Annotated in this window: 43 protein-coding genes and 1 pseudogene (1 of these 44 running past the window's edge); 24 read left to right on the plus strand and 20 right to left on the minus strand. The window is 71.0% G+C overall.

The features are described from left to right. The 6 genes from AC07FT_RS32490 to eccD form a co-directional block, all read right to left on the minus strand. Nucleotides 1–2296, minus strand: a 2296-nt coding sequence (locus AC07FT_RS32490; protein WP_479179633.1) for an AAWKG family protein, incomplete at its 3' end; no start/stop codon positions are given. 62 nt (nucleotides 2297–2358) lie between these two features. Then, complete coding sequence (locus AC07FT_RS32495; RefSeq protein WP_479179634.1) at nucleotides 2359–2868, minus strand: type VII secretion system-associated protein; 510 nt, start codon at nucleotides 2866–2868, stop codon at nucleotides 2359–2361. 51 nt (nucleotides 2869–2919) lie between these two features. After that, nucleotides 2920–3240, minus strand: a complete 321-nt coding sequence (locus tag AC07FT_RS32500) for a WXG100 family type VII secretion target (RefSeq protein WP_478774291.1) — start codon at nucleotides 3238–3240, stop codon at nucleotides 2920–2922. Nucleotides 3241–3295: 55 nt separating this feature from the next. Then, nucleotides 3296–3637 (minus strand): hypothetical protein, encoded by a 342-nt coding sequence (locus tag AC07FT_RS32505; protein ID WP_478774292.1) that lies wholly within the window; start codon nucleotides 3635–3637, stop codon nucleotides 3296–3298. A 39-nt stretch (nucleotides 3638–3676) separates the two neighbouring features. Beyond that, the gene (eccB, locus tag AC07FT_RS32510; RefSeq protein ID WP_479179635.1) at nucleotides 3677–5212 is read right to left on the minus strand and encodes a type VII secretion protein EccB; all 1536 of its coding nucleotides are present in this window, start codon (nucleotides 5210–5212) and stop codon (nucleotides 3677–3679) included. Nucleotides 5213–5230: 18 nt separating this feature from the next. Then, nucleotides 5231–6631 (minus strand): type VII secretion integral membrane protein EccD, encoded by a 1401-nt coding sequence (gene eccD / locus AC07FT_RS32515; protein ID WP_479179637.1) that lies wholly within the window; start codon nucleotides 6629–6631, stop codon nucleotides 5231–5233. A gap of 349 nt (nucleotides 6632–6980) precedes the next feature. On the opposite strand from eccD, the gene eccCa reads away from it, so the two are divergent. Beyond that, nucleotides 6981–11024, plus strand: a complete 4044-nt coding sequence (eccCa, locus tag AC07FT_RS32520; protein WP_479179639.1) for a type VII secretion protein EccCa — start codon at nucleotides 6981–6983, stop codon at nucleotides 11022–11024. A gap of 104 nt (nucleotides 11025–11128) precedes the next feature. Here the strand turns inward: eccCa and AC07FT_RS32525 are convergent, their stop codons facing one another. Continuing rightward, a complete protein-coding gene (locus AC07FT_RS32525) occupies nucleotides 11129–12229 on the minus strand; it encodes a S8 family serine peptidase (RefSeq protein ID WP_479179640.1) in 1101 nt (366 codons plus the stop codon). A gap of 175 nt (nucleotides 12230–12404) precedes the next feature. Between AC07FT_RS32525 and AC07FT_RS32530 the strand changes: the two genes are divergently transcribed. Beyond that, nucleotides 12405–15713: a right-handed parallel beta-helix repeat-containing protein gene (locus AC07FT_RS32530; RefSeq protein WP_479179642.1), complete on the plus strand. Its 3309-nt coding sequence runs from the start codon at nucleotides 12405–12407 to the stop codon at nucleotides 15711–15713. A gap of 70 nt (nucleotides 15714–15783) precedes the next feature. Here the strand turns inward: AC07FT_RS32530 and AC07FT_RS32535 are convergent, their stop codons facing one another. From AC07FT_RS32535 to AC07FT_RS32560, 6 genes are all read right to left on the minus strand, one after another. Further along, nucleotides 15784–16356, minus strand: coding sequence for a cysteine hydrolase family protein (locus tag AC07FT_RS32535; RefSeq protein ID WP_479179644.1), 573 nt, complete (start codon nucleotides 16354–16356; stop codon nucleotides 15784–15786). Then, complete coding sequence (locus tag AC07FT_RS32540) at nucleotides 16353–17738, minus strand: MFS transporter (protein WP_479179645.1); 1386 nt, start codon at nucleotides 17736–17738, stop codon at nucleotides 16353–16355. Before AC07FT_RS32540 ends, AC07FT_RS32535 begins: the two co-directional genes overlap by 4 nt. An 88-nt stretch (nucleotides 17739–17826) precedes the next feature. Then, the gene (locus AC07FT_RS32545) at nucleotides 17827–19560 is read right to left on the minus strand and encodes a hydantoinase B/oxoprolinase family protein (RefSeq protein WP_479179647.1); all 1734 of its coding nucleotides are present in this window, start codon (nucleotides 19558–19560) and stop codon (nucleotides 17827–17829) included. Next, nucleotides 19557–21674 (minus strand): hydantoinase/oxoprolinase family protein, encoded by a 2118-nt coding sequence (locus tag AC07FT_RS32550; RefSeq protein WP_479179648.1) that lies wholly within the window; start codon nucleotides 21672–21674, stop codon nucleotides 19557–19559. The genes AC07FT_RS32545 and AC07FT_RS32550 overlap by 4 nt, the downstream gene beginning before the upstream one ends. 49 nt (nucleotides 21675–21723) lie before the next feature. Beyond that, entirely contained in the window at nucleotides 21724–22878 is a 1155-nt protein-coding gene (locus AC07FT_RS32555) for a pyridoxal phosphate-dependent aminotransferase (protein ID WP_479179650.1), read from the minus strand. 134 nt (nucleotides 22879–23012) lie between these two features. After that, the gene (locus AC07FT_RS32560) at nucleotides 23013–23726 is read right to left on the minus strand and encodes a GntR family transcriptional regulator (protein WP_479179651.1); all 714 of its coding nucleotides are present in this window, start codon (nucleotides 23724–23726) and stop codon (nucleotides 23013–23015) included. 252 nt (nucleotides 23727–23978) lie between these two features. Here AC07FT_RS32560 and AC07FT_RS32565 point away from each other — a divergent pair, with 252 nt between their 5' ends. After that, nucleotides 23979–26657 (plus strand): SpoIIE family protein phosphatase, encoded by a 2679-nt coding sequence (locus AC07FT_RS32565; RefSeq protein ID WP_479179653.1) that lies wholly within the window; start codon nucleotides 23979–23981, stop codon nucleotides 26655–26657. 112 nt (nucleotides 26658–26769) lie between these two features. Further along, on the plus strand, nucleotides 26770–27903 hold the full coding sequence (locus AC07FT_RS32570) for an ABC transporter substrate-binding protein (protein WP_479179654.1): 1134 nt from the start codon (nucleotides 26770–26772) through the stop codon (nucleotides 27901–27903). Between the two features lie 75 nt (nucleotides 27904–27978). Here AC07FT_RS32570 and AC07FT_RS32575 read toward each other — a convergent pair whose 3' ends face one another. Beyond that, nucleotides 27979–29916 carry a BREX system ATP-binding domain-containing protein gene (locus tag AC07FT_RS32575; RefSeq protein WP_479179656.1) on the minus strand — a complete coding sequence of 646 codons (1938 nt, stop codon included), beginning with the start codon at nucleotides 29914–29916 and terminating at the stop codon, nucleotides 27979–27981. 258 nt (nucleotides 29917–30174) lie between these two features. Then, nucleotides 30175–31869: a DUF885 domain-containing protein gene (locus AC07FT_RS32580; RefSeq protein ID WP_479179657.1), complete on the minus strand. Its 1695-nt coding sequence runs from the start codon at nucleotides 31867–31869 to the stop codon at nucleotides 30175–30177. 783 nt (nucleotides 31870–32652) lie between these two features. On the opposite strand from AC07FT_RS32580, the gene AC07FT_RS32585 reads away from it, so the two are divergent. After that, nucleotides 32653–33924 carry a helix-turn-helix domain-containing protein gene (locus tag AC07FT_RS32585; protein WP_479179658.1) on the plus strand — a complete coding sequence of 424 codons (1272 nt, stop codon included), beginning with the start codon at nucleotides 32653–32655 and terminating at the stop codon, nucleotides 33922–33924. A gap of 14 nt (nucleotides 33925–33938) precedes the next feature. On the opposite strand, the gene AC07FT_RS32590 is transcribed toward AC07FT_RS32585, so the two are convergent. Continuing rightward, complete coding sequence (locus AC07FT_RS32590) at nucleotides 33939–35072, minus strand: nucleotidyltransferase family protein (protein WP_479179659.1); 1134 nt, start codon at nucleotides 35070–35072, stop codon at nucleotides 33939–33941. A gap of 273 nt (nucleotides 35073–35345) precedes the next feature. On the opposite strand from AC07FT_RS32590, the gene AC07FT_RS32595 reads away from it, so the two are divergent. Beyond that, nucleotides 35346–36203 (plus strand): cupin domain-containing protein, encoded by an 858-nt coding sequence (locus tag AC07FT_RS32595; protein WP_479179660.1) that lies wholly within the window; start codon nucleotides 35346–35348, stop codon nucleotides 36201–36203. A 29-nt stretch (nucleotides 36204–36232) separates the two neighbouring features. Further along, nucleotides 36233–38482, plus strand: coding sequence for a hypothetical protein (locus AC07FT_RS32600; protein ID WP_479179661.1), 2250 nt, complete (start codon nucleotides 36233–36235; stop codon nucleotides 38480–38482). 164 nt (nucleotides 38483–38646) lie between these two features. Here the strand turns inward: AC07FT_RS32600 and AC07FT_RS32605 are convergent, their stop codons facing one another. After that, nucleotides 38647–39324 carry a guanylate kinase gene (locus AC07FT_RS32605; RefSeq protein ID WP_471206275.1) on the minus strand — a complete coding sequence of 226 codons (678 nt, stop codon included), beginning with the start codon at nucleotides 39322–39324 and terminating at the stop codon, nucleotides 38647–38649. A gap of 287 nt (nucleotides 39325–39611) precedes the next feature. Between AC07FT_RS32605 and AC07FT_RS32610 the strand changes: the two genes are divergently transcribed. The 11 genes from AC07FT_RS32610 (at nucleotide 39612) to AC07FT_RS32660 (ending at nucleotide 50433) form a co-directional block, all read left to right on the plus strand. Continuing rightward, entirely contained in the window at nucleotides 39612–39761 is a 150-nt protein-coding gene (locus tag AC07FT_RS32610) for a hypothetical protein (protein ID WP_479179662.1), read from the plus strand. A 92-nt stretch (nucleotides 39762–39853) separates the two neighbouring features. Then, the gene (locus AC07FT_RS32615; protein ID WP_479179663.1) at nucleotides 39854–41044 is read left to right on the plus strand and encodes a M16 family metallopeptidase; all 1191 of its coding nucleotides are present in this window, start codon (nucleotides 39854–39856) and stop codon (nucleotides 41042–41044) included. After that, nucleotides 41041–41880: a hypothetical protein gene (locus AC07FT_RS32620; RefSeq protein ID WP_479179664.1), complete on the plus strand. Its 840-nt coding sequence runs from the start codon at nucleotides 41041–41043 to the stop codon at nucleotides 41878–41880. The genes AC07FT_RS32615 and AC07FT_RS32620 overlap by 4 nt, the downstream gene beginning before the upstream one ends. Further along, nucleotides 41877–42839: an ABC transporter ATP-binding protein gene (locus tag AC07FT_RS32625; protein ID WP_479179666.1), complete on the plus strand. Its 963-nt coding sequence runs from the start codon at nucleotides 41877–41879 to the stop codon at nucleotides 42837–42839. Before AC07FT_RS32620 ends, AC07FT_RS32625 begins: the two co-directional genes overlap by 4 nt. After that, nucleotides 42836–43603 (plus strand): ABC transporter permease, encoded by a 768-nt coding sequence (locus AC07FT_RS32630; RefSeq protein ID WP_479179667.1) that lies wholly within the window; start codon nucleotides 42836–42838, stop codon nucleotides 43601–43603. The genes AC07FT_RS32625 and AC07FT_RS32630 overlap by 4 nt, the downstream gene beginning before the upstream one ends. Nucleotides 43604–43614: 11 nt before the next feature. Further along, nucleotides 43615–44400 (plus strand): ABC transporter permease, encoded by a 786-nt coding sequence (locus AC07FT_RS32635; RefSeq protein ID WP_479179669.1) that lies wholly within the window; start codon nucleotides 43615–43617, stop codon nucleotides 44398–44400. An 82-nt stretch (nucleotides 44401–44482) separates the two neighbouring features. Further along, nucleotides 44483–45925: an adenosylhomocysteinase gene (gene ahcY / locus AC07FT_RS32640; RefSeq protein WP_479179696.1), complete on the plus strand. Its 1443-nt coding sequence runs from the start codon at nucleotides 44483–44485 to the stop codon at nucleotides 45923–45925. 15 nt (nucleotides 45926–45940) lie between these two features. Then, the gene (locus AC07FT_RS32645) at nucleotides 45941–46903 is read left to right on the plus strand and encodes a cupin domain-containing protein (RefSeq protein WP_479179670.1); all 963 of its coding nucleotides are present in this window, start codon (nucleotides 45941–45943) and stop codon (nucleotides 46901–46903) included. A gap of 11 nt (nucleotides 46904–46914) precedes the next feature. Next, nucleotides 46915–48204 (plus strand): aminotransferase class III-fold pyridoxal phosphate-dependent enzyme, encoded by a 1290-nt coding sequence (locus tag AC07FT_RS32650; protein ID WP_479179672.1) that lies wholly within the window; start codon nucleotides 46915–46917, stop codon nucleotides 48202–48204. Nucleotides 48205–48304: 100 nt separating this feature from the next. Continuing rightward, nucleotides 48305–48895, plus strand: coding sequence for a hypothetical protein (locus AC07FT_RS32655; RefSeq protein ID WP_479179673.1), 591 nt, complete (start codon nucleotides 48305–48307; stop codon nucleotides 48893–48895). Between the two features lie 98 nt (nucleotides 48896–48993). Further along, complete coding sequence (locus AC07FT_RS32660) at nucleotides 48994–50433, plus strand: cellulase family glycosylhydrolase (protein WP_479179674.1); 1440 nt, start codon at nucleotides 48994–48996, stop codon at nucleotides 50431–50433. A gap of 28 nt (nucleotides 50434–50461) precedes the next feature. Here the strand turns inward: AC07FT_RS32660 and AC07FT_RS32665 are convergent, their stop codons facing one another. Continuing rightward, nucleotides 50462–51163 carry a FadR/GntR family transcriptional regulator gene (locus AC07FT_RS32665; RefSeq protein WP_471206244.1) on the minus strand — a complete coding sequence of 234 codons (702 nt, stop codon included), beginning with the start codon at nucleotides 51161–51163 and terminating at the stop codon, nucleotides 50462–50464. Between the two features lie 279 nt (nucleotides 51164–51442). Between AC07FT_RS32665 and AC07FT_RS32670 the strand changes: the two genes are divergently transcribed. The 4 genes from AC07FT_RS32670 to AC07FT_RS32685 all read left to right on the plus strand — a co-directional run bounded on the left by AC07FT_RS32670 (nucleotide 51443) and on the right by AC07FT_RS32685 (nucleotide 55886). Then, the gene (locus tag AC07FT_RS32670; RefSeq protein WP_479179675.1) at nucleotides 51443–52684 is read left to right on the plus strand and encodes an aminotransferase class V-fold PLP-dependent enzyme; all 1242 of its coding nucleotides are present in this window, start codon (nucleotides 51443–51445) and stop codon (nucleotides 52682–52684) included. Between the two features lie 87 nt (nucleotides 52685–52771). Then, a complete protein-coding gene (locus AC07FT_RS32675) occupies nucleotides 52772–54073 on the plus strand; it encodes an ABC transporter substrate-binding protein (protein ID WP_479179676.1) in 1302 nt (433 codons plus the stop codon). Then, nucleotides 54070–55053 (plus strand): carbohydrate ABC transporter permease, encoded by a 984-nt coding sequence (locus tag AC07FT_RS32680; protein ID WP_479179678.1) that lies wholly within the window; start codon nucleotides 54070–54072, stop codon nucleotides 55051–55053. The genes AC07FT_RS32675 and AC07FT_RS32680 overlap by 4 nt, the downstream gene beginning before the upstream one ends. Continuing rightward, nucleotides 55050–55886, plus strand: a complete 837-nt coding sequence (locus AC07FT_RS32685; protein ID WP_471206232.1) for a carbohydrate ABC transporter permease — start codon at nucleotides 55050–55052, stop codon at nucleotides 55884–55886. The genes AC07FT_RS32680 and AC07FT_RS32685 overlap by 4 nt, the downstream gene beginning before the upstream one ends. Nucleotides 55887–56080: 194 nt before the next feature. Here AC07FT_RS32685 and AC07FT_RS32690 read toward each other — a convergent pair whose 3' ends face one another. Beyond that, a complete protein-coding gene (locus tag AC07FT_RS32690; protein WP_479179679.1) occupies nucleotides 56081–56614 on the minus strand; it encodes a hypothetical protein in 534 nt (177 codons plus the stop codon). A 29-nt stretch (nucleotides 56615–56643) separates the two neighbouring features. Beyond that, nucleotides 56644–56838, minus strand: a complete 195-nt coding sequence (locus AC07FT_RS32695) for a hypothetical protein (RefSeq protein ID WP_479179681.1) — start codon at nucleotides 56836–56838, stop codon at nucleotides 56644–56646. Between the two features lie 139 nt (nucleotides 56839–56977). On the opposite strand from AC07FT_RS32695, the pseudogene AC07FT_RS32700 reads away from it, so the two are divergent. Both AC07FT_RS32700 and AC07FT_RS32705 read left to right on the plus strand, forming a co-directional pair. Then, nucleotides 56978–57076: pseudogene (locus tag AC07FT_RS32700) on the plus strand (transposase); the annotation flags it as partial. 218 nt (nucleotides 57077–57294) lie between these two features. Then, nucleotides 57295–57671, plus strand: partial view of an SDR family oxidoreductase gene (locus tag AC07FT_RS32705; protein WP_479179682.1) — the 5' portion only. It continues 307 nt past the right edge of the window; only the first 377 of its 684 coding nucleotides appear in the window; it begins with the start codon at nucleotides 57295–57297; the stop codon falls past the right edge of the window.

The following is a 57671-nucleotide window of genomic DNA, read 5'->3' on the forward strand; positions in this document are numbered from 1 at the left end:
CCGCCTCCTGCTCTTTCTGCTCCTGCTTGGCCTCCTGCTCCTGCTGGAGCTTCTCGGCCTTCTTCTCCTGCTCGGCCTGCTTCTGCTCCGCCTCCTGCTCTTTCTGCTCCTGCTTGGCCTCCTGCTCCTGCTGGAGCTTCTCGGCCTTCTTCTCCTGCTCGGCCTGCTTCTGCTCCGCCTCCTGTTCCTTCTGCTCCTGCTTGGCCTCCTGCTCCGCCTGCTTCTGCTCGGCCTCCTTCTCCTTCTCCGCTTGCTTGGCCTCCTGCTCGGCCTGCTTGGCTTCGTACTCGCTCTCGGTCTTGATCCGCTGCTGTTCGGCCTCCTTCTCCTTCTCCTCCTGCTTCTTCTCGGCTTCCTGTTCCTTCTGTTCCTGCTTGGCTTCCTGCTCGGCCTGCTTCTGCTCGGCCTCCTGCTCCTTCTGCTCCTGCTTGGCCTCCTGCTCTGCCTGCTTGCGTTCCTGTTCCTTCTTCTGCTGCTCGCGCTCGGCTCGCGCCGTATTAGTCGCAATAACCTGCTGTTGTTCCTGCTCCTGCTGCCGCTGCTCGGCCTTCTTCTCCTGTTCGGCCTGCTTCTCCTCGGCCTCCTGTTCCTTCTGCTCCTGCTTGGCCTCCTGCTCCGCCTGCTTCTGCTCCGCCTCCTGTTCCTTCTCCGCCTGCTTGGCCTCCTGCTCCTGTTCCTTCTGCTCGGCCTTCTTCTCCTGTTCGGCCTGCTTCTCCTCGGCTTCCTTCTCCTTCTGCTCCTGCTTGGCCTCCTGCTCCGCCTGCTTCTGCTCCGCCTCCTTCTCCTTCTCCGCCTGCTTGGCCTCGGCTTCCTTCTCCTTCTGCTCCTGCTTGGCCTCCTGCTCCGCCTGCTTCTGCTCCGCCCTCTTCTCGGCCTCCTCCTGCTTCCTGTCCTGCTCCTTCTGCCTCTCGTCCGCCTTGCGGTCGGCCTCTTCCTGCCGCTGCTCGGCCTTCTTCTCCGCCTCTTCGGCCTTCTTCTTTGCCTCTTCCTCCTTCTTCTTCTGTTCCGCCCTGTCGTGCGCGGCCTGGTCCTTGGCGAACTGCTCGCTCAGGCTGGTGGTCGTGGTGTCGATCTTCTTGGGGAACTTCTGGTCGTTGAAGGAGTTCTGTACGTCGATCAGAGCCTGCTTGCCCGCGGTACCCAGGACGTCGATGACGCTCTGCTGCCAGCGCTTGATGGCCTCCTCGCCGATCTTCTTCCAGGTCTCCTTGTCCTCCAGCGGCCCGTACTTGCGGGATCCGCCGTAGAAGCCGTCGAACTTGACCTTGTGGTCACCCCTGGGTCCCACGCCGTGATAGGTGGACCGGAGCTTGTAGCGGACCTTCTTGATGTTGTTGTCCCACACGTCGTCGGTGACTTCGAGCAGGATGTCGTGCAGCCAACGCAGCGGATTCCCGGTGAGCAGCTGCCAGGTATCCCATTTGGCATGCAGCTTGCGTACGGCCGACTCGATGTCCGTCCGGAACTTCCGCAGATCGTTGCCGTACTTCGAGTGAATGTTCCCGGAGACCGGGAATTGCTCGCTGTACGCCTCATAGTTGCGGGCCAGGCCGTGGATCATGTCCCTGAAGACCCCCGCGGCCTGTCCCTTCCATGAGGCTTCCTCCTTGCCGAGGTCGAACTCCCAGTCGTGGAGGTCCTTGAGCCGATGGCTGAAGAACTGGGCTGCCCGGTCATAGGCCTCGGCCGCATCCGTGAACGACTCCAGATTCACGGCGTTCTTGTTCTCGACCCGGAGGTCGTTCCAGTCGAAGTCGATGGTGCTGCCATGATTCAGCAGCCAGTCCAGCGCCCTTCCGGTGCCGTAGCTGTACTGCGTCAGGGCCTTGTTGCTCCAGACCGTGTCCTTGCTCTGCTTCTCGAAGTCCTTGCCGAGCTTGCTCTTGAAATCGCCGCCGTAGAACTCACCGCCCGCCGGGGGCGAGTCCGTGCCCGCGGTGCCCAGCAGCGTGATGCGGGCCTTCTTCATCACGACCTTGGTGTCCACCGCGGCGTCGCCGATCGAGCCGTGCTTCCCGGAGTAGAAGGGCACCACGAAGTCGGTGTTCTCGATGCGCCACCCGGAGTTCTCGGTACGCCAATGCATGTCGTTGACCGCGTCGAGTGTGGCGTTGGACGGCTCCCCGTCATGGTCCGAGAACTCCACCCGCATCAGGGGAATCTTGTCGTTCCCCAGGAGGTCACCGAAGAGATCCTGCCTCAGTGGCGCCTCGTACCCGGTCAGCACCTTGACGGCGAGGTGCCAGTAGTCGTCGGTGGAATGAGCGGGGAAGACCCGCTTGGACTCATCGGACACGACGTGACTTCTCCGGAGGCTGGATGGTGGGTGGTCAGGGCGGCGAGAGGGTGGTTACGCGGTCATTCCTTGTCGTCGTTGTCGCCCCCGCCGCCGCCCTTGCCGCCGCCCTGCAGGTCCTCGTCCACGTCCTCGAACACGTCCAGGAATTCCTGGCCGTCTATGGAGAGCAGGTTGTCGCCCTGCGCCTTGAAGAGGGTGTCGATGGTGTCCCGCAGGTTGTCCTCGATGTCCTTGAAGAGCTTGGTCTGCTCCTCGTAGAGGGTCGTCAGATCAGTGGCGGTCTTGCCGACGGCCTTGTTGAGCTGCTCGCCCTTGCCACCGAGGTTGGCCGCCTGCAGCATGAACCCGATGCCCAGCGGCTTGCCGGTGTCATAGGAGTCGAAGCCCTCCTCGGTGATGTCCGCGTCACCGATCAGCGTGGCCATCGCCGGCCCGGCACCAGGGTCGTCCTGACCGATCTTGCGGATCTCGTCCTTGAAGGGCAGGACACGGTCGTCCAGGAACGACTGAAGCCCCGCCTTGTCCATGGACAGCTTCTTGGTGTGAGAGTTCGGGTCTTCCTTCGCCACGACGTGTCCTTCCTTCGCTTCCTTCGGGAGCCTCGGCCGCGCTGAGGCGCGTCAGCGGCCGATCTTCACCGAACTCCACATCTCGGTCAGCGACTTCTCGCTGTACTGGTAGTTCTCGGAGACCGAGGTCAGCAGGGTGGAGTGCTTGGTCAGCAGCTCCTCCATGGCCTTGACCGCGTTGTCCCACTTCTGCTGCTTCTCGGCGTAGATGTCCTTGTCGTCACCGATCCACGAGTTCTTGAGCTCGTTGAGCTCCATCTCCAGGTTGGAGAGTGTGGTCGCGATGGCCTTGGTCTGACTGATCATGTCGTCAGCGGCGTTGCTCATCTGCGAGTAGTCGACGTAGATGTAGCCGTCACTGAAATCGCTCATTGCCTGTCCTCGTCTCGCTTGGGATGCGCAGGGGTGTGGGTCCGGGCTGCGCCGGTCAGCCGGCCAGGGCGTCGAAGACGGAGTCCGACGCCGCGTAGGCCTGGTTGATGGCCTCGTTCGAGGAACCCTGCTGCTTGCCGTGCTCGGCGAGGGTCTGGTTCAGCGTTTCGATCATGTCCTGAACGTTGGTCAGGATGACGTCGGCCTTCTCCTCCCAGGAGGTGACCAGGTCCTTGAAGGCTCCACCGTCACTGCCCTTGTAGTGGGCCATGAGGTTGTTCTTGGTGTTCTCGACGTCCTGACGGCACTTCATGACGCCGCTGAACGCCATCTCCAGCGCCTGGACGCCGTTCCGTGTTGCGGATTCCTCCGACTGCTGCATTCCGTTACCGGCCACGGGTGTCCCTCTCGTCGTTTCGATCCGGGACCGGTGATGCTAGGCGTCGGGGGTTGTCTTCCCGCCCTTCTGGCTTGTCGTCAGATTGTCTTTGGTGTGTCCGGCCTTTTTCCGCACGTCACAGCGCGGTGCCGTGACATCCGCACGGCCCCTCTCGGCGGCCTGGGGGTACAGGTCAGGGCCGGAGGGGAGCATCGCCAGCATCAGCAGGGGCATCTCCCGCGGTGTGACGTCCTTGTAGCCGAGCGAGGTGACCGCGTCCCCGCTGGACAGGCGGTACTTCACTCCCGTCTCGGTGACCAGGTAGACCGTGTTGCCGACCTTGCCGCCACCCGCGCCCACGGCCCGTACCAGCGCCCCGCCGCCCGGCGGCACGGTGATCCGGTCCACCGGCAGACAGGCCGCCGCGGCCACTCCGGACGCGTGCTGGGCGGCCGGACCGAGGTCGGGTGTGGCGGGCAGGGTGACCCCGACGCGGGTCCCCTTGCCCTCCGGCGTCACCCGGGCGCACAGGGCGTGGCCGCCGGGCACCGCCACCGCCTTCGGCGGGTTCTCCGGGGACTCCCCCGGGCCCTTGGACTGCCCCGCCCCGGGAGCGAGGTGTTCCCGCAACGCCTCCGAGGTGAGGGGCACGGGCGCCGCGGAAGCGCCGCCGTACGCCTTCTGGCGGGTGGCCGGATCGCCCAGCAGCAGGGCCACCTCGGTCGGGGTGAGCGGTTTGAGTCCGTCCTCGCCGAGCACGTAGTAACGCGTACTGGCACCGGGTACGGCCAGCTTGAAGACCTGGCCGACCGTGGTGCTCCGGCCGCCCATCCGGGGGCCCGCGTCCCCGAGCCCGGAGGTGCGCGGAGCGGCCAGATCGGGCCCCGCGGGCAGTGCGTTCAGGAAGGCGGCCGAGACCGGGACGGGCCGGGTGGACGCGTAGCCGAGCGCCTCCTCGGCCCCGGACTTGCGGTCCAGGCGCAGTCGGCTGCCCTGCCACACCAGGTAGTCGGTGCCCTCGGGCCCCGCGACCAGCAGACCTTCACCGGAGCCGAGCCCGTCGCCCTGGGCCTCGTTGCCGACGGCGAGCGTGGTGACGGCCCGGGGGCCGGACTTCGTCACGGCGGGGACGGCGGTGGAGCACACCTGCCAGGGCTCGTCGGACAGCGCGTCGGGCCCCGGGAGTTCGTCGGGCGCGCCCTCGATGCCGATCGGAGTGCCGTAGGGGGTGCCCTTGAGGGAGGCCGCGCTCACCGTGGTGGTGCCCATGTCGGAGCCGCCGAGGAGCAGGGCCGAGGAGTAGTTGCGCACCGGGCGCAGCCGGCCGTCGAGGTAGAGGTAGCGGCCGCCGGTCTCCTTGTTGACGATGAGGTCGCCGGAGGACCGCCAGGAGTTCTGCTGGCCGGGCTTGATCAGGCCGAACACAAAGGCCCCGGCACACAGCAGCACGGCGATGATGATGCCGATCGTGATGCCCCGGTTGGTGCGGCCCTGGGGGCTCTCGGGTGCGTCGGGATCGGAGCGCAGCATGCTGGAGGTGAGCCGGCCCATCAGGAACATATGGGCCTGGACCTGGTCGCGTTTGTTCTGCATCGGAACGGGTCCTCCGGACTATCCGTTGAAGGCGCGCAGCGCGCCGTACACACCCAGCACCCACAGCGACAGGGGCAGCAGGCTGATGGCCATGGCGGAGTGCAGCAGCTCGGCCGCCCGGCCCCAGTAGGGCACGAGCCGCCGGCCGGGGACGGTCCAGGAGGCGATGGCGGTCGCCGCCGCGACCGCGAGCAGCCCGGCAGTCAGCAGCAGTCGCCCGGCTGGGGTGGCCGAGGTGGCCGCGTCGTGGGCGAGCAGCACGGCACCCCAGACACCGGCGGATACGAGGGAGAGCCGCTGGAGGGTGTTGCCGAGCCCGCGGCTGTGCAGCAGCAGGAGCAGCGACAGGGCCACGACGGTGAGGGTGTTGGGCAGGCTGGGCCGGTAGGCGAGTCCGTACAGGCAGGCGGCGCAGATGGCACCGGTGGCCGCGTACAGACCGGTCATCCAGCCGTCGGCGACCACGGTGCGGGCGGCCACGGCGGACGGCGCGTGCGGTTCGATGCCCTCCTGGAGCTGCTGGGCGTTGGTGGGCAGGGGTGGCATGCGCAGCCCGGACAGCCGGAAGGACATCGACGGGACGAAGGCCCCGAAGACGACCGCCGCCAGGGCGATGATCCCGGCCGCGTGTGCCGGTCCGAGGTCCCAGGTCATCATCAGCACCGCGGCCAGGACGGTCGCCACCGCGACGGCGACCAGGGCGAGGAAGAGCGCGGCGAAGGCGGCCACCGCCGCGACCGCGAGCATCGCCCCGCCGGCGCCCGCCGCTCCCGCCGCCAGCAACCGGGCGCCCAGGGTGGTGTAGTGGTGCGGGCCGCTCAGCTCCCCGCCGGGCAACAGCCAGCCGGCCAGCGCGAAGTAAGGCACGGCGGTGAAGCCCAGCGCGGCACCCGCCTCGGCGTCGCCGACGGCTCGGCTCGCGGATCCGGCGCCGCCGAGCAGCAGCACACCCGCCGCGGCCGCGGCCAGTGCGCGCACCGAGCCGGAGTAGCCGGGCTGGGCCAGTACGACGAGCCCGGCGGCCAGGGTGAGCACCAGCAGTGCCAGCAGAACCCGGCGGGCGGTCCGCGCCGTCCAGCCGAAGGGGCGGTCCGCCATGGTGGTCGCGATGCCGTCCACCAGGTCGTCCAGCAGCACTTCGGGCAGGGTGTCGGCGCGGGGGCGCAGATACAGCGTTTCGCCGTCGAGCAGTCCGAGGGACTCCAGACTGGCGTCCTCCTCCAACGGTCCGCCACCGAGCCGCTGAAGGACCCAGCCTCCGTGTTCCAGGCCCTCTTCGGCGAGCGTGTCACCGGCGTAACTCACCAGAGTGGGCAGCAGATCTGCCACGGGTACGTCCGCGGGCACCGCGAGGTCGATGGACTTGGCGGGCGCGCGCACCGTGATGCGGCACAACCCTGCCGTTGCACTGTCGGTCATGGGGAAACTCACGCTTCGTCGGGAGATCGGGGGTTCTCCGGGGAGGGGCTTGCGTTGGACGTGTGCGCGGATCGGTTGCACACTACTTGCTGCACCGCCTGCTGCTTCGCGGCCGTTTCAACGCACCGTGGAGCGGCCGTCTCAACGCACCGTAGAGTCGGATCGTAGACTCTTCACACCCCGGCCGGGGTTCCTGCCCCCGGTCCGGCCCACACGGCCCTGCCGTCTCCCGCGCCTGCCCGCTCACTCGTATCCCGCTGCCCTGCCACGCAGGTCAGCGCCCGAACGCCGCCCCGGCGTGCCGTGCCGGGTGCGCTCCCCCGGCAGCACCCTGAAGGAGACCGCTCACTTGAGTACCGTCCTGTTCCGCAGGCCCGCGCGTCGGCGCGGACCGGACATGCCCGAAGGAGAGCTGAGCCTCCAGGAGCCGCCCACGCTCCCGGAGGTGACGCCGGACAGTTCGGCGGTGTGGAACTACCTGCCCATGGCGCTGATGTCGGTGTCCATGATGTTCATGTACATGAGGCCGGGGGGATCCCGGAGCGGTGCGTTCATGTACGTGGCGCTGGGCATGATGGTGGTGTCCGCGGGCGCCATGATCCTGGGGCAGTTCGCGCGCCGGGGCAGCGAGCGCAAGCAGCGGCTCAAGGGCGAGCGACGTGACTACCTGCGCTATCTGCGACAGACCCGGCGCAAGGTGCGCTCCGCGGTGGTCGATCAGCAGCGGGCGCTGGCCTGGCGCCACCCCGCCCCGGGCGCGCTGTGGTCGCTGGTGGGCACCACCAGGCTGTGGGAGCGCCGGCCGGGCGACGACGACTTCGCCGAGGTACGGGTGGCGGTCGGCGACCAGAAGCTGGGGCTGCGGCTGGCTCCGCTGTCCACCAAGCCGGTGGAGGACCTGGAGCCGCTGAGCGCCCATGCCCTGCGCAGCTTCATCCGGGCGTACTCCACCGTGCCCGAGCAGCCGATCGCTGTCTATCTGCGCACCTGGGCCCGGGTGTTGTTCCGGGGGGACGAGGAGCGCAGCCGGGCGCTGGCACGGGCGGTGCTGGCGCAACTGGCCGTGGTGCACGCGCCCGAGGACCTGTGGATCGCGGTGTGCGCGGCCGACGAGCGGCGCGCGGACTGGGAATGGGCGAAGTGGCTTCCACACAATCTCCACCAGCAGGAGTCCGATGGCGCGGGTTCGGTCCGGATGGTGGTGTCCTCGGTCAACGAGCTCGACGATCTGCTCGGGGCGGAGTTCGGCGAGCGGCCGCCGTTCGAGCCCGACGCGACGCCGGGGCGTGAGGAACCGTACACCGTGGTGGTCCTGGACGGAGTGACGGTGCCCGGGGGCCACCGGATGGACGGGCCGGGTTTCCGCAACGCGGTCGTCCTGGACCTGGCCGGTTCGCTCACCTGGCGGCCCGGCCGGGCCACCTTGCGGCTGGATCTGGCCGAGGAGGTGATGCGGCTGGTGCGCACCGACCGGGAGCGCAAGGAGCAGACCACCCCGCTCGGCCGGCCGGACCGGTTGAGTACGAGCACCGCCGTCTCACTGGCCAAGCGGCTCGCCCCGTACCGCATCGGTGTGGCGCAGGAGAGCGCCGAACCGCTGGCCGCGGACACGGAGCTGACGACCCTGCTGGGCATCGCGGATCTGTACCGGCATGAACCGCCCTCGCTGTGGTCCCGCCGCACCGGGTCGGACCGGCTGCGGGTGCCGATCGCGGTGGGCACCGACGGGGCGCCGGTGGAGCTGGACATCAAGGAGTCCGCGCAGGGCGGCACCGGCCCGCACGGCATGCTCATCGGCGCGACCGGCTCGGGCAAGAGCGAGCTGCTGCGCACCCTGGTGCTGGGGCTCGCGCTCACCAACTCCTCCGAGACACTGAACTTCGTCCTGGTGGACTTCAAGGGCGGCGCCACCTTCCTGGGCCTCGATGAACTCCCGCACACCTCCGCCGTGATCACCAACCTCGCCGACGAGGTGGCCCTGGTCTCCCGGATGCAGGACGCCCTCCACGGCGAACTGATGCGGCGCCAGGAACTGCTGCGCGCCGCGGGCAACTACACCTCGGCCCTGGAGTACGAGAAGGCGCGCGCCGACGGGACCCCGCTGGTCCCGCTGCCGAGCCTGTTCGTGGTGGTCGACGAGTTCAGCGAACTGCTGGCGGCACACCGCGAGTTCATGGAGCTGTTCGTCATGATCGGACGGCTCGGCCGCAGCCTCGGCGTACATCTGCTGCTGGCCTCGCAGCGCCTCGACGAGGGCCGGATGCACCAGCTGGAGAGCCATCTGTCCTACCGGATCGGTCTGCGCACCTTCTCGGCCATGGAGAGCCGCGGGGTACTGGGCGTACCGGACGCCTACGAACTGCCGCCGCGCCCCGGAAGCGGTTTCATCAAGACCGGTGTGGAGGCGCTGACCCGGTTCCGCGCCGCCTATGTCTCCGGTCCGTACCGGCGCCGCAGCGGCACCGCGCACCAGGCCCGGGTGGCCAGCCAGGTGGTGCCGTGGACGGCCGGCTGGGTCGTACCGCGCCAGATGCCCGACCTGCCCGAGAACGAGGCGGAGGAGCCGGACGAGGAGGAGGGCGACTCGCTGCTGTCGGTGGCCGTGGAGCGGATGCGGGACGCCGGGCCCCCCGCACACCAGGTGTGGCTGCCGCCGTTGAACGAGCCGTCGACCCTCGACGAGTTGCTGCCGCCGCTCGTGGAGCATCCCGAGCACGGGCTGACCGTCGGTGACGCTGCGCGGCGTGGCCGGCTGACCGCGCCGGTCGGTGTCGTGGACCGCCCCTTCGACCAGCGCCGTGACGAACTGCTGGTGGACCTCGCCGGTGCCGGTGGCCATGTCGCCATCGCCGGTGGTCCGCAGAGCGGCAAGAGCACGCTGCTGCGCGCCCTGATCATGTCCCTCGCGCTCACCCACAGCCCGCGCGAGGCGCAGTTCTACTGCCTCGACTTCGGCGGTGGCACCCTGGCGGGACTGGTCGGCCTCCCCCATGTCGGCGGTGTGGCCGCGCGGATGGACAAGGAGCGCGTCGGCCGGGTGATCGCCGAGATCACCTCGCTGCTGGCCCACCGGGAGCGGTTCTTCCTCGACCACGGCATCGACTCCATGGCCACCTTCCGGCGCCGCCGGGCCGCCGGGGAGTTCCCCGAGGAGAAGCACGGCGACGCCTTCCTGGTCATCGACGGCTGGTCCACCGTCCGGCAGGACTACGACCAGCACATCGCCACCTTCAACGCCATCGCCGCCCGCGGTCTGAACTACGGCATCCATCTCATCGTCACCACCGCCCGCTGGGTGGAGCTGTCCTCCGCGGTGCGCGACCAGTCCGGCACCCAGCTGGAACTGCGCATGGGTGATCCGATGGACTCCAACATCGACGTGCGCAAGGCGGCCGGGGTGCCGCGGATCGCCGGCCGCGGTCTCACCCGGGACTCCAAGCTGCACTATCTGACGGCGCTGCCGCGGATCGACGGACGGCCGGACGCGGAGGACCTGTCCGAGGGCGTGGCCGATCTGGTTGCGCGGGCCCGCGCCGCCTGGCCGGGCGAGCCCGCACCGCCGGTCCGTATGCTGCCCACCCTCCTGCCCGCGGCCGAACTGCCGCCCGCCGAGGGCGATCTGCGAGTGCCGCTGGGGATCGAGGAGGACGGGATGGACACCGTCTGGCACGATTTCGCGGCCAATCCGCACATGATCGTCGTCGGTGACACCGAGAGCGGCAAGACCAATCTGCTGCGGCTGATGGCGCGCGCCATCACCGAGCGCTACACACCCGCCGAGGCCCGCATCATGGTGGTGGACTACCGCCGTGAGCTGGTGGAGGCGGTGCCCGACGCGTACCGGCTGGGACACGCGGTGTCCATCGACGCGCTCAAGGAGCTGGTCGACGGAGCGGCCCGTGCCGTACGGACCCGGGTGCCGGGTCCCGATATCGCCCCGGCACGGATGCGGCTGTGCGACTGGTGGACGGGGCCACGGCTGTTCGTCCTGGTCGACGACTACGACATGGTCGGTGGCGGCGGACCGCTCAACCAGCCGTTCGCCCCGCTGATGGACCATCTCGCGCTCGGCTACGAGGTCGGGATGCACCTGGTGGTCGCGCGGTCGGCCGCGGGTGCGGGGCGTGGGCTGAACGAGCCGCTGATGCGGCGGCTCCAGGAGGTCAACACACCCGGGATCCTGCTGTCCTGCCCGCCGTCGGAGGGCTATGTGTTCGGCAACGTCAAGGGCCGCAACCTGCTGCCGGGGCGTGGTGTGCGCATCGCCCGCCGGAAGAGCGTGCAGATCCAGACGGCGCTGCTCGAGACCGAGCCGGACCCGGCCCCCGCGTCGCCGACCCGCCCGGACACCACGGGCGGGGGCCCGGACGCCCCGGGGCCACGGGCCTCATGACGAGCGGCGGGAGTGTCGCGGACGCGGGGAGACGCGCTGGACGCGCCCCCCGCGTCCGGGGCGTTGTGCGGGGCCCGTGGCCCAGGCGGGTGCCGGGCCGGGCTTCAGGTCCCGTCGGACGGGGTCCGGTCCGCCGGACGCCAGCCACGGGCCTTGCCACGGGGGACGATCACCATCGCCGCGCCCACGAGCAGCACCAGGCCCAGGCCACCGGAACTGATCAGCAGCGCCCGCTCGCGGGGGGTGGCGGAAGCCGCCGCCGGGATGTGCGCCGGACCCGGCTCGGGCTCGGCGGCGGCCGCCTCGGTGGGCAGGACCGCCGTGAGCCCGGCGTAGGTGTCCAGCCTGGGGGCCTCATCGGGGTAGGCGGCCTGGAGCAGCCTGCGGGAGACCTCCGTCGCGGAGAGGTCGGGGTGGTAGGAGCGGATCAGCGCCGCCGCCCCCGCGACGTGCGCGGCGGCCAGCGACGCACCCGAACCGATGAAGTGGCCACGGCCCTTGGCCCCGATGCCGACCACCGCGTCACCGGGTGCGGCGAGATCGGCGTCGAGTGCGCCGGGCGCCTCCTTCGGACGGCCTCCGGCGGGTCCGAAGTCCACGACGGACAGCACCCGGGGGACACGGGCCGGCCAGTACGCGCGGGCGCGGGTGTCCGCCTTCCCGTCGGCTCCCTCGGGCGCGATGTCCGGTGTGGCGGGGGCGACGACCAGCACGTCCTTGGCCGTGGCATGGGCAACGGCCTCGGTGAGCTCCTTGCTCCCGGCGGTCAGGGTCTGGCCGACGTACACGACGGAAGCACCCTGGTCCACGGCGGCGGTGATGCCCTCCGCGATGCGCTGGGCGCTGGGGTTGCCACGGTCGTCGGTGCCGCGGATCGCCAGGACGCGCGCATGCGGCGCCACTCCGGTCACCGCGCCCTTCCCGGTGGGAGCGGCCGCGATCAGGCCCGCCGCGAAACTGCCGTGGCCCACACAGTCCTGGCCCGCGTCGTCCACGGCCGTGACCCGGCCGGACAGCGCGGGGGCGCTCTCACCGACGCCGGTGTCCACCACGGCCACCGTCACCCCCGTGCCCTGGGACAGCTGCCAGGAACGGGAGAGTTGGAGCGCCTGGCGGGTCCATGGCTGGGTGTCGGCGGTCTTGGCGGAGGCGGTCGCACACGTGTCGTCGGCGCCCATCCGCAGGCGCAGGGGTGGGAGGCTCACCGGGTCACCGGCATCGGCGTGGACTGGCTGGGGCAGCACCAAAGCGGGAATCGCGGCTGCCGCCGCAATCGCCAGAGCACGGCGGTAACGGTCGCATCGCATACGGCACATGTTATGGGATGGGATCCTGGGACCGGGCTCGGTCCGGCTCATCACGAATTCAGGAGGGCACAGCGTGTCACGGCAGGTACTTACGGTCGGCCCGGAACAGCCGGACGGTTTCCGGACCATCGGTGAGGCGCTGGCCACGGCACGTACGGGGGCGGTCCTCCGCGTCCGTCCCGGCCGCTACCCCGAGAACCTCACCGTCCGCACCCGGGTGACCATCGTCGCCGAGGGCGAACCGGGCAGCGTGGAGATCTGTCCGCGCCGCGGCTCCGCGCTGACGTTGATGGCCGACGCGGTGATGCTCACCGACCTGACGCTGCGCGGCGGCGGCGAGGACGTGCCCGTGGTCGACGTGCCGCGTGGCCAGGTCGCCATGGAGCGCTGCACCGTGATCGGTTCGGGGTGGACGGCGGTGCTCGCCCGGCACACCGGTTCGCTGGCCATGCGCGGCTGCCGGGTCACCAACCGCGAGGGCGCCGGCATCGTGGACACCTCCGAGAGCGGGAGCGCCATCGAGGACTGTGTCCTGGAGAACCTCGGCACCTCGGCCGTGGTCCTCAGCGAGAACGCGCGCTCCACCATCCGCGACTGCCGGATGCGGGACGCCCGGGGCAATGGTGTTCTCGCCAACGGCGAGTCACAGGGGTCCGTCGAGTCCTGCGACATCTCCGGGACCGACAAGCCCGCGATCGCCCTGGAGGGCAACAGCACCACCCGGGTGGTGCGCACCACCGTCCGGGACAGCGCCGTCGGCGTCTATCTGACCAGCGGCTCGCGGCCCACCGTGGAGCAGGTGGCGGTCTCCGGCACCTCCGGCCCCGGGATCGCCCTGTCCGCGGGGGCGGATCCGCTGCTGCGCCGGTGCACCACCTCCCGTACCAAGGGTCCCGGTCTGGTGGTCTCCGAACGCTCCCGCGGCACCTTCGAGGACTGCGAGTTCACCACGTCGACGGGGTCCGCGATCCGGGTGGCCGACTTCAGTTCGCCGTCCTTCCTCCACACGGTGGTGCGGGACTGCGCGGATCCGGCCGCGGCCGTGCTGCTGGTCGAGGACTCCACCGCGGAGTTCGACCGGCTGGAGGTGTCGGGCGGTGCGGGAAGCGCCGTGTCGATCCGCTCGCGCGCCAACCCGCTGATCCGGCACGCCCGGCTCTCCTCCCCCGGAAGGTACGGCGTCGAGGTGGGTGACGAGGGCCGCGGACGGCTGGAGATGTGCACGGTGGAGGGCGCCACCGACACCGGGATCCGGATCGCCGACGGTGGCAACACCCAGATCGGTGACTGTGTGGTGCGCTCCTCCGGGGAGACGGCGGTGTCCGTGGGCGGTGAGGGGATCGCCACCGTCCGGGACCTGGAGATCGAGGACTGCGGCGCCTCCGGTGTGGCCGTGGACTCCGGCGGGGAGGCGTCCCTGGCCCGGGTGCGGATCAGCGGCGCCGGGGCCCATGGTGTTCTCCTGGCGGCCGGGGCCCGCGCGGAACTGAACCGCTGCGAGGTGAGCGGCAGCGTCGGTGACGGCATCCGTGTGGACAGCGCGGAACCGGTCAGCGTCACCAACTGCACGGTGCGGGACAACCGGGGCGCCGGGCTGACCCAGACCCGGGCGAGCGAGCGGCTGGAGGTGCTGGACCTCACCAGCTCCGACAACGGCACCCCGGACGTCTGGGGCGCCGAAGTGGCCGGGGGCGGCGGCGTGTCCGGCGCGAAGGACTCCGGCAGCACCCAGCCCAAGGAGCCGCTGGAGGAACTGGAGGCCCTGATCGGCCTCGACGGTGTCAAACACCAGGTGCGGACCCTGGTCAACCTCAACCAACTCGCCCAGCGACGGGCCCGGCTGGGCATGCCGGTGCCGTCCATGAGCCGCCACCTGGTGTTCGCCGGACCGCCCGGCACCGGCAAGACCACCGTGGCCCGGCTCTACGGTTCCATCCTCGCCCAGCTGGGTGTGCTGCCCTCCGGCCATCTCGTCGAGGTGTCCCGCGCGGATCTGGTGGCACAGGTCATCGGCGGTACGGCCATCAAGACCACCGAAGCGTTCAACGAGGCCATCGGCGGTGTGCTGTTCATCGACGAGGCGTACACCCTCACCCCCGAGGGCGGCAGTTCCAATGACTTCGGCCGCGAGGCCGTGGACACCCTGCTGAAGCTGATGGAGGACCACCGCGAGGACGTGGTGGTCATCGCCGCCGGATACTCCTCGGAGATGGGCTCCTTCCTGGACTCCAACCCCGGTCTCGCCTCCCGCTTCACCCGCACCATCGAGTTCACCAACTACTCGGTGGCGGAACTGGTGACCATCACGGAGAGCATGTGCGGGTCCCACCAGTACGAGCTGGGGCCGGGCACCACGGACGCGCTCGCCGCCCACTTCGAGCGGATGCCCCGGGACGCCACGTTCGGCAACGGCCGTGCGGCACGGCGGGTCTTCGAGGAGATGGTCGACCGCCAGGCGTTCCGGCTCGCCACCATGTCCGAGCCCGCCGAACGGGACCTGACGCTGCTGCTGCCCGAGGACATCAGCGACGACTCCGCCGCAGAGAAGGGGCCCGGCGAGGACCGCGAGGCACTGCTGGCCCGGCTGGAGGCGATGGTGGGCCTCGGCGCGGTCAAGCGCGAGGTCACCGATCTGGTGAGCCTGCTGACCACGGCGCGGCAGCGCGAGGCCGCCGGACTGCCCGCGCCGCGCATCAGTCAGCATCTGGTGTTCTCGGGTCCGCCCGGTACCGGCAAGACCACCGTGGCCCGGCTGTACGCCGGGATCCTGCACTCTCTGGGGGTGCTGCCGCGCGGCCAGCTCATCGAGGTGGCCCGGGCGGATCTGGTGGGCCGCTACGTGGGCCACACCGCGCAGCTCACCAAGGAGGTCTTCGACAGCGCCAAGGGCGGTGTGCTGTTCATCGACGAGGCGTACACCCTCACCCCCGAGGGATCCTCCTCCGACTTCGGCCGGGAGGCCGTGGACACCCTGCTGAAGCTGATGGAGGACCACCGGGACGAGGTGGTCGTGATCGTGGCGGGCTACACGGACGAGATGCGCCGGTTCCTGGACTCCAACCCCGGTCTGGCCTCGCGTTTCTCACGCTTCGTGGAGTTCGAGAACTACTCCACCGATGAGCTCCTCACCATCCTGGAGCGGCATGCGGAGGACTCCGGCTACTCCTGCCCGGCGGACACCCTCGGCGCGCTGCGCGAGCGGGTCGAATCCCTCCCGCGCGACCGGTCGTTCGGCAATGCGCGGCTGGCGCGGAAGCTGCTGGAGAGCATGATCACCCAGCAGGCCCGCCGTCTCACGGCGAAGGCCCAGCCGAGCGTGGACGATCTGCGGACGCTGCTGCCGGACGACCTGCCCGCCGCGGGCCTCGGCGCGCTCGGCTGACGGCGACGGCACGCGGTGATGGCCCGCTCCCCGAGGGGAGCGGGCCATCACCGCGTGCCGAGCGGGCGATTCACAGCTCTCCGAGCCATGTCTCCGCCGTCGTGACCCGCGCGCCCCGGCCGGGGAAGATCCGCTCCATGAAGACGTCATGGACGTCCCGGTCGGCGTCCGCGCAGGCGTCGTCCAGGACGGTGACCCGGTAGTCGCGGTCCATGGCGTCGTAGAGCGTGGCCGCGACCATGGCGCTGGTCGCCACTCCGGTCAGCACGACCGATTCGATGTGCTGGGCGCGCAGCACCAGGTCGAGTTCGGTCCCGGCGAACGCGCTCGCGCGGCGTTTGGTGATGACGACGTCCTCCGCCGTCGGTGCCAGGTCCGGTGTGACGCCCGCTTCCCCGGACCCCTCGTGGAAGAGCGTGCCGGACCGGTGGAACGCGGTGAGCACCGTGTTGTTCGCGGAGACATCGATTCCCGAGGCGCGCAGTTCGGTGCGGATGAACACGATGAGCACGCCGTGCGCGGCGCGCGCCGCGGGTACCAGCGTCCGCAGAGGGGCCAGGGGTGCCCGGGTGAAGGGGTAGTTCTCCAGGATGCCCGTCTGCATATCGCCGACGATCAGTGCGGTGCTGGTGCGCCCGGTCACGCGGTCTCCTTCGTGTCGTGGGTCTGCGGCAGTGGGTCCCGCCGCTGGGGCGGTGGGTCCTGGGCGGCCGACGCTTCCGCCTTCCGGCCGGCCGTCAGCAGGATCACCAGCCCCCCGGACATGATGAGGGCGATGGCCAGCAGGGCGTAGGTGAAATCGCCGGTCGCGTCCGCGATGGCGCCGGTCATGTAGGGGCCGAGGAAACCGCCGGCGTTGCTCACCGAGTTGATCAGTGCGATGCCCGAGGCCGCGGCGGCGCCGGTCAGACACAGCGGAGGGAGTCGCCAGAACTGCGGCATGGCGGTGAAGATCCCGGAGACGCTGACGCAGAACGCGGCGATGAACAGCACGTCGTGGTGGGTGAAGGTGGCCAGCACCAGACCCACCACACCGAAGGCCAGCGGTACCGCCGTGGAGAACACCGCGGACCGGCGTGCCGCCACCTTCGCCCAGCCGAGCATGGCGAGGATGGCGATCGCCGACGGGATTCCGGCGAGCAGCACACTGCTGACGTCGGAGACGGCGGAGGCGTGGCCGGTGAGGGTGGCGATCATGGTCGGCAGGAAGAAGGCGATGGGGTACAGGCCGAAGACGATGGCGAAGAAGGCGAGGGAGAGCATCCAGACCCGTCCGCTGGAGAGGGCCTGGCGCATTCCGGTGAGCGCGCCATGTGCGTTCTGACGGGCGGTCTCCTGGCTGAGCCGCCGCCGGATGGCGTCCTTCTCCTCGGAGGTCAGCCAGCGGGCATCGGCGGGACGGTCCGGCAGGAAGGCGTAGATGACGATCCCGGCGGCCACGGTGAACAGGCCCTCGGTGAAGAACAGCGACCGCCACCCGGTGTGCCCGGTGAGCTGTTGGCCCCAGGACAGCATGGCCGCGGCGAGAGGTGAGCCGATGATGCCGGACAGCGGAAGCATGATGAAGAAGGCCGACATGGCCCAGGCGCGCTGTCGCCTGGGGAACCAGTAGGTCAGGTACAACAGGATTCCGGCGGCGAGACCGGCCTCCGCGAAGCCGAGCAGAATCCTTGCGGCGTAGAGCTGGGCCACGTTCTGCACGGCCCCGGTCGCCATGGTGACCAGACCCCAGGAGACCAGGATGCGGGTGATCCATTTCCGCGCCCCGAACCGGCGCAGCATCATGTTGCTCGGTATCTCCACGAGGACATAGCCGATGAAGAACAGACCGGAGGCCAGGCCCGCTTGTCCGGCGGTCATGCCGAGGCTCTCGCTGAGCGGCCGCGCCGCATAGCCGAGGTTGGCGCGGTCGATGTAGCTCATCACATAGGCGAGGCCGATGAGCGGAATGATGCGTACACCTGTTTTGCGCCACACCTGGCGCATCTCGTCGTCGGTCGGTACGGGGGTGGTGACCTCGGCCATGGCGGGGTCCTCTCGATGAGCGGGTCCGAGGGTGGTGAGGTGGGGGGTCGGGGGAATCGAGCGGGGACGGGGTGTCCCGTTCCCGCCGCTAGTGGCGCGGGGCGGCACGCCGCCGCCGGGTCTCCGCGGCGTCGATCTCGCCGTCGGGGGTGATGACCACTCCGTAGTCGCGGCTCGCACCGGAGGTGGTGACCTTCCCGTCGAGGACGTCCCGCAGGACGTGTCCGGGGTCGCGGGTGAAGGGGTCGCCGTGTCCTCCCCCGCCGGCGGTGATGTGCCGGTGGCGGTCGCCGGAGCTGAGCTCCCGGACCACCTTGGCCGGGAGCACCTGCTCATGGCGGGTGCCGGGGTTGAGGACGTTGGAGGAGGTGGTGCCCGGGGATCCACCCTGGAGCCCGTAGGGCAGATGGGTCCGCCGGTCGGAGCGGATCTGCACCGAGACCGCGGGGGCGAGCACCGTCATATCGCGGAAGGTGGACAGACCGCCGCGCCACCGGCCGGGGCCGCCGGTGTCGGGCAGATAGCCGTAGCCGTCGATACGCACCTGGCCGGAGTGTTCGAGCTCCTCCACCGGTACGTTGGCCAGGTTGGCACCCAGCGGGCTGATGCCGTCCACCCCGTCACGGTCCGGCCGGGCTCCCCAGGCCCCGCACAGGATGTCCCACAGCACGCTGGTGGTTCCGTCGGCGCCGGTGATGCCGATGGCCACGGAGTCGGGGCCGCCGTCGCCCGCGGCGGGGACCCGGTCGGGGAAGACCGGTGCCAGCGCTCCGAGGACGGTGTCGATGATGCGGTAGGCCACCAGGCCCCGCGCGCCACGGGCCGCGGGCCGCCTGCCGTTGAGGATGGAGGCTTCGGGGATGGTGAAGCCGATCGGGCGGTAGAAGCCGCTGTTGGCGGGGATGTCGGAGCCCAGGGCGCCCTGGAGGGCGGCGTAGGAGGCGGACCGGGTGAAGGACGCGGTGGCGTTGAGGGCCGAGGCCACCTGGGGGGAGGATCCGGTGAAGTCCAGGTGCAGGGTGTCGCCGGTGATGGTGACGGTGACGCGGAAGGGGATGGGCGGCGAGCCCATACCGTCGTCGTCGATGAAGTCCTCGAACGCGTAGGCGCCGTCGGGGACCTCGGCGAGCGCCGCGCGCAGCAGTGTCTCGGAGTGGTCGAGGAGTTCCTCGCTGAGCGCGGTGAGCCCCTCGGTGCCGTGGCGTTCGGCCAGTTCCCTGAGTCCCACGCCGCCCGCGTGGCACGCGGCGAGCTGTGCCTCCAGATCGCCGCGCAGCAGGGCGGGTTCGCGTACGTTGCGCAGGATGAGTGCGAGGAAGGTCTCGTTGAGCCGTCCCGCCTCGTACAGCCGGGACGGCGGTATCTGCACACCTTCGGCGAAGATGCTGGTGGACTGCACCGCCATGGATCCCGCGGCCCAGCCTCCCACGTCCACGTGGTTGACCACGGTGACCGAGTAGCCGATGAGCTCCCGGGCCGGGGTGAACACCGGGGCGACCGCGAAGATGTCGGGCAGGTGCATACCGCCCAGGTCGGGGTCGTTGAGCAGATAGACATCGCCCGGGCGGACCGCGTCACCGAACGCGTCCAGCACCGCGCTCATGGCGTCGGGGATGGAACCGAGGTGCACCGGACAGGTGTTGGCCTGCGCGATCACCCGCCCCGAGGCGTCGCACAGCGCGGCGGAGAAATCCATGCTGGACGCGACGATCTGGGAGTGCGCGGTACGCAGGATGGTGATGGCCATCTCGTCCGCGAGTCCGGTGACCGCGTTGCGGTGGACCTCGAACGTGGCGGCGTCGCTGATGGGGCGCGGGCTCATGCGGATGCCTCCGGGGCGGTGGTCGTCCAGACGATGACGATGTTGTTGAGGTGGTCCAGGTGGGCGGTGGCCCCCGGCGGTACGAGGGTGGTGGCGTCCATGTCCTCGATGACCAGGGGGCCCGGACGGAGGTCCGCGGACAGCTCGGCGCGGGTGATGACCGGGGTCGGCTCACTCCGGTCGAACCGGCACGTCCGGGTTGTCCCGGGGCGGGTCTCCTCCGGTGGCAGGCTCAGGATCCGCTCGATGCCCACGGGGTTGCGTATCCGTCCGCGGACACGCAGGTTGACGATCTCCACGAGTTCATCGGCCCCGGTTCGTCCGTAGGTGCGATGGTGTTCGGCGTGGAACCGCTGCCGTGCGGCTGCCATCGCTCCGGGATCCAGCGGGCCACCGGGGACGGTGACGGACAGTTCGAAGCGCTGGCCCCGGTAGCGCATATCGAGGATCCGCAGGATGTCCGGGTCTGCCGAGGGGTCGGTCTCGAGGAGGGTCTCGGTGACCTCCTCCGCCATCCGGTCGAATTCCGCGGTGAGCAGGCCGAGTGCCTCGAAGTCCGCCCGGTGGGGTGTCACGGCCTGTCGTTCGGTGTCGGCGACGAGCAGCCCGAGGCTGCTGAACAGTCCGGTGTGCACGGGGACGATGACGGTGTCGATGCCGAGTTCCCGGGCGATCGCCGCGCCGTAGAGGGGTCCGGCGCCGCCGAAGGCGACCATGACCGCCTCCCGCGGATCGCGGCCGCGTTCGCTGGTGACGGCCTTCACCGCTTTGGTCATGCTGGACACGGCGACCTGATAGGCGCCACGGGCCGCCGCCGGGACGTCGGCGCCCAGGTCCCGGGCCACCGGGGCGATGGCCTTCTCGGCGAGGTCCGGGCTGATGGCCACCCGTCCGCCCGCCAGGGCGTGCGGGCTGAGGTAGCCCAGGACCACGTTGGCGTCGGTCAGCGTGGGGCTGGTCCCCCCGTTGCCGTAGCAGGCGGGGCCGGGGCGGGACCCGGCGCTGTCCGGGCCGACGCGCAGGGATCCGGCGATGTCGGTGGAGATGACGCTGCCGCCGCCCGCGCCCACTTCGGCGATGTCGATGGAGGGCACACGCAGCGCGTATCCGGCGCCCTTGCCCATGCCACGGGTGATGTTCATACCCCCGCCGACCTCGTAGTCACCCGCGACGAACGGCTCCCCGTTCTCGATCAGGGATGCCTTGGCCGTGGTGCCGCCCATGTCGAAGGCGACCACCGACGCGAGTCCCATGTGCCGCGCGAGTTTCTGGACGGCGATGACACCGGCGGCGGGCCCGGACTCGATGATCTGTACCGGGCGCCGCACCACGGAGGGAGCGTCGAGGAGGCCACCGCTGGACTGCATGATCATCAATGGGGCGGAGACACCCGCCTCCCGCAGTCCCTCGCCGAGCGCGGTGACGTAGCCGTGCACCTGGGGGCCGACATAACTGTTGACGACGGCGGTGCTGGTGCGCTCGTACTCCTGCATCTGCGGGGTGATGTCCACGGAGGCGGTCACATACCTGCCCGGCAGCAGGGCCCGCAGCTCGTCCGCGACCCGGCGCTCCTCCTCGGGGCGGACATAGGAGTTGATCAGGCAGACCGCCACCGCCTCGAGGTCCGCGGCCGCGATTTCGGCGGCCACCCGGGCCAGTTCCGCGGGGTCCGCGGGGGGTTCCAGCCGGCCGTCGGCGGTGATGCGCTGGTCGATCTCGTAGCGGTGGCGCCGGGGTACGAGCGGGGCGGGCCGCTGCCAGGACAGGTCGTACAACCGCGGACGGCGCAGCCGGCCGAGTTCCAGGACGTCCCGGAATCCCCGTGTGGTCACCAGGGCGGTCCGGGCTCCGCGCGCTTCCAGGATGGCGTTGGTGGCCACGGTCGTGGCGTGCAGCATCGCCCCGACCTCCCGCGGGAGCGCCTCCGCCGCGGACAGCGCGGCAGCGGTTCCGCCGAGGACACCGCTGCCGAAGTCCGGCGGTGTGGAGAGGACCTTCACCGGCACCACACGGCCCCCCGGACCCAGGGCGATGACATCGGTGAAAGTGCCACCGATGTCGGCGGCGACGTGCCAGCTTCCGGTATCGCGAGCGGTCTTGGCGGGTCCTGACACGTTCGGCTCCTTCGAGGTGGTTCCTGAAACTGTGGAGATCTCAGAGAGCTCAACTGAGATCTTTACGTACCGCGCGGGGGACCCCGCGCGTCAGCGCCGCGAGCCGCCGCCCCGCCTCCTCCAGAGTGGCGACGGATCCGCCGTACACCATGCGGACGTGGGTGTCCGGTCCGGCGAAGGCGTCCCCGGCGATGGCGGTCACCCCGTGGTCCAGCAGCAACCGTTCCAACGCCCGCCCACGGAGGCCGAGTCGGGCACAGTCGGCGAATACGAAGACACCGGCGTCGGGCCGCACCGAAGGAAGTCCGGCGCGCTCCAGCCCGCCGCGGAGGACGTCCCGGCGGGCCCGCAGGGTGGCGAACTCCCGCTCGATCCAGTCCTGTGGTCCGGTGATGACGGCGTGCGCCGCGGCCATGGCCACATCGCCGACATTGATGGCGTCCCACTCGAAGGCACGGTGGATCGGCCCCATCAGATGGGCCGGGGCGTGGACGTATCCGACCCGCCAGCTGGTGAACGCGTAGTTCTTGCTGAGGCTGGTGACCGTGACCAGATCGGGGTGGCGGTCACGCAGCAGCATCTGCGGTACGTAGCCGGGCCCGTCCCAGACGTACCGCTCGTAGCATTCGTCGGAGAGGACGGTCAGCCCGTGGCGGGCGGCGACGTCCAGCAGCCCGGCCAGCAGCTCACGGCTCGGCACATGGCCGGTGGGGTTGTTGGGATTGCAGATCAGCACGGCCCGGGTGGCCGGGGTGACGGCGGCCTCGATGGCCTGTGGACCGCACTCCCAGCCGCGGCCCTCGTCGCTCCGTACGTACACCGGCCGCGCCCCCGCCAGGCGGATCGTCCCGTCGAAGAAGTAGCTCGGCGCGGGCACCAGGACCTCGTCCCCCGGTGACAGCAGGGCCCGCAGGACCACGCTCATCCCGTGCTGGGCGCCATGGGTGATCAGCAGCTCGCGCTCCGGGTCCACGGCGAGCCCGTGCACGTCCTCCAGCCGGGAGGAGATCGCCCGGCGGAGCGCGCCGGAACCGCGGCTGCGCCGGGGGAACACCTGCCCCGCGGCCGTCCGCACCGCGTCCACGACATGCGGGGGCATGGGGAGCGCCGGCACACCGCGGAACGGGAGCAGGTCTGCACGGCCCGCCGCCACCGCGCGGGCACGGTCGGCGAGGACGAGGGCAGGCAGCCGGTCCAGTGTCATCAGCTTCCCCTCACGGAATGATTCGCGATTTGAGATCTCAGATACTATTGCTGAGATCTCAGATCAGCTCACCACTCCGGAGGAACAGCCGTCAACCCCCTCGGCGGACGTCAGGTGGCTCCGGCGCCCGCGGCTCAGCTCAGGCCGATGCTGACCTCGGCCAGCGACGCGTGCGACACCAGCTTGTCGATGATCTGGTCCTGCGAGGTCTGCGTCCTGGCCCGCATGGCCGCACGGGCCGCGGCCGGATCACGGTCCCGGATGGCCTCGAGGATCTCCCGCCGCTGATGCGCGGAGGACGCCGAGAACGGCAGCGACGCCAAGGTGATCCGCAGGACCCGCTCCAGCTCGTCGAAGGCCCGGACGATCGACTGGGCCAGCATGTCGTTGCCGCAACGGTTGGCGATGATCGCGTCGAACTCGAGACTGGCGCGGAGGAAGGCGTCGACGCTCACCATGTCGCCCGCCTCGTACGTCACCGACAGAAGCTCTTCCATCCGGGCGAGATCGCCCGCCGGAGCGCCGAGTTCCGCCACCAGCCCCGCGGCCTCGACCTCCAGCAGCCGGCGGAAGGCACACAGATCGCGGGTGCCCTTGAGGGTGACCGGGAGGACGCGGTAGCCCGAGCGCGGCAACGCCTGCACCAGCCCGTCCCGCTGCAACCGGGTCAGCGCCTCCCGCACGGGCATCGTGCTCGCACCGGCCCGGCGCTCCAGGGCCGACTTGGTGACATGGGCGCCCGGCTCCAGCTCCAGTTCGATGATCTGGCGCTTGATGGCGGCGTACGCGCGCTCGGTGGCACTGAGGCTCGGATGGTCCTCGCTCAGGATGGCCGGCAGATACTTCACGCCTCCACCCTAGCCCTCTGTGATCTCACCCCACGACCCCGTGGATCCCAGCCGGCGGGAGCTGACGTTCCGTCCGCCGTCCGGTGCGGGGTGGATCCCGACACTCGCCCAGGAGCGGGCCCTGACCGCGATCTCCCCCCGAAGCGGTAGAAATAGTTTATGGCCGGAATTATGGGTAGAATCCGACGCGGAATTTCGCCCAGGAGTACGCCCCAGGGGAAGCCGGGGCGCCTGCTCAGGGGGCTGAGCTCCATGCTGAGCATGCGCAGCCTGGCCGGTCAGGTGTTCCTGCTCCAACTGGCGGTCGTGGTGCTGCTCGTCATCGCCGCGCTGATCGCCCTGGTGGTGCAGGTCCGACGCGACAGCATGACGGACGCCCGGCACCGTACGCTCGCCGCCGCCCAGGCGTTCGCGAACTCCCCGGGGATGCTGGCCGCGCTGGACAGCCCCAACCCGACCGCGGTGCTCCAGCCGCGTGCCGAGGCCGCCCGGAAGGCCGCCGGTGTCGACGCCCTGATCGTCTACCGGGTGGACGGGATCACCCTCACCCACAGCGACCGGCGGCAGATCGGCAAGCACATCATCGGGCCCTACGCGGAGGCGGCCTCCGGGAAGGCCTTCACCAGGACCTTCCAGGGGTCCCTGGGCCTCTCCGTGGTCTCCGCCGTCCCCGTCAAGGACAGGGACGGCACGGTCGTCGCCGTCGTCGCCGCCCCCGTCACGGTCGGAACGGTGCAGGAGGGGGTGGACCGGCAGCTTCCGCTGCTGTTCGCGGGCGCCACCGGAGCTCTCGCCGTCGCCGCCGCCGGATCGGGCCTGGTGAGCCGACGGCTGCGGCGGCAGACCCATGACCTGGGCCCGGCCGAGATGACCCGGATGTATGAGCACCATGACGCGGTGCTGCACGCGGTGCGGGAGGGGGTGCTCATCGTCGGCGGCGACGGGCGGCTGCTGCTGGCCAACGACGAGGCCCGGCGGCTGCTGGACCTGCCCGGGGACGCGGAGCGGCGCCAGGTCACCGGTCTCGGGCTGGGCGCGGAGCTCGCCGGACTGCTGGCCTCCGACCGACCGGCCACCGATGAGGTGCATCTGGCGGGCGACCGGCTGCTGGCCGTCAACAAGCGGCCCACCGCCCCCCGGGGAGCGTCCGGCAGCGCGGTGACCCTGCGCGACACCACCGAACTGCGGGCCCTCTCCGGCCGGGCCGAACTGGCCCGCGAGCGGCTGAAACTGCTCTACGACGCCGGGGTGCGGATCGGGACGACGCTGGATGTCACACGCACCAGCGAGGAACTGGCCGAGGTGGCGGTCCCCCCGTTCGCCGACGTCGCCACCGTCGAACTCCCGGATCCGGTGCTGCACGGCGAGGAGCCGTCCGGTACCAGCACCGCGATGCGGCGCACCGCGGCGGTCGGACTGGAACCCGGCCACCCCCTGTACCCCGTCGGCGAACTGATCCGGTTCGCCGAGGCGCACCCCTTCACCACCGGGGTGGCCAGCGGCCGGGCGGTCCTGGTGGGCGAGTTGAGCGACGACGAGGGCTGGCGGTCCCAGGATCCGCAGCGCGCCCGGCGGGTCCTGGACTACGGCATCCGCTCCCTGGTCGTGGTCCCGCTGCGGGCCCGCGGAATGCTGCTCGGGACGGCGCACTTCTGGCGGGCCGCCTCCTCCCCGCCGTTCGACGAGGAGGACGTGTTCTTCGCCGAGGAGCTGGCCGCCCGTGCGGCGGTGTGCATCGACAACGCCCGCCGGTACACCCGTGAGCACTCCACGGCCGTCGCCCTCCAGCGCAGCCTGCTCCCCCGCGGGCTCCCCGAGCAGTCGGCCCTCGAGGTGGCCTACCGCTACCTCCCGGCCCGGGCCGGTGTGGGCGGTGACTGGTTCGACGTCATCCCGCTGTCCAGCGCCCGGGTGGCCCTGGTGGTGGGCGATGTCGTCGGTCACGGTCTGCACGCGGCGGCCACCATGGGGCGGCTGCGCACCGCGGTGCACAACTTCTCGGTCCTGGACATGCCCCCGGAGGAACTGCTGGGCCGGATGGACGAGCTGGTGGCCCAGATCGACGCCGAGGAGGCCGACTCCGGGGAGGAGCCGGGCATCACCGGAGCCACCTGCCAGTACGCCATCTACGACCCCACCTCCGGACATGTGGCCGTCGCCACCGCCGGTCATCCGGCCCTGGCGGTGGTCCATCCCGACGGGGCCGTGGACTTCCCGGCGGTGCCGGTCTCCCCGCCCCTGGGACTGGGCGCCGGTCTGCCCTACGAGAGTGCGGAGCTGACGGTGCCCGAGGGTTCCCGGCTGGTGCTCTTCACCGACGGGTTGATCGAGGGCCGCGACCTGGACGCCGGACTGGAGGACCTGCGCCGTGCCCTGGCCGGACCCGACCGCGATCCCGAGGCCACCTGCGCCACGGTGATCGAGGCCATGGTGCCCGTCCAGTCCAGGGACGACATCGCGCTGCTGGTGGCCCGCACCCACCGGCTGGACAGTTCGCGGATCGCCGAATGGGACGTGGCCTCCGACCCCGCGGCGGTGGCCCCGGTCCGCGCGGAGTGCGTCCGGCAGCTGACGGAGTGGGGCCTGGAGCGGATCGCCCTCACCGCCGAACTCATCCTCAGCGAACTGATCACCAACGCCATCCGCTACGGCACCGAGCCCATCACCGTAAGGCTGCTCCATGACCGCACCCTGATCTACGAGGTCTCCGACGGCAGCAGCACCTCGCCCCGGCTGCGGCTGGCCAAGGTCACGGACGAGGGCGGCCGCGGACTCTTCCTGGTGGCCCAGTTCACCGAGCGCTGGGGCACCCGCTACACCCCCACCGGCAAGGTCATCTGGGCCGAACAGTCCCTCCACAACGGCGCCGGGCCGTCGGCCGAGGGCATCGGGGACCTCCTGCTCGGCGAGGTGGACGACACCATGTGGTGAGGGCGGCGGCCGGGCCGGTGGACCGTTCACTCCACTGACCCGCCGTGCCTGCCACCACCAGGGGCCCACCGGTGATAGCGCTCGTTCCTGTATCCCGCCTCCTGGAGCCAATGTGACTTCACCCCGTGCCCGCACCGCGTCCGTCTGCGGCTGCCTCACCCTGCTGGCGGCCCTGAGCTCCTGCGACGAGTCACCGTCCCCCGCGCGCAGGAAGCCCTCGGTGGCCGTCTCCGCGAACGAGATGGGCGGTATGAACGCGCTGATCGCCGCGGCGAAGGACGAGGGCAGGCTCAACGCGATCGCGCTCCCGCGCGACTGGGCCAACTACGGCGGGCTGATCCACGGCTTCGAGAGGAAGTACGGGATCAAGGTCACGGTGGCCCAACCGCAGGGCTCCAGCCAGGACGAGATCGACGCCGTGCGCAAGGGCGGGAAGAGCCCCACCGCTCCCGATGTGCTCGACATGGGGAACACCTTCGCCCGGTCCGCCGCCCGGCAGAACCTCCTCGCGCCCTACAAGGTCGACGCCTACGAGTCGATCCCCATCAGCCAGAAGGACCCCAAGGCCCGCTGGGTCAACAACTACGGCGGCTACATCTCCATCGGCTGTAACGCCAAACGGCTCAAGGTCTGCCCCCGGACCTTCTCCGATCTGCTCAAACCCCGTTACAAGGGCAAGGTCTCCATGGACGGTGACCCCACCCGGGCCGGTACCGGCTTCGCCGCGGTGTTCGCGGCCGCCCTGGCGAACGACGGGTCCTTCGGCAATATCCAGCCCGGTCTCGACTTCTTCGCCACGCTCAAGAAGAAGGGCAACTTCAACCCCGCCGACGCCACCTCGGCCGCGGTCGCCAGTGGTCGGACCCTCATCGGCATCGACTGGGACTACCTCAATCTCGCCTACGCCGAACAGTTCCGCCGCAAGGGCGTGAACTGGCAGGTCGCGATCCCCTTCGACGGCAGTTTCGCCCAGTACTACGCGCTCGCGGTGAACAGGAACGCACCGCATCCGGCGGCCGCCCGCCTGTGGCAGGAGTACCTCTTCAGCCCCGAGGGCGGAAACCTCCGGATCAAGGGCTTCGCCCGCCCGGTGCTGCTGGACGCCATGCGGAAGGACGGCACCCTCGACGAGGCCGCCGCGGCGAAACTGCCGACGGTGGAGGGCACACCGCTGTTCCCCACGGACGCCCAGCTGGAGAAGGCACGCGTGATCGTCGACCGGGGCTGGGCGAAGGCCGTCGGCTGACACCCGCCCGTACGAGAACGGTGGTGGCCCGGCCTCCCCACCGGCCCGGTGGGGAGGCAGATGCGCGCGAGGCTGTCAGCGGCCCCGCTCCGGAGTGCGCCGTCCGCCCGCCGTACGCAGCCGCCCGTGGGACTCCCGGGGACCGGCGTCCCCGCGGCGGGCGAGCGCACCGGCGAGGGACGTCTGTAACAACTGCCGTGATGACGGGGTGAGGGTGCCCAGCACGACCTCACGCACCAGTTCCGGGAAGCGGTAGCTCCCCGTCGCTCCGACGCCGGGACCCTCGTCGCGGACCAGCACCCGGGCGGTGACGGCGTAGTCCACCAGCGGCAGCAGCCGGTCCCAGGCCATGCCGAGCACCTCGGCGAGCAGTTCGACGTCGATCCGGATGCCGTCGGCGGCGGCGTAGGCGAGCATGGTCCGGGCCGGCACACTGAGTTCGGCCAGCCGCGCGTGCACCACACTGCTCACCGCCGCGGGGACCCGCGCCCCCGGTCCGAGGCGCCGCTCGGGCGCCAGCTTCACCAGTTCCTTCAGGGTGAAGGGGTTGCCCTCGCTCCGCCGGTGCAGTGCCGCGGCCTCCCGCGAGGTGACGCGCTCACCGTCCGCCGTGAGCCAGGTGGCCACGTCCGCGACCGACAGCGGCTCCAGCTCCAGCCGGATCGCCCCGTGCCGGGCGAGTTCCGCCAGCAGCCCGCTGGCCATGGGGTCTTCGGCGTGGCGCAGGGCACACACCACGGCGACGGGCGCGTCCCTCAGTAACGCGGCGAGCCGGCGCAGCAGACCGTGGAAGTCCGGCGGCGCCCAGTCCAGGTCGTCGATCACGCACAGGGTGGGCCGCCGGGTCAGCTCCCGCACCAGTGTGGCCAGGTGCTGGTCCACGGGAGGGTCCGCCGGTGCTGGGGCCTCCGGGGCGGACTGCCCCAGTGCCACCAGGAGTTGGGTCAGCGGGCAGACCAGGGAGATCCCGTGGCGCTCGCTGAGCGCCTGGCCGCCGCTGGCCCGCGCCACGGCGAAGCCGTTCTCCTCGGCCAGCGCGGAGAACTCCTCCAGCAGCCGGGTCTTGCCCGATCCCTGCTCCCCGGTGATGACGGCCCATCCGCTGTGCCCCGCGGCCGCCGCCCTCAGCAGCCCGTTGACCCGCGACACCTCCTCCGCCCGGCCCACCAGCCGGCCCCGGGCCGGGGCCCGGCCCTCGGATAAGGACGCCACCGCCCGGGGCGGGCGGGGATCGCCGAGGACCGCGACATCATGGCGCAGGATGGCGGTGTGCAGTTCGCGCATTCCCGGTCCCGGGTCGAGTCCGAGCTCCGCGGCCAGCATGGAGCGGTACCGTTCGAAGCGCCGCAGCGCCTCCACCGGCCGTCCCGCCTTGTACAGCGCGCGCATCAGCAGCACCCAGGACGTCTCGCGCAGCGGGGCGTTGACGACCAGGTCCTCCGCGGCGCCGATGGCACGCGCCACGTCGCCCTCGCCGGTGAGGATCGAGACCCGCAGTTCCTCGGCGTCCTGGCGGGCCCGGTCGAGCCGTGCCGTCTCCCGGATCGCGAAGGCGTACCCGGCCGCCTCACCGAGCGTGCCCCCGCGCCAGAGGCCGAGCGCGGCCTCGATCTCCTCCCGCGCGACGGCCAGGTCCCCGCGCGCCATGGCGGCACGGGCCCGGGTGACGGACTCCTCGAAGCAGGTGGTGTCCAGCGCCTCACGGGGCACCTTCAGGACGTACCCCGTCGGGCCGTTGGCCAGCAGCCGGGACGGGCCGTGCCGTACGGGTTCGAGTACCGAGCGCAGTCTGCTGATGTGCGCCCGCACCGAGGACACGGCACCGGTGGGCTGGGCGCCCTGCCACAGGTCCTGGCAGAGCTGTTCCACGGAGACCGGTCTTCCTCCCTCGATGAGCAGCCGCACCAGGAGCACCCGGCGCTGACGCGGCCCCAGGTCCAGCACGGTGTCACCGCGCTGGACCTCCACGGGACCGAGCAGACCGTAGCGGGTGGGGTGGCCATGAGGGTTCACGGGGATCGTGCACCTCCTGGTGACGCCGTCCAAACCGCTGAGGGGCACCGCGAGTCCAGGCCTCGGGGAAGGAGCCGTGCCAAGGCCGGTGCCGAGAGGTGAGGTGTAGACCATCTTCACATGATCTGCCGTTCATGGTCGGACGGGTCTCCGCGACTTCTTTCACGGCTCGAACGCTGGCAAAACACCTAGAATGCCCGTGATCCGACGAACCTCCGGCACCGGCGGACCTTCAGGGGGCCTTCACAGCCGGGGCGTTCACAGCCGCTCCAGTTCATCCACCAGGTCGTCCAGGCCCAGCGGGCCCTGGGCGAGTGCCGCGGTGTGCCACTCCTTCAGGTCGAACCTCCCGTCCCGTCGCCGTTCGGCCCGTGCCCGGCCCTCCCGCCAGGCGCGTTCCCCGAGTTTGTAGCCGATCGCCTGGCCCGGCAGACCGAGGTACCGGACCAGTTCGCTGTCCAGGAAGTCCCCCGGGCGTCCGACCTGTCCGGCCAGGAACTCAGCGGCCAGTCCGGGAGTCCAGCGCGCCCCGTCATGGCCGGATCCGGCGTCCGCGGGGATACGCGATCCGGTGTGCAGTCCGATGTCCACCACGATCCGGACGGCCCGCATCATCTGGGCGTCCAGATGGCCCAGGCGCAGCGCGGGATCGGTGAAGTGGCCCAGCTCGTCCATCAGCCGCTCGGCGTACATCGCCCACCCCTCGACATCGGCGTTCACCGAGCCCAGCGTGGCCTGGTACAGGGAGAGCCGGTCGGCGAGCAACACCCGTGTGGCGAGCTGCACATGGTGGCCCGGTACGCCCTCGTGGTACCAGGTGCTCACGAGCTCGTGGACCGGGAACCGGTCACGGCCGGCCACCGGGAGCCAGGTGCGCCCCGGCCGGTTGAACCCGAGGGACGGTGGGGTGTAGTAGGGCGCCGCGGCGCCCCCGGCCGGGGCGATCATGGCTTCCACCCTGCGGAGCGGGGCCGGGAGGTCGAAGTGGACACCGTCCAGGGCGGTGATCGTCTCGTCCATGAGGGTCTGCAGCCAGGTGCGCACCGCGTCGGTCCCGTGCACCGCCGTACCGTGGGAGCTCAGATGCGCCAGGGCCGCACGCGGGGTGGCGCCGGGCAGCACCTCCTCGGCCGCATCGCGCATGAGGCCCTCGATACGGCGGATCTCCTCCCAGCCCCAGGCGTAGGTCTCGTCCAGATCGGCGCGGCTGCCGGTCCAGTGACGGACCCACAGCGCGTACCGGTCCCGGCCCACGGTGTCGGGAGCGCTCCGGGCACGGGGCCCGTAGTCGTCGCGCAGCCAGTCACGCAGGTCCACGGCCGCGGCCGCCGCCGCGGCGGCCGCGGTGTCGAGTCCGGGGCGCGGCCGGTCCGGCGCCCGGGAGACGAGGTCCTGGAGCCATCCGCCCCCCTCGGTCCAGCCGGTGAGCTGCCCGATCACCGTGTCGACCTGGGCGGGGCCGCCCCTCATACCCCGCTCCGCGCCGAGCCGCAGGGCGGCGCGGTAGCCCTCCAGGGCAGTGGCGACATAGCGCAGCCGGGTGCCGACGGCGGCCCAGTCGTCGTCGGTCCCGGTCGGCATCTGGGCGAACGCGCCGCGCACCGCCTGTACGGGCGAGGCCACGGCGCCGATCCTGCGCAGCCCCTCCCCCGCGTCGTGCAACGCCAGCCGGGTGGAGACCCGTTCCCGCAGCAGACGCGCACAGCGGCGCTGGGCCGGGTCGTCCCCGGCGCCGCTCTCCGCGAGGTCCAGCTTCCGGAGCGTGGCGCGGTCGAGTTCCGCGGAGCGCTCCAGTCCGTCGGGTGAGTAGTCCGGGAACCCCTCCCGGGAGGTGGGGAGTCCGAACCGCTGGGCGATGAGCGGATCGGCCCTGGCCACGTCGGCCACGTAGCGGTCGGCCACCTCCCGTGGTGTGCGGCCGGTGGCGGGGGTGTGCGGGACGAGGGCGGTCATGTGGTCTGCCGTTCTCCAGATCCTGGGATGGATGTAATACGAATCCACCGACCACGGGCACGCGTTGCCCGGACATGGTCGGCCTTCGCGTTACGGAAATGCTGGTCAGCGCAGGTGAGGCCGTTGTCCCGGCTGACCGTGGGACACGGGACACCGCGGCCGCGGCATGGTGCCGACAAGGGACCTGCAACCCTCTGGCAAGGTGCGTCATTACGCTGAATTGCGGACGTTGAGTCCCCGGGTTCCGGCCCGGCACCACCCCCGCTCTTGGCAAGGAGTGTTCGATGCGAGAGGCACGGCACCGAACACTGCGCGCCGCGCGCCGCAGGCCGCGTTGCCGCTGTGTCAGTGGTCATCCGCGTCGTCCGGAGCGTGTCCGGCGCAAGCCGGGCCGCCTCGTCCGGGCCGCGGGCCTGCCGTGGGCGCGGGATCCTTCGCCGGACGAGGAACGGTTCCGGAAGCCGGTTCCCGGACGGGGCACCCCCCACGGCACCCGTCGCTGACCCTCCCGGCCACGGCCCCCACCACCCCTCCGGCGGGCGTGCGGGCCGTGCGCCGGCCCTTCGCCGGACCGGTGTTCCGGTGCCACGGTGCGCACCGGATCCGGCACCGGCGGAAACGGGCGCCGCCGCCGGGCTCTCCGTGTCCCGGCCGTCCCGGCCCGCCCGTCCTCGACGCGTTCCGCGACGAGCCACGGGGTTTTCCGCACTGCTGGAAGGACGTCGTTCCGACGGTCGGCGGATCACATCGCCGACCGAGACCGCTCGACCAAGGGGAGTTCCCATGACCACTGACTCCGCGGACGCATCGCCCTCCTTCGGCTCCGCACTGCGGTCCCACCGCATGGCCCGGGGGATGTCGCTCGGTGACCTGGCCCGCCTGGTGAACTACAGCAAGAGTCATCTCAGCCGCGTGGAGACGGGGAACAAACAGCCGACCACCGGCCTCGCCCGGCGGTGCGACGAGGTCCTGGACGGCGGAGGGTGCCTCAGCAAGCTGGCCGCCGACCTGCCGGTCCGCGTGGTCCGCAATGCGACGTCGCTGGCGCAACTCCCGCGCGTGGTACCGGATGTGATCGAGCGGGAGGAGCTGGTGAACCGGCTCGACGCCGCACTGGAACTGCTCGGTGATCCCCATGCCGGACGGAGCGCGGTCGTCCTCCTCGACGGTCCCGTCGGCGCGGGCAAGACCACCACGGCGGTCCACTGGGGACACCGCACCGCCCGGCACTTCCCCGACGGCACCCTCTTCGCCGACCTGAACGGTTTCGGCCCGGCGCCGGAAGCCACCTCGCCCTCCACGGTGTTGCGGGGCTTCCTCCAGGCGATGGGCGCGGCCGCCGGCACCCTGCCCGAGGACACCGAGGCGCTGGCCGCCCGCTTCCGCACCGAACTCACCGGGCGGCGGCTGCTGATCGTGCTGGACAACGCGGCCGATGCCGCCCAGATCCGGCCCCTCCTGCCGGCCGAGCCCGGCTGTCTGGTGCTGATCACGAGCCGCAACCGGATGCCCGGACTGGTGGCGCGCGACGGTGTCCGGCGCGTCACCGTACCCCCGATGACCACGGCGGAGGGCCTGCGGCTGGTCGCCTCGCTCACCGAGGACACCTGGGACGAGGAGGCGGCGCGGGGCCTGGTGGAGGCGTGCTGCCACCTCCCCCTGCCGATCCGGGTGGCCGCCAGCGAACACACCTGGCCACCGGTGGAGGCCCCGCACGCGGTCATCGACAACGCCGCGTTGCTCTGCTTCCTGTCCATCTCCGAAGACGACACCACCACCCTGAGCGGGCTGCTCGGCCACTCCTACCGCGCACTGGACGTGGAGGCGGCACGGGCCTTCCGGATCCTGGGCACCGGAGCGTTCGGCGGGTTCACGGTGCGGGAAGCCGCCGGCCTGCTGGGCGCCGGGGCCACCGGGGCCAGGCGGGTGCTGCGGTCCCTGGCCAATGTGCACATGGTGCGGTGCGCGGACGGTGAGTTCTCCTTCGACTCCATCCTGCGGGCCTTCGCCCTGGAATGCGTCCGCTCCGTCGAGACCGGCCGGGACAGTGCGTGACCCGAGCGGAGCGGTCATGTCCGGACCGTCGGCGCCACCGGTCCGCGCGTCCCGCCGGGTATACCGCCCTCGCGCAGCCGGTCCAGTTCCTCCAGGGCTCCGGCGTGCCGCTCGCGCGGCACGACCGCGTCACACACCAGCAGATAGGCACCGACGGGGGTCAGCAGCAGCGCCTCGTCCCCGTACCAGTGCACCCGCGTCGTCTCCAGGCCCCGCAGTTCGTCGGGCGACCCCAGCGCGATGCCGTGCACCGGGCCGCCCGCGGCCAGGGTCTCCCGCACCCCGGTGGGCTCCGGTCCGGGCTCCGTCCCGGCCCGCCGCGCCCGTTCGGCCTCGGCGGCCTCTTCCAGCCGCGGCAGCAGACCGGTGAAGCGGTCCACCGGGAGCAGCTCGGCCGTGTATGTGATCAGCTCCACCAGTTCCGGTGCCAGCAGCATGCGTGCGGCGGCGTCGACGATCTCGTCCCCGGACGGTCCGTCCCCCTGGCCCGCGAGCGCGTAGAGGTCCAGCGCGTCCCGGGGGTGGAACAGCCGCTGGAGCCGTTCCTCCGCCAGACACACCAGCGCGGAGAGCGTGGGGTCGGCGGGTGGCCGCACCCGTACCGGTACGGCGGCGAAGTCACCCAGCAGCCCCGCCGTCGACAGCTCCACCCGGTGCTCCGGGTCGAGCAGCGGCTCCTCCGGCGGCCAGACCAGCGTGACCAGCAGATGGTGTTCCGGTCCCACCACCGTCACCCAGACCCGGTCCGGCTCACCCCGCGCGCTCAACTCCCCCACCGCGCGCCACAGCTGGCGTTCGTCGGGCACGATGAGATCGACGTCGCCCTGGGGGCGCAGCACCCCGGGAGGATAGGCGGCCGCCAGCGCCGGCCCCTTCATCACGGTGTACGGCAGATCACCGGGCAGCTCCGCGACCAGGTTCCGGTAGTGCTCGGCGCGGCGCCGGGCCCTCGCCAGTTCACCCGCGGCCGCCGGGCCCATGGGCTCACCCTCCCGCTGGAGCGCGGACAGTACGAGAAAGGGGAGCGTGTAATGCGCCTGCCGTGCCTTGTAGACCAGACGGCCCGGCCCTTCCTCCTCCGAGACGTCGAAGATGTCGTACAGCGTGCGCACCGTGATATCGGATGCCGATGTGGGTGAGGCGGTCATGAAATCCATCGTGAAAGCGCCCGGTAATGGCGGCAAGTCGTTGTCCGGTGCCCTTCGATGAGGCACCGGGAAGGGAATGACCCCGTGAAATGGGGGCAGTCGAGGCCATCGGAAGAGTTTCCCACCCGTCTTTTCGTTGCCCGTTGCGCAACGAAAGCGGAAACCCCGATCCCCTTGAGCGCCATGGGCGTCGCGATGAGACTTGACCGCCGCGGGACATCCGCCTGTGGCCGTCTCCGGGTCACGGACCGCTCGTGCCCGAAAGGACGGCCCATGCGCACACAGGTGGAAGGCATCGTCTCGGCGATGGGCCTGGCACCGGACGAAGCGGGCGGCTGGTCCGCGCCGGTCGCCCGGAGCGCCCCCGGGGCCTCGTCCGCGCACACCCGGCTGCTCGGTCCCGGCACCCGGCTGCGCTGGCGCCGCGCCACCACGGACACCGTGCTCTTCGCGCACCCCGGGGCCGTGACACAGGTGCATCTGCGCGATGCCGCGCGCGGTACCGCGCTCGCGGTCCTCGGTGACGATCCGGCCGCCGGCCACCTCCCCCAACTCGCCCTTCCGGCACGGGTCAGTCACACCCTGAGCCCCGCCCCCGGCAGCCTCGCCCTGTGGACCGAGACCCCGGCGCGGGGGAACGGCTGGGAGTTCGACGACCGTCCCGGCCCCCCGGCCCTGCGGCCCGTACTCGGGGAAGGTCCGCGTCAGGTCACCGGCGCGGACCCGGATCCGGACCGCCCCGTGCGCACCGGTCCCGCTGGCCGGTTCCCCTCCGGGCTGACCCGGGTCCTCACCCGCCGCGTTCCGGTGCGCCCCCTGCACCGGGCCGCCGCGGACGTCACCTACCTCCTCCACGCCGGCGGGCCGTTCCAACTGGTCGCGCTGTCCCCGGAGGGAACCCTGCACGAGTACCTGCTCGGCCGGGACCCGGGCGCCGGGCAGATCATGGCCGTCACCGTGCCGGGAGGCTGGTGGCGTGCCGCCGGTCTCCCCGCGGGGACGCCCGCGGCGACCACCGGCGAGGCCCACTGCGGCCCCACCGCCATGCCGGGACCGGCCGAGTCCCCCACCGACGTATTGCGCAGATTCCCCCGGCTGGCGGGGCGGCTGCTGCCCTACAGCGCCCGCTGAACCGGTCCACGCGATCCCCGGAAGGCCCGATGAACCCCGTCTCCGACGTCCGTCCGTCCTCCCCCTCCCCGGCCGCCTCCGTGAAGGCGGTCCCCGTGAAGGCCGTCTCCGTGAAGGGGGACATCGACACCGGGCGGCTGGTCTCGCTCCTCGCGGACGCGGGGCACTCCGTCACCGTCACCCGCTCCGGGGAGGGCCCCGTCGCACCGGAGGACGCCGCCGGCACCGCGGTGTTCGACGCGCGCGACCACACCGGTCCCGATCCCACCTGGTGGGCCGCCTCGGAGTTCCTGCGGCGCGCCCGCCGCGTACCGGACGCCGGCGCCTGCGGCTCTCCCGGGCTCGAGGACGTGCTGCGCACCGGCGAATGGAGCCATCCGTCCGCCGGGACGGTCACCCCCGTGCCCGTCGACGGCGTCGTCGTCTTCAAACCCGGTGTCCGCGTACTGTCCGAGACGCTCCGTGCACTCGCCGACCGCCTGGCCGAATGCGGTTACCGGGCCACCCGGGCCCGGCTGCTGTCCGGCTCCCGGATCCGGGACGAGGACCTCGCCTCGCACCACTACCTGCCCCATGTCGATCTCGCGGACCGCGGTGAGCTGTCGGTGCACGAACGGGCGCGGTTCCTGCGGCTGTACGACACCCCCGCGTTCACCGAGCGTTTCGGCGAGCGCGCCGACGCCGTCGCGGTGCTGCCCGCCCGGGCCGTCACCGAGGACCTGGGAGTGCCGCCAGCGCTGCTCGACGAGTGGAGCGAGCGGTCCACCCTGCGGTGGGGTCTGGACAGCGGTGCGCCCGACGGCCCCAACGGGGTCGGCGACTGTCTGTACCTCAATGTCTTCCAGGACCCGGGCCGTCACGGCGGACGTCCCTTCGTGGTGCTCAACCCCCATCTCCCGGGCGTCCTGGCCCAGTTGCGCGACAGTGCCCACCAGGCCCTGGCCATCCTGGTGGAGGCACACTCCCGCACACCGCTGCCCTGGGACCGGATGCGCCGCGAGTTCTGCGGTGTGACCGATCCCGAACGCGCCCTGCCCGGCAGTCTGCGGGGCGACGCCCGGGCCGGGGCCCTGGCGCTGCGCAACGCCGACGGAACGCCGGTGCGTCGCACCAACAACGGTGTCCATCTGAGCAACGGGGCCGTGGAGGCGCTCCAGGACGCCACCACCTGGTTCGGGCTGCGGCCCGGCGACACCACGGCCGGGGGCCGGCTGCGGGAGACCGGGCTCCATCCCGAGCGGGTACTGCGCTCGGCGTTCGTCAGCCTCGCCGGACGCCGCCGGGCCGTCCAGGAGGTGACCGACGGGCTGCGGGCGGAGCACGCGGCGGCGGCGCTCAGGGGCGGTCGGCTGATGGAGCACTGTGACGGCTGGGACGACATGAGGTCCCGTGAACTGGTCGACACCGCCTGGCGATTCACCGTGGGACGGCGCCGGGACCCGGCGGTGGTGGCGGTGTTCCTGCACGGTTCCGCCGGACGCGGGCGCACCTCGACACGGTCCGGCATCGACCTGCTCATCGTCCGCGACACCGCACCGTCCGCCTCGTCCGCACCGTCCGCACCGACGACGGACGCGGGGGCGGACACGGCGACGGCCGAGGGGGTCCCCGTCCGCGTGCGGACCATCGGCATGGCCGACGCCCGCCGCGCCGCCACCGGGGCCCCCGCCGATCCGGCCGCACTGGGCACGGTCGCGGCCCTGGCCGGGGTGGTGCTGTGGGACCGCGGCGGCGTGGGTGAGGAACTGCGCGCGGCAGCCGTACGGCTGCCGGTGCCGGCCGCATTCCGCGAGGCGGAACTGGCCCGGGTGGAAGAGCTGTTGCACACCGCGCCCCAGGACGCGGACGCGCTCCGCGAGGCGTCCTTGCGTCTTGCCGGGCTCGCGCTCGATCTGCATCCGCTGCGCAGGCACCACCGCCGGTGGGCACTCACCGACCTCGACCGCGCCGCCGAGGGCGGACTGCGTGACCTCCTGACGGAGGTGTGGGCGGTCGGCGGAGCCGGTGACACGGAGCTGCGGGAGGCCCGCCGGCTGGTGCGCGATGTCCTCGGGGTCACGATCGGCCACGCCCGCCCCGGCTCCCCGGAGGAGGAGCTGTTCCGCCTCCGGGTCGCCGGGTGGAGCGCGGCGCAGGCCCCCGCGGGCTCCCTGGCGCGCGCCGCACGGCGACGTCTCCTGGACGACCTCGGCGGCGGCCGGCGCCGCGAGATGGCCGCCGCGCTGGCGGAGGCGGGCGAGGAACTGCGGCACCGGGACCGCTCCGAGCACCAGGGCTGAGACCCCGAACCGCCGTCATGGAGGAGCGGGGGGGGGGGGGGGGGGCGGAGGGGGCCCCCCCCCCCCCCACCCCCACCCCCCCCCCCCCCCCCCCCCCCGCCCGCCCCCCCCCCCCCCCCCCCCCCCCCCCCCCCCCCCCCCCCTCCTCCATGGGCCGACGCCGCCTACCCCACCGGCGGATCGTAGTACCGCAGCAGCGTGGGGCGTCTGTGGGCCGCGTACGACGCCAGCAGACCGTGCTGGCGCCGGACACGGGCCTTCTCGGCGAGCCGGATGGCCTGCACCTGGCGCAGGGTGCGCTCGAATTCATCATTGACCACGTGGTATTCGTGCTGGTCGACGAAGTCGAAGTCACGCTCCGCCATACGCCTGCGCAGGACCAGTTCCTCGTCGCTCTCACTGCCCCGCCCGCTGAGCCGGGTCCTCATCTCCGCCACGCTCGGGGCCATCACGAAGATGCCCACCGTATGGGCGGGATAGAGCCGCTTGAGGTTGAGGTACCCCTCCGGCGAGTAGTCGAAGACGAGATCCTGCCCCTTTTCGAGGGCGGCCTCCACCGGCCCCCGCAGCGTCCCGTAGAACTCGTCGAACGAGGGGTGGATCCACTGGGCGAAGGCGCCCTCGTCGATCATGCGGAGGAACGTCTCACGGCTCACATGGTCGTAGAGCCGCTCGGCCGCGCTGCGCGGCTGACGGGTCGTCACCGACCGGGTGTAGCCGATGTCCGGGTCGGAGTCCATGAGCGCCTGGGCCAGCGAGGTCTTGCCCGTGCCGGAGGGGCCGGACAGCACGAACAGGCAGCCCTCCGGGGTGGTGTCGAGCGGAGCGTTGTCGGGATTCACGTTCGGATGCCTTTCTCTCACGCGTCCGGCGGCCACGGTTCGGGAGGGCCGCCGGAACACGTACGGCGACTCCCTCCACGATGTCGCTCCCACTCCACGCGGGCGACAGTTGTCCGTTGCCCGACGGGAAAGGAAATAGCCGGACCGGGCAGGGGGTTCCGCGATACCCGGAAGCGAGTGGAACGCCTTTTTCAGGCACCGCAATCCCCGGGTGTGCCGCATTCCCGCGTTGCGCCGTTGCCCTTGCGAGCGGACACCGGACAACCTCTGGATCCGGGGTGGCCCCCATGGCAGATTTCCACTCGGCGGCAGGAGATCTCCCGGACGCCGAAGAGGAAGGCAACGGGAAGATTCTGCCAACGACTCAGGAAAGGGGATTCGACATGCAGCACGTTAGCGCCATGCGTCCGCGCCTCGACAAGATCAAGAAGCGCTGAATCACGCAGTGAGAGGTGGGCGCCACCGCATCGTCGGTGGCGCCCACCGCCACCCCGTCGCCCGGTCGACACCTCCAGGCAGGACACCACACATGCTCGATCACACCTCGATCTCCTCGGTCGTCGACCCGGGACTGCGCACGGCGGGCATCTGTCTGGCCGTCGATTACGGAGCACGCCACGACCCCGTGGAACACGGCGGTCTGGCGCATGTCCTGGAACACCTGCTGATGGCCAATCCGCTGCGCGGCGCCGAGTCGCTGTGCGAGCGGGTGGAACGCCTCGGCGGCCGGGCGAACGCCGAAACCGGTCTGGAGCAGATGCTCTTCCACGCGCAGGTCCTCGCCGAGGACACCGAGGACGTGCTCGACCTGCTGCTGCGGGCCGTGACCCGTCCCGAACACGACGCCGGTGTGCTGGAGGCCGAGAAGACGGTCGTCCTCCAGGAACTGGCCGCCATGGCCGCGGACCCGGTCGATGTGGTCCAGGACGCCTTCCTCGCCGATCTCTTCCCCGGACATCCCCTGGGACGCCCCGTCGGCGGCACCGCGGCCCAGGTCGGGGCACTCGACCTCACCGCGGTCACCGAAGGACACCGCGAGCGGCTGCTCCCCAGCCGGGCGGCGCTCGTCGTCGTGGCCCCCTTCACCCCCGGGAACCTTCCCGCCGCGGCCGAAGCGGCCACCGGTGCCGCCGCACCGCCGCTCCCCCGGCACGCCGTTCCCCTGGACACCGCTCCCCGGCGCTCCGCGCCGCGCTGGGCGGACGACTTCACATGGGTCGCGGTCGGCGCCCGCTCCGCCGTCACCGGCGCGAGGGAGCGGCACCGCTTCCAGATCCTGGCCGAACTCTTCGGCGGCAGTCCGTCCTCCCCGCTGTACCGCCTGCTGCGCGGCGAGAAGGGTCTGGCCTACTCCTTCCAGGCGTGGGACCGCAGTTACACCGAATCGGGCGCCTGGCGCGTCCTGGTCGGCGCCGACACCGGCAAGGGCGAGGCCGTCATCGAGGCGGTCACCCGGGCGCTGGAGGAGATGGCGACACACGGTCCCTCCGACGTCGATCTCGACGCCGCCCGCCGGCAGGCCCGCAGCGCCCTGCTGTTCGGGCAGGAGAACGCGCTGGACCACGCCCGCCTGCTGGCCCGGCACCGCGTCGCCGACCCGGCCTGGACCGTGGAGACGGCGGAGGCCGCCCTGCGGTCCGTGACCGCCGGACAGGTCGCCGGGGCGGCCCGTCAGGTGCTCGACGGCCTGGTCGTCACCATCCGTCCGGAGCGCTCATGACCGTCAGTCCCGCGTATCTCGACGGCGCCGAGGAGGCGGGACTGCTCTCCCGTCACCAGGGCCTGCCCTTCGTCGCGGGCGGCTACGACGAACCCGTCACCGGTGAGCGTCAGTTCCTCGTCACCCACTGCGACCCGGAACTGATCCGGCGGCCCGGGTGGTGGTCCGAACTCGTCCGGCTGGCGCGCGGCGCCGACCCCGCCGCCGAGGCGATCGTGCTGCGGGTCCCGGGGGACATCTCGCCCCCGGCGCCCTGGCGGCGGCTCATCACCTATCTGCGCCACGAGGGCCGGGTGGAAGGCGGCCCGACGGCGGCGGACGACACCCCGGTCTCGGTCCTGCCCGCCACGGCGGAGCACCGGCCGCTGATCGCGCGGTGGCTCGCCACCGCCCTCACGGCCGCGGCCGACGCCCACGGCAGCCCCGGCCGGTCCGCCCCGCCCGACGTCGTCGACTCGCTGCTGGACGCGCCGGGGCGCGCCAGTTACGTGGTGGTCGACGAGGACACCGTGATCGGCCACGCCACACTGATGGACGACGCCTATGACGATGTGACGGGCCGTCATACCGTGGAACTCTTCGACATCCTCGTCGAGGCCGGGGACGGACTCAGGCGCCGGGCCACCACGGCGCTGACCGCCGTGGCGGCCGCCCATGCCGCCGACCGTGACCTGCCGCTGCTGGGCAACGTCGTCCACTCCCCGACCCTCACCTCCGACCCCGGGGAGCGGGTCGTCTCCACCCTCACCGCCCGCGGCTGGCTGACCGACCATGTGCTCTGGCGGCTCGCGCTGCCGCCCGAGCCCACCGGAACCGCGGATGGGGCGGGGCGATGACCGCCGCCGTCCACACCCGCGGACTCACCCGCGCCTACGCGGGCCGCAAGACCGACCGCGGCCGGGACCACCTCGCCCTCGACTCCTTCGACCTGCGCGTCGAGGAGGGCGAGGTACACGGCCTGCTCGGGCCGAACGGAGCCGGCAAGACCACTCTGTGCCGCATCCTGAGCACCGTCCTGCTGCCCACCGGCGGCACGGCGGAGGTCCTGGGACACGACGTACGGACCGAGGCGGACGTGGTCCGCCGCACCGTGGGCATCGTCTTCGGCGGCGAACGCGGTCTGTACGGACGGCTCACCCCCCGGCAGAACCTGCGCTTCTGGGGCGCCCTGTACGGCCTCGGCGGGAAGGAACTGCGCCGCCGCACCGACGCCCTCCTGGAGCGCACCGGGCTCAGCGGCCGCGCCGACGACCGGGTCGACACCATGTCCCGGGGGATGAAACAGCGGGTGCACATCGCCCGCGGACTGATCACCGACCCGCCCGTGCTCATCCTGGACGAACCCACCAACGGTATGGACCCGGTGGCCGCCCATGACTTCCGCGCCATGATCACCGAGCTGCGCACCGACGGCCGCACCGTCCTGCTGACCACCCATGACATGGGAGAGGCCGAGGCGCTCTGCGACCGTGTCACCCTCGTCGACCGCGGACGCGTCATCGCCACCGAGACCACCGACTCCGTCGGCGCGCTCCTGGCCCGGCACGACCGGATCGACGCCACGGACGTCCCGCCCGAGGTGGTCACCGCCCTGCGCGCCCTGCCCGGCACCGAGTCGGTGACGCCGCTGGGCGGCGATTCGATCCGCGTCGTCACGGCCGACGCGGACACCGTGGGCGAGGTCCTGCGCCTCCTCGTGGCCTCCGGTGTCACCCGCGTGACCACCGCGCCGCCCGGTCTGGAAGAGGTCTACCTCGGTCTCATCGGCCGGCAGGGCATGCGGGTGAGGCCATGAGGCTGTTCCTCAACGGGTTCCTCTTCCAGCTGCGGCTGTCCCGGCGGTCACCCGACACCTTCCTGGTCTGTGTGACCGCGCCGCTGCTCACCACCGTCTTCCTCAGTATCAACGCCTACACCGGACGCCATGAACTGACCTCGTACGCGGTCGTCGCACCCACCCTGATGTCCCTGTGGGCGCTGGCGCTCTCGGTGGCCGGCAGCGCGCTGACCGAGGACCGCGATCTGGGCACGCTGGAGGGGCAGATCGCGGCCCCGGCCCCGATGGCCCTGACCTTCCTGGGCCGGATGTGCTCGGTGGTCGTCGTCGGCAGCATGGCCTTCGCCGAGACCTGGCTGGTCGCCGGAGCGCTCTTCGGCCGCTGGATCGCCCTGCCCCACCCGGTCGTCGGGGTGGCGTGCCTGCTGGCCACCGCCCTGGCGACGGCCGGTACGGCGGGCCTGCTGTCACCCCTGTTCGTGCTGACCCCCTCCGCGCGGACCCTGCAGAACACGCTCACGTTCCCCTTCTACCTGCTCGGCGGGGTGCTGGTACCCGTCAGCGTGCTGCCGCAGTGGCTCAGGCCCGCCTCCTGCGCGGTGTTCCTGTCGTGGAGCGCCGACCTGCTGCGCGACAGCCTCGCCACCGATCCCGTCTCCCGTCCCGCCCTGCGCCTGCTGGCCGTACTAGCCCTCGGGGCGGCCGGATACGGCACGGGCATGCTGCTGCTGCACCGGGTGGTCCTGCGCGTGCGCCGCACCGGGACCCTGACCCGGACGTGAAAGGCCCAGCCGTGGAACCCCTTCTCGTCATCCGCCACAGCGCCGCCAACGCCTTCGCCGATATGCGGGCCGTCTACACCTGGCGGATCTGGACCTTCGGCTGGCTCGGCCGGATGCTGGCCCAGGTCACCTTCTTCACCCTGCTGGGACGCGGTGGCGACGAGGAGCACCTCGCCTATCTGGCCCTCGGCAACTCCCTGATGACCTGCGCCCTGGAGTGCATGTCGGTCGTCGCCTCCACCACCTGGGAGCGCATCTCCGGCACCCTGCCCCTCCTGGCCGCGGCACCGGCCCGACCGGTCTGGGTCTTCTTCGGACGGAGCCTGCAGTGGCCGATCAGCGGCAGCGGGACCTCGGTCGTCGCGCTGCTGTGTCTCGCCCCGCTGTTCGGTGTCTCCTGGGCGCCGGCCCAGATCCCGGTGGTCGTCCTCCTGGTCGTGCTGACCGCCCTGACGACCTATTGCTTCGGGCTGTTCCTCGCGGCGCTCGTCCTCAACGCCAACGGTGTGCGCAACATCGTCTCCAGCGCCGCGTATCTCGTCATGATGATCGTGTGCGGGGTGAACGTGCCCGTCTCCCACTGGCCCGCCCCGGTCCGGCTGCTGGCCGATCTCCTGCCCCTCACCCACAGCCTGCACGCGCTCCGGCTCGTCGGGGACGGCGCGGGCGCGGGCCCGGTCCTCGCCGCGGCGGGTCTGGCCCTGCTGTGCGGGGCGCTGTGGCTGGCGGCGGCCGGGGTCGCGTTCGACGTGTTCATGAACCGGGGGCGGCGCTCAGGAGGCAGCGATCACTTCTGACTCGCGCGCCGACGCCGGTACTCCGCAACCGCCCCCGACCCGAAAGCAGACCGCCATCGTGACTCCCTCCACCGACACCGACATCGCCACTGCCACTGCCACTGACGCCGCCACCGCCCTCGCCACCCGCGAGGATTTCGCCGTGGCCGACACCGGTCTCGCCGCGGCGGGCCGCCGCGCCATCTCCCTGGCCGAGCACGAGATGCCGGGCCTGATGGCGCTGCGCACCGAATACGGCGCACAGCGGCCCCTGTCCGGTGTCCGCGTCACGGGTTTCCTCCATCTGACCGTCCAGACCGCCGTCCTCATCGAGACGCTGATCGCGCTGGGCGCCCGGGTCCGCTGGGCGGGCTCCCACCAGGACTCCGCCCAGGACGAGGCGGCGGCGGCGCTGGCCGCCGGACCGCATGCCGTCCCGGTGTTCGGCTGGAAGGGCCAGAGCCGCGAGGAACTGTGGTGGTGCGCCGACCGCGCCCTGTCGTGGGAGGACGGCGGCGGACCGGACATGCTGCTGGACGACGGCGCCGGGATGACGCTGCTGATCCACCACGGCGTCGCCCACGAGGCCGGGCGTGATCTGACCGCGTCCGTACCGGCCCTGCCGCCCGAGGCGGCCCGGCTGGTGCGGGACCGCAGCGCGGCCGACCCGGGCCACTGGAGCCGCACGGCGGGCAGGGTGCGCGGGGTCAGCGAGGAGACCACCACCGGCGCCCGGCTGCTCCACCAACTCGCCGACGCCGAGGCGCTGCTGTTCCCCGCCATCAGCGTGAACGACTCGGTGACCAAGTCCAAGTTCGACAACCGCTACGGCTGCCGCCATTCGCTCGTCGACGGGCTGAACCGGGCCACCGACACACTCATCGCGGGCAAACTGGCCGTCGTGTGCGGCTACGGAGACGTCGGCAAGGGCTGTGCCGAGGCGCTGCGCGCCCAGGGCGCCCGGGTCGTCGTCACCGAGATCGACCCCATCTGCGCCCTCCAGGCCGCCATGGACGGCTACCAGGTCGCCGCTCTGGAAAGGTTCCTGGAGGAGGCCGACATCGTCATCACCGCGACCGGCGCGCCCCGGGTCGTCACCGCCGGCCATATGAGCCGTATGAAGCACCAGGCCATCGTCGGCAACATGGGGCACCTCGACGCCGAGATCGACGTCGCCGGGCTCCAGGGCTGCGGCACCGCCCACCGGGTGCCCATCAAACCGCAGGTCGACGAGTGGGTCTTCGACGACGGCCACGCCGTCATCCTGCTCTCCGAGGGACGGCTGCTCAACCTCGGCAATGCCACCGGTCATCCGTCCTTCGTCATGTCCAGTTCCTTCACCAACCAGGTGCTCGCCCAGCTCCACCTGGCCACCGCCGTCCGGCCGACCGCCGTGAGCACCCTGCCCAAGGTCCTGGACGAGAAGGTCGCCCGGCTCCATCTGGGCCATCTGCGCATGGAACTCACCACGCTCTCCGAGGAACAGTCCCAGCACCAGGGCATACCTGTGGAAGGCCCGTACAAGCCCGACCACTACCGGTACTGACTTCGGAGCACTCCCATGGCACAGCACCCCGCATCCGCCCTCCCGGCGGCCACCGCCACCGCGCTGACCGGCGCGCTGCGGCTGACCGACGACGGGCCCGACGGCTGGTTCACCGGCCCCTGGTACGACACCACCCTCGCCGACGGCACCTGTGTGATGCGCCGCCGGACCCTGCTGCGCACACCGGTCAGCGCCTCCGTCTGGCGCCGGAGCACGGCCGACACCGTCCTGTTCTTCCACACCGGGACCCCCGCCGCCGTCGTGACCTCCGGCCCCGGCGCAACCGACACCACCGTGCTGGGCGCCGACGCGGCCGTCGGCCAGGTGGCGCAGTGCACGGTGCCCGCGGGCACCTGGCACGCCCTCGCCCCGCTGGCCGAGGAGTCCCTGCTGTGGAGCGAGGCGTCGGTGCCCGGCGACGCCGAGTGGCAGACCGCGGAACCGGCCCGGCTGCCGGACCCGGTGCCGCCCGCGGCGGATATCCGCGCGCCCCGTGCGAGCGGCACCACGGCGGAACTCCTCGGCATGACGGCGCATGTCGAGGGCGGCTACTTCCGCGAACTCTACGAATCCGCCGGCACCGTGCACACCCCGAGCGGGACACGGCTGTTCGCCAACACCATCCACTATCTGCTGGACAGCCGGTCGCCCGTGGGCCATCTGCACGGCAACGTCTCCGACATCACGCACTTCCTGCACTCCGGCGGCCCGATCACCTATCTGATGCTCGCTCCGGACGGGCGTCTGGAGCAGCAGGTGCTCGGCTGGGACGCCGACCGCGGCCAGGTCCCGGTCCTCACCTGCCCGGGCGGCTGGTGGAAGACCAGCTTCCTGCCCGAGGGCGTGTCGGAGGGGCTCATCAGCGAGATCGTGGCCCCGGGTTTCGACTTCGCGGACCAGCGGATGGCCACCGCCCAGGACCTCGTCCACGCCTCCCCCGATGACGCCCGGCGCCTCGCGCCCTACCTGAGCCACTGACGGAGGACCCCATGACCACCCCCGCCATGCCCGTCCGCAACGTGGCCACCTCCGGCCCGGCCACCGGAACCGACGGACCGGACCTGCTGCGCCGGGCCCACCGGGTCATCCCCGGCGGCGTCTGGGGACACAACCGGTACCCCGCCGCGTACGACCCCGACGCCTATCCGGCGTTCGCCGAACGCGGTGAGGGCGCCCGGCTGCTGGGCACCGACGGCCGCTGGTACAACGACTTCCTGTGCGGCTACGGCGCCATGATCAACGGATACGGGCGCCAGGAGATCGACGCGCCCGCCGCGCGCCGCGCCGCGGGCGGCCCCACACTGACCACCGCCACCCCGGCCTCGGTGGAACTCGCCGAGCTCCTGGTCGACCTGGTGGACGGCGCGGACTGGGCGACCTGGGGCACCAGCGGATCCGACGCCACCTGGACCGCCCTGCTGCTGGCCCGTGCGCACACCGGCCGGCGGACGGTCGCCGTGGTCGACGGCGCGTACCACGGCTCGCACAGCTGGTGCGGCTGGTGCAACGCCCCGCACGGGCGGCACACCGACGACCGCGCCACCGTACTCACCCTGCCGTGGAACGACATCGGGGCGCTCGACACGCTCTTCGCCGCGGAGGGCCACCAGCTCGCCGCGGTCATGATCACGCCCTTCCACCATCCCATCCCGGGGGCGTCCGAACTGCCCGATCCCGCCTGGCTGTCGGCCCTGCGCGCCCATTGCGACCACTGGGGCACCCTTCTGATCAGCGACGACGTACGAGCCGGTTTCCGGCTGGACCTGCGGGGTTCACATACGGCGTTGGGCTTCTCCCCCGATCTCGTGTGCTTCTCCAAGGCACTGGGCAACGGCTGGCCCATCGCCGCGGTGGTCGGACGTGCGCGGCTGCGGGCCGCCGCCGACGAGATGTTCCTGGCCGGCACGTTCTGGAACTCCTCCCCCGCCATGGCCGCGGCGGCCGCCAACCTCGAACTCCTGCGCCAGGAGGACGGCGTCGCCCGGATGCGCGAGGCGGGCGAGGCGTTCGGCTCCGGCCTCGTACGGCTCGCGCAGCGCCACGGCGTTCCCCTGCGGATCAGCGGACCGGCCGCCATCCCCACCGCCACCGTGGACGGGGACGAGGACCACGCCTGGATGCGGCGGTTCGCCGTCCACATGGCGGCGCAGGGCACCCTCATCCATCCGATGCACAACTGGTTCGTGTCCACCGCCCATGACAGCGCCGTGGTCGAGGAGACCCTCGCACACGCCGACACCGCCATGGCCCGGACCCAGGAGGAGGGACCGGCCGCGTAACGCGAGGGCCTCCCCCGAAAGAGCGGAATCGGTCAAACCGGGTGACACGGGTGACGGTGCGTGGGACCTTGTTACCGTCAATGACGACAAGGGGGGATATATGCCCAAGTTCGCCAAGACCGACGCGGAAGCGGACGCCGATCTGCGGGAGTTCTGTGACTCCATCGGCTTCGACCCGGAATGGATCACCCCGGAGCAGTGGGCCACGACCATCAGGATCGCCCGCGACAAGGACACGGGTTACGAGGAAGCCCATAAGTGCATCATCGGCGACCGTGACGACATGACGAAGGCGAGCGCGAAGAAGGTCCGGCTCGAGAAGCTGAACGGCGACGCCAGTGATCTGCTCGACGTGGTCGAGGGCGACCCGGTGTTCAACGGATCGATCGTCCTGGACGTCCTCAAGGAGTGCGCACAGGCGTATGTGGGCGGGCAGCGGGTCAATCTGGGGCTCGGTGGCTCCCCCATGCACAGCAGCCGCTACGCGGAGCTGCGGAAGCTGTGGGACAAGGCCGCCAAGCGCGCCGTCGGCGGTGTCTTCACCGACTTCGTGAGCCACGCGCCGCAGGACAAGGCGGCCCTGGGCAAGGGCAATGTGGGTGGCACCCTCGACAAGCGCGGGGTGCAGGGCAATCTGCTGGTGCGGATCGACGGGGTGCGCTTCAACATGCACATCGACATCGCCTCCTGATCACGCCGCCACCCGGACCCGGCCACCGGGCCACGTTTCAGTTCGAGGCCCGGTGGCCATCTGTTCGAGGGGGGTCGGCGTGACGATGGGGAGGGACCATGGTCAGGTGCGGGTTCACGGTCCGAGCGGGAGTGGTCCTGGCCACCGTCCTCGCACTGCTCTCCCCGGGCGCCGCACGGGCGGACGCGCCGTCGCCGCCGACGTCCGCACCGCCACCCCTCACCGATGACCGCGGACGGACGCTGACCCTGCGCGGCTGGAACGTCGAGGACAAGACGCACCGGGGCGCCGACGCGCTCAGCGCCATCACCGAGCGGCACTTCCGCGATCTGCACGACCAAGGCTTCAACTTCGCGCGTCTGCTGGTCTTCTGGGACGATCTGGAACCCCGGCGCGGCCACTACAGCGGGCGCTACCTCCGCTCGATCGAACGGATCCTGGACTGGGCCCACCGCTGGCGCGTCCAGGTCGTCATCGACGCCCACCAGGACGTCTTCGGCCCGGAGTTCGGCCACCGCGGAATCCCCGAGTGGGCCACCCGCACCGATGGGCTGCCCTTCACCCCGCATCCGGAGGACTGGTTCGCGGAGTACTTCGAACCGGCCGTCCAGGCGGCCTTCGAGCACCTCTACGAGGACCGGGACCTCCAGCGGGCCCAGGCGAGGATGTGGCAGGTGCTCGCCCGGCGGCTGGGCCACCACCCCGCCGTACTCGGCTATGACCTGATCAACGAGCCCATGGGGCGGCTCCGTCCGGGCGAGGACCTTCCGGCGGCCGCCCACCGCATCGAGTCCGGGCAACTGACGCCGATGTACAACCGGATCGCGGCCGCGATCCGCACCGTCGACCGGCGCGGCCGGCTGTTCGTCGAACCGACCCCGATCGTCGGCGAGGGGCTGCCCACCGGCCTCGGCCGCGTCCATGACCCGAAGGTGGTCTACGCACCGCACTTCTACAACGCCACCATGGAGGCGGGCGGTGACTACGACCCCTCGGCGCGCTGGCTCGAGGACTACGAGAGCGCCGTCACCGGCTATCCGGCCGAGCAGCGGATACCGGTCGTCGTCGGTGAATGGGGCCCGCGGAACAGCTCGTTGCCTCACATGGGGCGGTTCTACGATGACGCCCTCGCCTCGCTGGACCGCTACAGCTCGGGCTGGGCGGGGTATGTGTGGTGCTACGGCGGCGGGTACTGCGCCATGGACGAGGACGGCCGCTTCCTCCCCAACAAGGGGCGCACCGCACGTCCCTTCGCCCCCGCCGTCGCGGGCTCGGTGCGCCGGCAGCACTTCGACCCCGCGACGGACACCTTCCGGCTCGTCTACACCCCCTCGGGGCGGTCCGGCGTCAGCGAACTGTCCACTCCGGCCACGGCCGCGGGGTGGCGGGTGACGGTCCGGGGCCCGGCGAAGGCCCGGCCGTCAACCGTTCCGCCGGGAGAGCGGGGCACGGTGCGCGTCACGACGCGGCCCGGTGCCTCCGACGAGGTCACGGTCACCGTCACGGCACGGAAGGGGAGTCAAGGACGCACCGGCTGACCACAGTGCCCGGCTGCCGCCGGGTGGCTCAGCCGGGGGTGCCGTTCTCCTCGATGGGCGGCATATAGGCGCGCAGCCACCGTTCCGTCTGGGACACATGCGCCTCCGCGGCGCCCGCGGCCGCGCCGGGGTCGCGATCGGCGATCGCCTGGGCCAGTACCCGGTGGTCCTCATCGCTCTTGCGCCGCAGTTCGGGTCCGTCGGGCAGATTGAACACCTGGTACTTGCGGGACCGGGCACGGAAGACGGCGAGCAGGGACATCAGGGTCGGGTTGCCACCGATCCTGGCGATCTCGGCGTGGAAGCGGTGGTCGAGCTCCGAGGCCTCGGTGGGGTCGTCGGTCGCCTCCATGGCCTCGATGAGCGAGAAGAGCGTCCCCACCGCTTCCGGGGTGGCCCGCGCGGCGGCCTTCGCCGCGATATGCGCCTCCAGCACACGCCGGATCTCATAGACCTCCAGCAGTCCCGTCAGCGGCAGCAGTTCCAGCGTCAGCGAGAGACTGCCGATGATGTCCTCCGGCCGGAGCTGGGAGACGAAGGTGCCGGAGCCGTGGCGCGGTTCCACCACCCCCAGGGCGGCGAGCATCCGCACGGCCTCGCGCAACGAGCCGCGGGAGACGCCGAGTTCCTCGCAGAGGTCCGCCTCGGGCGGAATGCGCTCGCCCGCGCCGAGACGTCCCGACGCGATCATGTGCCGCAGGCCGTGGAACGCCTTGTCGACTGCTGACATCCGACTCCTCCTTGCCGGGCCGAGCCCCGTCGACCGACCCCACCGACCGGCTCCGCGACCGGCCTCGCTGCACTGTAGCGAGGCGGTGGACGGCAGCTCTCGGCCGGAGTCATCAGATGTCTTCCATGCATTGATCGGGATTCATCTGATGACTATCCCGTGCAGACCCCTTGTTCGCGCAAATTCCCTATGCCAGCATGCGGAGTCATCATACATGTCCTGGTCGCGATCTGCTGTCTCCCGAGGAGGAGGGGGTGGGTCCCGTGGATGGGGAGTCATGTGAGCGAGACCGAGGTCACCACCGCGCCGCGCCCCCTGCTGCTCGCCGACGGCCGGCCCGCCGCACGGGCCTGGTCGCTGGACCCCGCCCTGCGCCATCTCAATCACGGTTCGTTCGGGGCGGTCCCGCTGGTGGCGCAGACGCGGCAGAACCAGCTGCGCGAGGAGATGGACCGCTCGCCGGTGGTGTGGTTCCCCGCGCTGCCGGGGCGCGTCGCCGCCACCCGGGTCGAACTCGCGGCGTTCCTGCGGGTCGACCCCGGCGACCTGGCCCTGGTGCCGAACGCGAGCGCGGGCGTCAGCACCGTCTACGCAGCGCTCGCTCCGCGCCCCGGCGGGGAGATCGTGGTCACCGACCACGGCTACGGGGCCGTCACCATGGGCGCCGAGCGGCTGGCCCGCCGCTGGGGCGGCCGGGTGCGCACCGCCCGGGTGCCGCTGGAGGCGGACGCGGAGCGGGCGTACGAGGCGGTGATGGCCGAGGTGGGCGACGCCACCGGCCTCATCGTCGTCGACCACATCACCTCCGTCACCGCGCGCCGGATGCCGGTGGACCGGATCGGCGCCGAGGCCCGGCGGCGCGGTATCCCCCTGCTGGTGGACGGTGCGCACGCGCCCGGGCTGATCGCCGAGCCGCTCTCCGGTGTGGCGTGTGACGTCTGGGTCGGCAACCTGCACAAGTGGGGGTGCGCGCCGCGCGGTACCGCGGCGGTCGTCGCCCGCGGCCCGCTGCGTGAGCACCTCCACCCGTTGATCGACTCATGGAGCGCCACCGATCCGTACCCCGACCGCTTCGATCAGCAGGGCACGCTGGACGCCACCTGCTATCTCGCGGCGCCCACGGCGCTCGGCTTCATCGAGCACACCTGGGGCTGGGAGACCGCCCGCCGCTACATGGACGACCTGGCCGGTTACGCCGAGCGGATCGTCGGGGCCGCGTTCAGCGGACCCACCGGTGACAGCGGCGCCGTCGACGTCGGGATGCCGGTCCCCGGTATGCGGCTGGTCCGGCTGCCCCCGGGACTGGCCGCCACTCGCGAGGAGGCCGACGCCCTGCGCGACCGGGTGGCCGGGGAACTGGGCGTGGAGACGGCCTTCACCAGCTTCGGCGGCGTCGGATACCTGCGGCTGTCCGCACATGTCTACAACACGGCCGCCGACTACGAGTACTTCGCCGAATCCTGCGTTCCCGTCCTCGGCGCGTGGGCCTCCGCGGCCCGCACACACCATCGCGCGCCGTAGCGACACATCCCCCTGCGTCCCGAGCCGCTGCGAGCGCGGCGTTCATCCCAGGAAACCCCCAGGAAGTCCCAGGAAGAGGTCGGCACGATGAAGAGAAGGACGGCGGCTCTCGCCCTCGCCACAGCCGCCACGATGATCCTCACCGGCTGCTCCACCATGAGCCCCGGTGAGAGCGGAACGGTCACCCTCAACATGGTCGAGAGCCTGACGAACCCGGCCCGGAGCGACCTGCTCAAGGAGCTCATAGCCGACTTCGAGGAGCGGAACCCCAAGATCAAGGTCAATCTGATCTCACCGCCCACCGAACAGGCCGACCAGAAGATCCGGCAGATGCTCCAGTCCGGCAGCGGTGTCGATGTCCTCGAGGTGCGGGACATCACCGTCGGCCCGTGGTCGAACAACGGCTGGCTGTACGACATGAAGAAGGACCTGGGGGGCTGGAAGGGCTGGAAGGCCATGACGGAGAACGCCGTCAAGGCCGCCGAGGACACCAAGGGCCGGACCTACTTCGTGCCGTACGGCTTCTACGGGCTGAGCCTCTTCTACCGCACTGACCTGATCAAGGAGGCGGGCTTCAGCAAGCCTCCCGCCACCTGGGACGAACTGCTGGAGCAGGCCACCGCCATCCACGATCCCTCGAAGCGGCGGTACGGCTACGCGTTCCGGGGCGGGGCCAACGCCAACAGCAACGCCACCGCCGTGATCGAGGCGTATGTCGCCGACAAGATCGACACCAGCAACGGCTACAAGCTCGCCAACGGCAGGACGATCTTCTCCGCGCCCGAGGCGCAGGACGCCCTGAAGACATATCTGAAGCTCTTCAAGGAGGCGTCCCCCAAGTCATCCGTCTCCTGGGGCTATCCGGAGATGGTCGAGGGGTTCTCCAACGGCTCCACCGGCTTCCTGCTCCAGGACCCCGAAGTGATCGCCACCGTCTCGGAGTCCAAGTCGGTGGCGAAGGACCAGTGGGACACCGCCCCGCTGGTGGCCGGTCCCGGCGGCAAGACCGTCCAGCCGCTGGCCACCGCCGGATGGGGGGTCGCGGACGGCAGCGACCACAAGGCGGCGGCGGTGAAGCTGGTGAAGTTCCTCTCCGAGGGCAAGGCGTCCACCTCCTTCACCAAGAAGAACAGCCTGGTCCCGATCCTCAAGAGGGCGATCGACGACCCCTTCTACAAGACGGGTCCCTGGTCCAGCTACGTCACCATGACCGAGCATCCGGACACCTACCTCAATGTGAGCCAGCCGCGCGGGGTGGCCTGGTGGACCGAATGGGAGCAGAAGGCCGACGCCGATGTGCAGAAGATGGTGCTCGGCAAGATGACGCCCAAGGAGCTGCTGGCGGGCTGGGACGCGTACTGGACCACGAAGTGGCAGCGGGAGAAGTGAACATGCCCGCCACTCCCACGAAAGTGCCGGGACGCTCGTCCCTCCCCCGGGGCGGCTCGCCCGCCCCGGGGGCGGTGCGCGGCCGTCGGCGCCCGGAGTTCACCACCCGCCGTGGTCTGATGATCGCCGCCTTCATGGCCCCGGCCGCGATCTTCGTGGCGGTCTTCACCTACTACCCGATGGTCGCCGGCAGCCAGATGGCGTTCCGCAACTGGAAGCTGACGGATCTGACCGACACCTCCTGGGTAGGGCTGAAGAACTTCGGCGATGTCTTCGGCGACCCCATCTGGGGCACGGTGCTGAGCAACTCGGCCCTGTGGGTGTTCGGTTCGATCGTGCCCCAACTGGTGATCGGCTTCGCACTCGCGCTCTGGCTGCGCCGCCGGTTCCGCTTCCGCGGGCTCTACCAGGCGCTGGTCTTCTTCCCCTGGGCGATCTCCGGGTTCCTCATCGGCATCCTGTTCCGCTGGATGTTCAACAGCGAGTTCGGCGTCGTCAACGATCTGCTGCAGAAGGCCGGTCTCATCGACGAACCCGTCGCCTGGCTGGCCGATCCGAAGATGGCGATGATCGCCGTACTGATCGCCAACATCTGGTACGGCGTCACCTTCTTCGCCATCATGATCCTGGCCGCGCTGCAGTCGATCCCCGACGAGCTGTACGAGGCGGCGGCCCTGGACGGCGCGAGCCGGACACGCACCCTCTTCCAGATCACCATCCCCTACATCCGCACCACTCTCGCGCTCACCGTGCTGCTGCGGATCATCTGGATCTTCAACTTCCCCGACCTGATCTTCGGAATGACCGGTGGCGGACCCAACAACGAGACACAGATCGTGACCACCTGGATGATCAAGATCACCCAGCAGGGCGACTACGGCAGGGCCTCCGCGCTCGGTCTCCTCGTCGTCGCCACGCTGCTGGTGTTCGCCGTCTTCTTCCTGCTGGCCACGCGTGAGAAGCGAGGGGTGAAGCGATGATCGGCAAAGCGACCGCGGCCGGCCGGACCGCGCGGTTCGCCTTCCTGGGGCTGTGGCTGGTGTTCACCGTGTTCCCGCTCTACTGGATCACGATCACCTCACTCAAGGCCCCCGGCGACATCTTCGCCTTCCCGATCGCCTACTGGCCCGAGCACCTCTCCCTGGAGAACTACCGCGCGCTCTTCGGCAAGGCCGACTTCGGGACCTACGTCACCAACAGCCTCCTCGTCGCGACGGTCGCCGGTGCCGTCGCCACCGCCATCTCGATGCTCTCCGCGTACGTCCTGGCGCGCTTCGAGTTCCGCACCAAGTCCGCACTGCTGATGGCCGCCCTGGTCACCCAGATGATCCCCTCCTTCATCGCCCTGGGCCCGCTCTACCTCCTGATGACCGACCTCCAACTGGTCGACAACCGCCTCGGGCTGATCCTCGTCTACATCGCGGTGTGCATCCCGTTCTGCACGGTGATGCTCCGAGGCTTCTTCGAGAACATCCCGGACGCCCTGGAGGAAGCCGCCATGATCGACGGCCTCTCCCGCTTCGGAGCGCTCTTCCGGGTGCTGTTCCCGGTGATGAAGCCGGGCATCATCGCCGCCTTCATCTTCAACTTCGTCAACTGCTGGAACGAACTCTTCCTGTCCGTGACCCTGCTGAACAGCGACAGCAACAAGACCGTCCCCACCGCCCTCAACGGCTTCATCTCCAGCTTCAACATCGACTGGGGCTCGATGTCGGCGGCGGCCGTCTTCACCATCCTCCCCACGATGCTGCTGTTCGCCTTCGCGAGCCGCCATATCGTGCAGGGGCTGACGTCGGGGGCGGTGAAGGGGTGAGGGCGCGGCCGGTTCGGTTCGCCGGCTGCGCCTCTTGTATCGGCCTGGCCGCGCCGGCTCGCACGACGACCGCCTCCGACGGATAACGGGGTCGTACGGTGGGACACCGGACGGGTCCATTCCAGTCACGGACCAGCGCCCGCCCCCACTGTCTCCCCCAGGGTCCTTGAGGAGTGATCTCGTGTCCGGGTTCGTCATGCCAGCCCGAGGGCGGTGAGGGGCCGCAGGTGGTCTCGGGCAGCGTGGCGGAGGGCGGCGGCGATGTTGGTGTGGCCGTCCTGGCGGTGGATGCCGATGGCGAGGTTGCGCAGGCTTGCCCAGGTCTCGCTGCTCCAGGCAGTCAGGCGGCTGCGCGCGATGAACGCGGAGGTCGAAGTCGTCGCTATCCGCCGCTGACGCAGAGGGCCGCATCCTCGCCTGCATGCTGCCGAGTGGAGCCAGTCGGTGGCACGATGGCGCGGTCGAAGAACGCTGTTGCCGGTTCTGTCCGGGGTGGATGCCGGTGGTGGAGTGGGTGCTTCGGCCTCAGCGTCGGTGTCTGTTTCTGCCGCGTCGTCGGGCTCCGGTGCGCTCTGGCGGGTCACGAACTGGGAGACGATGCCACGCTCATACAGAGCTCGGCGCAACTCCCATTTGTGGTCGTGTCGGTGCCGGCCCGCTTCGCGTTCGCGTTTGGTGGGCTTGGCGTTCCAGATGGTGTCGACCCAGGCGCCGTTGAGGGTGCCCATCCTCGAGTTGATCGAGGAAGTCGAGCCCGTCATCCCAGTCCACCCGATCGGCCCGTTCGAGGAAACCTCAGGCGGTGGAAGCCGACGATGAGCCGTTCGCTGAGGCGGTGGTCGTCGTGGTCCTGGCAGCCGAACAGCCGACCGGGAGTGTTCGTGTAGAGGGCGAGGGCATCGGTCATCCTTGTGCGGGTGATGCCGTCGTTGTAGAGGGCGGTGATGCGCACAGTATCGCTGCCGGTGGCGGCCGAGCGTGGTCGAGCTCGGCGCGGGCGACAGCGTCCTTGGTGGGGCGGGTGAGTTCGGCGGGTGTGGGTTCGAAGGTGACCTGGGTGATCTTGGGGCGGGTAGAGCGATCGGTCAGTCCGGGCCAGGGCTGGCGGGACCAAGCTGACGGGCGAGGGCGGGTTGCTGCCGCAGCTGACGAAGAGGATCCTCGAGTCCGCCCTCGAAGGCGATATCACTGCCGGCAAGCCTTGATCAAGGTGCGATGTATCGGCATCACCCCAGGCCACGCGGGAAAACAAGAAAAGAAGGCATCGCAGGTCAACGAGGTGACACGGACCCCATAACCGCGAGAGTCGAGAGCATCACAGCTGTCGATAAATACGCAGAGATGGATACGATTGCATATGAAAAGGCGCGGGAGGTGCCAGGTGGAGCGACCGTCGGCAAGGATACATATGGTCACGGGTGCCGGATCCGGCATCGGTGCGGCAGTTGCCAGGCGCCTGCATGCACGCCGGGATGATCTTTGGTTGCTGGCCCGGAACCCGGAGCGGGCCGCGGATTTGGCCGAGACATTTCCTGGTGCCAGGGTCGTGGTGGCGGACCTTGCCCAGCCAGCGGAGCTCGCTACGGCTCTAGAGCGTGCGGGGCTACCGAGCTGGCTGGACTCGCTCGTCCATGCCGCGGGCTGTCTGACCGTTGGTCGGGTCGTCGAGGTGCCCGCCAGCCTCTGGGAAGCGACGCTGGCGGTCAATCTCATCGCGCCCGCGGAGCTGACCCGGCTCGTGCTGCCCGCCTTGCGGTCCACACGAGGGCATGTGGTGTTCGTCAA

The sequence above is a fragment of the Streptomyces sp. NPDC045899 genome (genome assembly GCF_056431485.1).

Bases quoted from the DNA above. Each gene is read 5' to 3' on its own strand.
- eccD (WP_479179637.1), bottom strand. From the start codon at position 6,631: ATGACCGACAGTGCAACGGCAGGGTTGTGCCGCATCACGGTGCGCGCG.
- AC07FT_RS32555 (WP_479179650.1), bottom strand. From the start codon at position 22,878: ATGACACTGGACCGGCTGCCTGCCCTCGTCCTCGCCGACCGTGCCCGC.
- AC07FT_RS32540 (WP_479179645.1), bottom strand. From the start codon at position 17,738: ATGGCCGAGGTCACCACCCCCGTACCGACCGACGACGAGATGCGCCAG.
- eccB (WP_479179635.1), bottom strand. From the start codon at position 5,212: ATGCAGAACAAACGCGACCAGGTCCAGGCCCATATGTTCCTGATGGGC.
- AC07FT_RS32545 (WP_479179647.1), bottom strand. From the start codon at position 19,560: ATGAGCCCGCGCCCCATCAGCGACGCCGCCACGTTCGAGGTCCACCGC.
- AC07FT_RS32645 (WP_479179670.1), top strand. From the start codon at position 45,941: ATGGCACAGCACCCCGCATCCGCCCTCCCGGCGGCCACCGCCACCGCG.
- AC07FT_RS32690 (WP_479179679.1), bottom strand. From the start codon at position 56,614: ATGGGCACCCTCAACGGCGCCTGGGTCGACACCATCTGGAACGCCAAG.
- AC07FT_RS32620 (WP_479179664.1), top strand. From the start codon at position 41,041: ATGACCGTCAGTCCCGCGTATCTCGACGGCGCCGAGGAGGCGGGACTG.
- AC07FT_RS32650 (WP_479179672.1), top strand. From the start codon at position 46,915: ATGACCACCCCCGCCATGCCCGTCCGCAACGTGGCCACCTCCGGCCCG.
- AC07FT_RS32585 (WP_479179658.1), top strand. From the start codon at position 32,653: ATGACCACTGACTCCGCGGACGCATCGCCCTCCTTCGGCTCCGCACTG.
- AC07FT_RS32665 (WP_471206244.1), bottom strand. From the start codon at position 51,163: ATGTCAGCAGTCGACAAGGCGTTCCACGGCCTGCGGCACATGATCGCG.
- AC07FT_RS32655 (WP_479179673.1), top strand. From the start codon at position 48,305: ATGCCCAAGTTCGCCAAGACCGACGCGGAAGCGGACGCCGATCTGCGG.
- AC07FT_RS32600 (WP_479179661.1), top strand. From the start codon at position 36,233: ATGAACCCCGTCTCCGACGTCCGTCCGTCCTCCCCCTCCCCGGCCGCC.
- AC07FT_RS32685 (WP_471206232.1), top strand. From the start codon at position 55,050: ATGATCGGCAAAGCGACCGCGGCCGGCCGGACCGCGCGGTTCGCCTTC.
- AC07FT_RS32580 (WP_479179657.1), bottom strand. From the start codon at position 31,869: ATGACCGCCCTCGTCCCGCACACCCCCGCCACCGGCCGCACACCACGG.
- AC07FT_RS32595 (WP_479179660.1), top strand. From the start codon at position 35,346: ATGCGCACACAGGTGGAAGGCATCGTCTCGGCGATGGGCCTGGCACCG.
- AC07FT_RS32675 (WP_479179676.1), top strand. From the start codon at position 52,772: ATGAAGAGAAGGACGGCGGCTCTCGCCCTCGCCACAGCCGCCACGATG.
- AC07FT_RS32590 (WP_479179659.1), bottom strand. From the start codon at position 35,072: ATGACCGCCTCACCCACATCGGCATCCGATATCACGGTGCGCACGCTG.
- AC07FT_RS32500 (WP_478774291.1), bottom strand. From the start codon at position 3,240: ATGAGCGATTTCAGTGACGGCTACATCTACGTCGACTACTCGCAGATG.
- AC07FT_RS32630 (WP_479179667.1), top strand. From the start codon at position 42,836: ATGAGGCTGTTCCTCAACGGGTTCCTCTTCCAGCTGCGGCTGTCCCGG.
- AC07FT_RS32615 (WP_479179663.1), top strand. From the start codon at position 39,854: ATGCTCGATCACACCTCGATCTCCTCGGTCGTCGACCCGGGACTGCGC.
- AC07FT_RS32660 (WP_479179674.1), top strand. From the start codon at position 48,994: ATGGTCAGGTGCGGGTTCACGGTCCGAGCGGGAGTGGTCCTGGCCACC.
- AC07FT_RS32565 (WP_479179653.1), top strand. From the start codon at position 23,979: ATGCTGAGCATGCGCAGCCTGGCCGGTCAGGTGTTCCTGCTCCAACTG.
- AC07FT_RS32610 (WP_479179662.1), top strand. From the start codon at position 39,612: ATGGCAGATTTCCACTCGGCGGCAGGAGATCTCCCGGACGCCGAAGAG.
- AC07FT_RS32625 (WP_479179666.1), top strand. From the start codon at position 41,877: ATGACCGCCGCCGTCCACACCCGCGGACTCACCCGCGCCTACGCGGGC.